Source organism: Deltaproteobacteria bacterium PRO3, assembly GCA_030263375.1.
GTDB lineage: Bacteria > UBA10199 > UBA10199 > DSSB01 > DSSB01 > DSSB01.
The window spans coordinates 1-53,792 of the sequence record SZOV01000011.1; the positions used below are offsets into that span (position 1 = coordinate 1).

A 53,792-nucleotide genomic window follows, 5' to 3' on the forward strand; every position below is an offset into this window, starting at 1 on the left:
CCCTTTTGCGGGATCCTGCTCTGCGCCGTCCTGCTCGCCAACTTCGGCTGGGACGCGGTGGCGCGCAGCGGAATCCTATTGGGTTTGGGGTTTTTGGTCTGGGCCCTGCAGCGCTACAGCCAGGCGCGGAAGGCGTAGAAGAACTGCTCCCGGAACCGCGCCCAGCGGGAGCGGCGGCGCCATTCGTCCGCCTGAATCTCCCGGGATTGCGCGAGATCCGCCTCGAATTGTCGGGATAAAATTTCCGCTGCCTCGACGTCCACCCCGATCAGATTGACCTCCAGGTTGTGCAGGAAGCTCAAATGGTCGATGTTGGCGCTGCCCACCGTGAACCAACGCCCGTCGACGACGGCGCTCTTGGCGTGGAGGATGCGCGGCCGGTACTCGAAAATCCTCGCGCCGGCCTTCAGCAGCTTGGCGTAGACCGCCTCCGAGGCCCACTTCGCGACGGGGACGTCGCTCGTCCCCGCCGTCAAGATTCGCACCGATACGCCACGCCCCGCCATCTTGCGCAGGGCCCGAAGCATGCCCAAATCCGGCACGAAATAGGCATTGGTGATGTCGATGCGCTCGCGGGCGCGCAGGACGGCGCGCAGGTACTCGTGGCGGATCAGGCCCATGCGGCGCATCCCGTAGCTCGGCACGATATGCAGGCCGCTCAGCTCCTCCCCGCGGCGTCGCCGGCGCCTGCGGGCCAGCTCGCGCATCTCGGGGTGGCGCTTCTCCCATTCGATCTCGAATTGCGCCGCCAGCTCGGCGACCAAGTCCGGCTCCTCGAGCCGGACCCCCGTGTCGCGCCAATCCACGTCCATGAGGTTGAAGCCGCCCAGGAAGCCGACGCGGCCGTCGGCCAGGAGGACCTTGCGGTGGTTGCGGCGGCGCAGGTTTCTCGGCAGGGGAAAGGCGGGGTTGTACTCCTGCAACCGCACCCCGTTTTCCTCCAGCATGATCCAGAGCTGCTCGGCCGTCCCCTTGCAGCCGATGCTGTCGTAGAGCACCCGGACGCGCAGGCCCTCCTGGGCCTTGCGCGCCAGCCGCTCGGCGAAGTCCCAGCCCACCGCGTCGCTGGCGAAGATATACATCTCGAGGTCGAGGCTGCGCCTCGCTTCCGCGATGGCCTGGCGAAGGGCGGCGAGGTATTTTTGGCCTTCAAAGTAAAATTCCAAGATTGTGGCCTTTGCAGAAAATAAGTAACATTCCAAGCACCTTTCTCATCCGGTCTTAGCGATAAAGACTGCATAGGGGTTGGAAAATCTTCACTACTTGATTATCCGGGAGCCACCATGACGCGCCGCTTCATCTCCGTCCTTTCCCTATTGGCGATCCTTCAAATTTCGGCCTGTTCCGGCCAATCGGGGGGCGCCCCCGGGGAAGACGGAGGCCTAACGGCGGCCGGCGGCGAAGGGACGCAGGTCGCCTTGGGCGACGGCGTCAAAGCCGGAGAGGGCGGCGAGAATCCCGGTGCCGGTAGCGGAAATGCCGATCCCAACACCCCGGGGCTGCAGCCAGCCAATCCCAGCAACCCTACCGTCACCTTCACCCCGGGCGGCCTGGGCTTGGCGCAGCCGTCTCTCCAAGTCTCGCCGAACCTGCTTGCTGGGATCAACGTGGATTCGGTCCTGACCATTCCTTACTGGCTTTGCCAGGCCCACAGCAACCAGCGCTGGTCCGGGCCCAAAGACGCCGACACGATCTATCTCTCCGAATCCGTCCAATACTGCGCCGTGTCCTTGCCGCCGGGCGCCAAAATCAAGGGCGTCGACCTTTACTTCTATCCGCTGGACAGCAACAGCAATTTCGCGGATCTCAACAGCGAGCAGGGGGTCTGGTCGGCCTTCGCCATGCAAGCCTTGTCCACCGCGACGGGCGCGCAGTGGCGGTCGATCGTGAAGGGCGCGCGGCTTTCCGTCACGGGCTCCGCTTACAAGATCGAAGAAATTCCGGGCTGCTCCGTGGAAGCGGTTTACAGCCTGGAATCCCAGGAAAAACCCCGTGCGATGACCTGCGAGACGGTCGTTCCGCCGAACGGCCAGGTCTTTTTTCGGGTGGAAAATCGCATCAAAACCAAAGATGAAAATTTCTTGAAATCCTTCCCTCCTTCTTGGACCGGCGTCCTTCCTCCCCCGACCTTCGCGGTCATGGCGGTGAAGTACTCGCTGAAGTAGGCGCGGCCTCGAGATAGACCCAGGAACCGAAGGCCGCGGCTTGGCCGCAATATGCGCCGGAGGCGTCGAGCAGGTTCCAAACCCGCGCCCCAGAGATGCGAAACCGCCGTCCGCCCTTCGAAACGCGAACGCCGGAGTAGTCGTCGATGAAACCGTGTTCGGTAACCCGGGCGAGCAGGCGGGCGCGCTCCTCGCGATTGGGCTCCTCGGCGGTGAGCCGCGAGGGGGTGCGGGTGAATTCTTCCCAGTCCATCTCCCAAAGCTCCAAAGCCTTGCGGTTGCCGTAATTCAGGACGGGGTCCGGCCCCAAGCCGTGGGCCACCACCGCGAAGGGGGCCGCGTCGAGGCGCTCCCGCCAGGCCTCGGGACCGCCCTCCCTATCGACCAGTTCCTCGCCGAACCAGCGCCGGTAGCTGTCGAGCAGGGTCTCGAGGTTCACAGGGAACCTCGCGATTCGACGACCACCCAAAGGTCCTCCCCCTCGGCCTCCACGGGGAAGCTGCGGACCGTCAGGTCCGGGGTGGCGTGGCCGCAGTGACCGATCTTCACGCAATGCCCGTCGCGGATGTCGAATTGCCAGTTGTGCGAGGTGCACATCACCGTGTAACGCGAGACGAGCTGCGATTTGGAGAGCGGGTAATCGGCGTGCGGGCAGGCGTCTTTGATCGCGTAATACTCGTCGTCGACCCGGAACAGGGCGATGGTGAAGCGGTCCAGCGGGATCGCCTTGGCCTTGCCCGAGGGGATCTCGCCCTTCTTGCCGGCGTAGACCCGTCCGCCCTCGACGCGGGCCCGGAGCTTTTTCGGCACGTAGTCCACGCCGAAGGCGCCGTGGCCGATCAGGATGTCGCTCTGCGGGTCTTTATCGGGGGTCTTCTTATCCATAGCCTTTGAGAAAAGCATTTTGATCTTTGCTGGGCAAAGGGGCAAAATCAAACAAGTATCGAAAAATGGGAAGCAAAACGCCAGCGATTCGTTTTCGGAAAGGCTTATATGCGATATTGGCCCTTGGCGCCTTCCTCTCCCTTGCCTGCCTGGCCCAATGCCGCTGCCCGCGAGGTAAATCTATGAATCTCATCTTCCCCGGCGCCGACCGCCACCCCGAGGCCCCGCGCTTCGGGACCCCCTTGAACTTGAGCCTGGCGAGCGGCCGCTCGCTCTATCTCTTGATCGACAAGGAGATCGACCCCGCCCAGGCCAAGGCCGTGGTTCTCTATTTTCACGGCAATGCCGAGCTGGTCGAGGATCTCGACTACGTCCTGCCCTTCTTCCGCCGCGAGGCCTGGGTCACGGTGCTGGTGGAATTTCCCGGCTTCGGCCACCACCCCGGCAAGCCCGGCGAGGCGGCCTTCTACCAAACCGCCCTCGACGCCTACGACCAGGTGACGCGGGAAATATTCCCCGGCCTGCCGGTGATCGCGGCGGGCTGGTCCCTGGGGACGCCGGTGGCGACCTACCTGGCCGCCAAACGGGAGACGGCCCATTTGGTGTTGATTTCGGGGATGACCTCGATGCTGGAGGTGGCGCAGGGGCTCTATCCGATGACGCCGGACCTCTTCTTCAAGGACGCGGTCTTCGACACCCGGGAGTTCTGGCCTCAGGTCCGCGAACCGGTCACCCTGATCCACGGCGACGAGGACGAGTTGGTGCCGGTGTCAATGAGCCGGGACATGAAGAAATTCTGGGGCGAACAGGCGCGGCTGGTGGAGGTGCCGGAGGCGGGGCACAACGACATCTATTTGCGGGGCGCCGAGGCGATCAGGCGGGAATTGGAGCGGATCGCCGCCTCCGTGAATCGCCGCGGTCCTTCGTGAGGCAAGAGACCTAGAGGGGCACGTTGAGTTGAAGCTTCGCCGCCTCCGACATCCGGTCGGGGCCCCAGGGCGGCTCCCACACCAAGTCGACCTTGACCTCGCCGATCCCCTCGATCGCCTGGATCTTCGACTGCACCTCGCCGGGCAGGGATCCGGCCACGGGGCACATGGGGGAGGTCAGCGTCATCTGGATCCCCACGTTCTTGTTGTCGTCGATGTCGATCTTGTAGATCAGGCCCAGCTCGTAGATATTGACCGGGATCTCCGGGTCGTAGCAGGTGGCGAGGACGTCCAGGACCTTCTGCTCTAAAACGGTCTTATCGATGGGGGTGGTGCTGCTCATCGCCGGCCTCCTCCGCTTCGGTCGAGACGGTCTCGTCCTTCCCCTCCATCGCCGCGCGCAGGGTGTGCCAGGCGAGGCTCGCGCACTTGACGCGGGAGGGAAATTCGCAGACGCCGGAGAAGACCGCGAGCTTGCCCAAGCCCTCGGGGACGGGGCCGTGCGGCTTCCCGGTGACCATCTGGTGGAATTTTTCGAAAATCTGCTCGGCCTCGATCTTGGACTTTCCCTTCACCGCGCCCGTCATCATCGAGCTGGAGGCCTTCGAGATCGCGCAGCCCGAGCCGACGAAGGAGACGTCGTCGATCTTGTCGCCGTCCATCTTGAGGTAGACGGTGATCTGGTCGCCGCAGAGCGGGTTGTAGCCCTCGGCGTGGCGGTTGGCGCCCTCCAACTTCTTGTAGTTGCGGGGCTGCTTGTTGTGGTCGAGGATGACCTCTTGGTAGAGTTCTGAGAGTTCCGACATAGGAAATAAATTACCCGAATACGGACTTCACCTTGCGCAGGGCCCGCGCGAGGACGTCCAATTCTTCCTTCGTATTGTAAAAGGCCATCGAGGCGCGGGCCGTCGCCGGCAGGCCCAGGCGCTTCATCAAGGGCATGTTGCAGTGATGCCCCGTGCGGATCGCGACACCTTCCAAATCCAAGACCGTCCCGATGTCGTGGGGATGGATATCCTCCATCACGAAGGACAGGACGCTCGCCTTCTCCTTCGCCGTCCCGACCAAGCGCAGGCTGGGGATCTCTTGAAGCAGGCCGGTGCCGTACTCGAGGAGCGTATGCTCGTAGGCGGCCGCGCCGCCGAAGCAGATGCTGTTCAGGTAATCCACCGCCGCGCCCAGCCCGATGGTCCCGGCGATGTTGGGCGTGCCCGCCTCGAACTTGTAGGGAATCACGTTGTAGGTCGTCTTCTCGAAGGTCACCGCGCTGATCATGTCGCCGCCGCCCTGGTAGGGCGGCATCTTCTCGAGCAGGGCCGCCTTGGCGTAGAGCACGCCGATCCCGGTGGGACCGAAGAGCTTGTGCCCGGAGAAGACGAAGAAGTCGCAGTCCAGGGCCTGCACGTCGACCTTGAGGTGCGGCACCGACTGGGCACCGTCGATCAGGACCGGCACGCCCTTCGCGTGGGCCTTGTCGATCATCCACTTAATCGGGTTGATCGTGCCGAGGCCGTTCGAGACGTGGTTGACGGCGAGGATCTTGGTCTTCTCGGAGAGCAGCTTTTCGAACTCGTCGAGCAGCAGCTCGCCCGCGTCGTTGATGGGTATGACTTTCAACACGGCGCCGGTCCGCTCGCAGAGCATCTGCCAGGGCACGATGTTGGAGTGATGCTCGAGGTTGCTGATCAGGATCTCGTCGCCGGCCTTGAAATTTTTCAGTCCGTAGGTCATCGCGACCAGGTTGATCGCCTCGGTGGCGCCGCGCACGAAAACGATCTCGCGCGCCTCGCGCGCGTTGAGGAAGTGCTGGATCTTGCTGCGGGCGTGCTCGTACTCCTCGGTGGCCTTCTCGCTCAGCACGTGGACGCCGCGGTGGATGTTGGCGTTCTCCCGCTCGTAGTAGCGCTGGACGCGGTCGATGACGAGCTGGGGCTTTTGGCTGGTGGCCGCGTTGTCGAGGTAGACGAGCGGCTTGCCCTGGACGCTGGTGGCCAGGATCGGAAAGTCCTTGCGGATCCGATGGACGTCCCAGCCCAGGGCCGGGGCCGCGGGGGCGACGATCGGTTGGGTCGCGGCCTGGCTCATGCGGCGACCTCCTTGCCCGGCATCAGGCGGGCGAAGATCCATTGCTGAAGGCGCTCGCGCAGCGGCTCCTGCCGCATCAAGGCGACGACGTCGCTGGCGAAGGCGTAGGTCAAAATGCTTCGCGCCAGGGCGGCGTCGATGCCGCGCGAGCGCAGGTAGAAGACCTGGTTGGCGTCGAGACGCCCGATGGTGGCGCCGTGGTTGCACTTCACGTCGTTGGCGTAGATCTCGAGCAGCGGCTTGGTGTTGATCAGCGCGTCGTCCGAGAGGATCAAATTCTTGTTGCTCTGCTGCGAGCTGGTCTTCTGCGCGTCGGGGCGCACCAAGATGCGGCCGTTGAAGACGCCCTGCGACTTCCCGTCGAGGATGCCCTTGTAGAGCTCGGCGCTCGTGCAGTGCGGCTTGGCGTGATCGATATTGGTATGGTTGTCGACGTGCTGGCTCCCCGAGACCATATAGAGCCCGTTCAAGGTCGCGCCCGCGCCCTCGGCGCCCAAGACGGTGCCCAGATCGTTGCGGGCCAGGGCGGCGCCCAGCGAGAGGGAGTGCGAGGTGTACTGGCTGTCGCGGGACTGCTGGACGCCGATCGAAGCGATGTGAAAGGCGGACTCGCTCTCGCCCTGCAGCTTGATGTGCTCGATCACGGCGCCTTCGCCGGCGGCGATCTCGGTCACCGCGTTGGTGAAATAGGTCCCTTGGCCGACGTAGGTCTCGATCAGCGTGGCCTGGGACTGGGCCTCGGCCACCACCAGGACTCGCGGGTGCGAGACGACGGCCTGGCCGTTGCCGTGGGAGACGAAGAGCAGCTGAATCGGCTGCGGGAGGATCGTCCCCCGCGGCAAAAAGAGATAGGCGCCGTTCTGCAAGAAGGCGTCGTTCAGCGCGACGAAGGCGCGGCCCTGGCCCTCGACCTGCCGGCCCAGATGGGCCTCGAGGCTCGCGGCGTCCTCCTGGAGGGCCTGAGCCAGGCTCTTGCAGCGCACCCCGGCGGGCAAGCCGCTGATGTCCGAGAGGGCGGGATGGAAATGCCCGTTGAGGAAGACCAGCCGCGGCCCGGGCAGGACGCAGAAGGCCATGCGGTGCATCTCCTCGAGGGTGAAGCGCGCGACCTCCTTATCGCCGCCCAGCTGGAACTCGCGCGAGGCGATGGGCTCGACGGAGGTGTACTTCCACTCCTCCATGCGGCGGTTCGGAAAACCGAGGGCCGCGAAACGCTCGATGCCGGCTTGTCTCCGCTCGCGGAGGAAGGCCGGGGCCTTGGGGTCCAGCGAGCGCTCGTAGGCTTGTTGGTAGGAAGCGAGCATGGCTTAGGCCCCCACCGCCTTGGCATCCTTGCCCACGACCCAGCCGTAGCCGCGCTCTTCGAGGTGCTTGGCCAGCTCTTTGTCGCCGGAGGTGAGGATCTTGCCCCCGGAGAGGACGTGGACGAAGTCCGGTTCGATGTAATCCAGAAGCCGCTGGTAGTGCGTGACCAGGACGAAGGCGCGATTCGGGCTGCGCAGGGCATTCACGCCGTTGGCGACGATCTTGAGCGAGTCGATGTCGAGGCCCGAGTCGGTCTCGTCGAGCAGGCCGAGCTTGGGGTCGAGCATGGCCATCTGCAAAATTTCGTTGCGCTTCTTCTCGCCGCCCGAGAAGCCCTCGTTGACGCCGCGGTTGAGGAAGCCCGGATCCATCTGCAGGAGCTTCATCTTCTCCTTGACGAGCGCGAGAAAGTCCATCGCATCCAGCTCTTCGAGGCCGCGATGCTTGCGCACGGCGTTGAGCGCCGTCTTGAGGAAGTGGGCGTTGGTGACGCCGGGGATCTCGATGGGGTACTGGAAGGCCAGGAAGATCCCGGCGCGGGCGCGTTCTTCGACGTCGAGGTCGAGCAGGTTCTTGCCTTCATAGCGCACCTCCCCGGAGGTCACCTCGTAGTTGTCGCGCCCGGCGAGGACGTTGGCCAGGGTGCTCTTGCCCGAGCCGTTGGGGCCCATGATCGCGTGCACCTCGCCGGCGTTGACCGTGAGGTTGATCCCCTTGAGGATCTCCTTGTCCTCGACCTTGGCGTGGAGGTTTTTGATTTCGAGCAATGCCATAGTTTCCTCTTGCGGGGGCTCGCCCCAAAATTTAACCGACGGATCCTTCCAAGCTGACGCTCAGCAACTTCTGCGCCTCGACGGCGAATTCCATCGGCAATTCCTTGAAGACCTGCTTGCAAAAGCCGTTGACGATCATGTTGACCGCGTCTTCCTCCGAGATGCCGCGCTGCTTGCAGTAGAAGAGCTGGTCCTCGCCGATCTTGGAGGTGGTCGCCTCGTGCTCCATTTGGGCGGAGCTGTTCTTGATTTCGATGTAGGGGAAGGTGTGCGCGCCGCACTTGTCGCCCATCAGGAGCGAGTCGCACTGCGAGTAGTTGCGCGCGCCCTCGGCGCCCTTGTTGATCTTGACCAGGCCGCGGTAGGTGTTTTGCCCGTGGCCCGCCGAGATACCCTTCGAGACGATGGTGCTGCGGGTGTTCTTCCCGATGTGGATCATCTTCGTGCCGGTGTCGGCCTGCTGGTAGTTGTTGGTCACGGCCACCGAGTAGAACTCGCCCACCGAGTTGTCGCCCTGCAGGATGCAGCTGGGATACTTCCAGGTGATCGCCGAGCCGGTCTCGACCTGGGTCCAGGAGATCTTGCTGTTCTTTCCCGCGCACTTCCCGCGCTTGGTGACGAAGTTGTAGATGCCGCCCTTCCCTTCCTTGTCGCCGGGGTACCAGTTTTGCACCGTCGAGTACTTGATCTGCGCGTCGCCCAGGGCGACCAGCTCGACCACCGCGGCGTGCAGCTGGTTCTCGTCGCGCATCGGAGCGGTGCAACCCTCGAGGTAGCTGACGTAGGAGCCCTCGTCGGCGACGATCAGCGTGCGCTCGAACTGGCCCGTCTCGGAGGCGTTGATGCGGAAATAGGTGGAGAGCTCCATCGGGCAGCGCACGCCCTTCGGGATGTAGACGAAGGAGCCGTCGCTGAACACGGCCGAGTTGAGCGTGGCGAAATAGTTGTCGCTGTAGGGGACCACCGAGCCCAGGTATTTCTTCACCAAGTCGGGATGCTCCAACACCGCCTCGGAAAAAGAGCAGAAGATGATCCCCATCTCTTTGAGCTTGCCCTTGAAGGTGGTGCCGACCGAAACCGAGTCGAAGACCGCGTCGACCGCGACCCCGGTCAGGCGCTCCTGCTCGGCGAGCGAGATGCCCAGCTTGTTGAAGGTCTCGCGGATCTCGGGGTCGACCTCGTCGAGGCTCTTCGGCTTCACCTTCTGCTTGGGCGCGGAGTAGTAGTAGATGTCGTTGTAGTCGATCTTCGGGTAGCGCACGTTCTGCCAGGTGGGCTCCTGCATGGTCAGCCAATGGCGATAGGCGCGGAGCCGCCATTCGAGCATGAATTCGGGCTCGTTCTTTTTGGCGGAGATCAGGCGGACGATGTCCTCGTTCAGCCCCTTCGGGATGCGATCCTCGTCGATGGCCGTGACGAAGCCGTACTTGTATTCCTGCCCCGTGATTTCCTCGAGGGCCTGGTTGGTCTCGCTCATAGCGACTCCTGCAGGGCCGGCTTGGCCTGCTTGCTGGCCAGGTCGGCGACCGTGGTCTGGGCCAGCAGGTTGTAGATCTTGTAGTTCAATTCGTAAAAGGGCCCCTTGATCAGGCAGCCGTCCCATTGCGGGCAGGTGATCTTCTCGCCGTTGAAGCACTCGGCCACCGCGAAGGGCCCGTCGAAGATCTCGACGACATGGGCCACCGTGATGTCCCCGGGCGGCTTAGCCAGGACGTAGCCGCCCTTGGTCCCCTGGAAGGCCCGGATCACGCCGTGGGCGGCGAGGCGCTGCATCACCTTCGCCAAGAGGGGATAGGGGATGTGGCAGGACTGGGAGATCTCTCGGGTGCTGGTAACGGGCAGGGCCTGCCCTTCCTTGCGGATCATGTGCTCGATGGCGAGCAGGGCGTATTCGGTTTTTTTGTTAAAATGCAGCACAATTACGACCGTTTAGATCCATGAAAATGAATTAAATATTTGAAAATAATATTAATAAATTCAAATAGTTAAATTGTTTTTCCCTGTGGATATTCTTCTATATAAGACTAATTTAGTCTTATATAGACCTCCTCCCCTTATAACGGCCGTCCGGCGCCCTGTCAACGGGGTCGACGCTTTTTTCCGTAGGCTTCCGAGGAGGGACTTTCTAAAATTCCAGACCGCAGACATGCCCCCCCTCCGGGAAGGAAAGAGACAACCTTAGAACACCTTCATGGAAGGAGACGCGCATGAAGCCCAACGCCGCCTATCGTCCCAAGTCCTTTCCCCTCAGCGGGCTGAGAGGCATCTCGGACAAGACGCTCGAGACCCACTTCAAGCTCTACGAGGGCTACGTGAAACAGACCAACGAGCTGAACGAAAAGATCTCCGGGCTCCTCCGCCGCGGCCGCGTCGACCAGGACAAATTCCCCGACTATTCCGAGCTGAAACGACGGCTGGGCTTCGAGTACAACGGCATGGTCCTGCACGAGTATTACTTCGAAAACCTCAAACGGGACGCCGGGGGCGACCCAAAGAAGTCCTCGGCCTTTTACCGCCGCGCCACCGCCTCCTTCGGCGATTACGAGACCTGGAAGGCGGATTTCGTCGGCATCGGCAAGATGCGGGGCGTCGGCTGGGCGATCTGCTACGAGGACCCGGCGAGCGGCCGCCTGTCGAACCATTGGGTCAGCCTCCACGAGACGGGCAACATCGCCGGTTTTAGCCCCATCCTCGTGATGGACGTCTGGGAGCACGCCTTCCTCTTCGACTACAAGCCCGCCGAAAGGGGGAAATACATCGAGGCCTTCTTCGCCAATATTCGTTGGGACGCGGTCGATAAGCGCCTGGGCCGCGCCAAGGGGAGATAAGGCGGACGCCTGCGGACCTTGCGAGCCCCCCAATCGCCCATTGACAAAGCCTCGAAAAAAGGAAGAAAACCGGGCTTCCACCCCCAAGAAGGAAGCCCGATGCCCTTGACCGCCCGGGAAAAAGCCTTGTGCCTGGTGCCTTGCTTCAACGAGGCGGCCAACCTGCCGGAGCTGCTGCGCGAGCTTCAATCCCCGGCACTGCGCGGGCGCTGCGATCTCCTCTTGTTAGACGACGGCTCCCGCGACGAGACCGCCGAGCTCTTGGCAGGCTCCGGCCTTCCCGTGATCCGCCACCCCGCCAATTTGGGCTACGGCGCCGCGATCAAGAGCGGCCTGCGCTACGCGCGCGACCAGTGCTATCGCCACCTCGTCGTCTTTCCCGGCGACCGGCAACGCTCGATCGAGGACCTGCTGCGCCTGGTGCAAGAAATCGAGAGCGGCCCCATCGACTTAGTGGTCGGCAACAAACTGCACGCCCCCGTCTCGATTCCCTGGCGGCGCGCCCTCGGCAACCGTTTCTTCAGCCTCATGGCCCGCGCCCTCTGGCGGGCGCCCTTCCGCGACGTCCTCTCCGGCTTCAAGGCCTACCGCGTCGCCTCGGTGGCGCCCTTCCTCGAGCAGCTCCCCGACCGCTACGAATTCGACCTGGTCCTCTCCCTGTACTGCGGCAAGCTGGGGCTGACCGTGCGCGAGATCCCCGTCTCGGTGCGCTACCACGCCCATTCCACCAAGATGACCAGCGAGGTGGGCGTCGGCCTGAAGATGCTCAAGGCCGCGCTGAAGAGCTTCTACGGCAAGGCCGGCAAGCCCGCCGTCGTCCCGCTAGGAGATTAGCCCCGCATGGCCCGCAAGCCCGCCTACGTCAAATTAGGACTGCTCGTGCTGATCCTTCCCGCCCTCTACGCGACGCTCACGGCGCTGATCGAGTGGCGGCCCAAGACGCGGCGCTGGACCGGGATCGACTTCATCACCCAATTCGAGCGCCGGCTGCGGCCGCTGAAGACGGCCCTGCACGGCGAGGAGGCGGTCGGCTACCTGGGCGACCACTCCGACCCCAGCAACGGCGAGCTGCAGAAGAACTTCCAGCTCACGCAGTACATCTTGGCGCCGGCCATCGTCACCGACCGCAGGCCGACCCGCTACGTCGTGAGCGTGCTGCCGTGGACGCCACTGCTCGAGCAGGAGATGCGGCGACAGGGTCTGGTCTTGCTCAAGGACTTCGGCGAAGAGGTGCGGCTCTTCAAAAAGGAGGCGCCGTGAGCCTTCCTTTGGTGCTCTATCCTTTCGTCGCGCTCTCGCTGGGCCTCTTCGCCGCCAACCTCTTCTGGCCCCGCGACGACCTGAGGCCTTCGTCCTTGGCCCTGCGCCTGAGCCTCGGTGTCGGCCTGGGCCTGGCCCTTCTCTCCTTCCTGATGTTTTTTTGGCTGATGGCCGAGGGGCGCTGGAGCTCGCCCTTTAACTTATTGATGTGGGCCTCGCTGGCCTTGGGGCCGGCGGCCTTCTGGCTGCGGCGGCCGGCCGCGGCACCGGCGGCGGACGGCGCGCCGGGTTCGGAAGAGTTCGCGCCCATCGCCCGGGCCTATTTCTTTCTCGCGCTCGCGGCCGCGCTGGTGGTCTTCGTCTTCTATTTTTGGAAAAACCCCCACGGCAACTGGGACGCCTGGTCGCACTGGAACCTGCGCGCCCGCTTCGTGTTTTGGGGCGGCGAGAAGTGGGCCAACGCCCTGCACCCCGACTACTGGAACCCCCTGAATTATCCGCTGCTGTGGCCGATGGCGGTCTCCGCCGGCTGGGGCTTCGTCGGCGCCGAGTCGCGCTGGATCCCGGGATTGACCGCGATGCTCTTCGCGCTGGGCACCGTCGTGCTGCTGACCTCCGCCCTCGCGCGGACCCGCGGCAAGACCCAGGGCTACTTGGCGGGGATCCTCCTGCTGGGCACGCCGTTTTTTCTCACCCACGGCGTCTCGCAGTACTCGGACATCCCGCTGGCCTTCTTCTTCCTCGCGACCTTCGCGGCCGCCGCCCGCCATGACGCCGAGCCCTCGGGCTCGCCGCGCTTTCTGGTCCTCGCGGGGACGATGGCGGGGCTCGCGGCCTGGACGAAGAACGAGGGGCTGCTCTTCATCCTCTGCTTCTACGCCGCGCGCCTGGGCACGACGCTGCTGCGCTCGGGCTGGAGGCGCGCCCTGGCGGAGGCCCTGTGGCTGACGGCGGGCTTGCTGCCGGTGATGGCGGTGGTGCTCTACGTCAAGACGCAGCTCTATTCCTCGCCGCGCACGATCTTCGAGACCCGCGGCGTCCTCTACAACTTCGCGAACTTCACCAACCTCGAACGCTACCGAAAGATCCTCTCGGCCTACTGGCACACATTTTTCGGATTCGGGAAGTGGGGCCTAAGCCTCACCCTGCTGATGATCCCCTACGCCTTGTGGATGGGACGGACCGAGGCCAAGGCCGCGCGCTCGCCGGCCGCCGCGACGCTCTGGACGCTGCTCTTGATGGCCTGCGGTTACTTCGCCGTCTACTTGGCGACGCCGCACAATCTCGACTGGCACATCGGCACCTCGGTCGACCGCTTGTTTCTTTGTCTATGGCCCGGCTTTTTATTCGGTTATTTTTTGAGCGTACGCACGCCGGAAGAGGCCGTCCAGGGAGCCGAGGACGGCGCGCGCGCCCCTTCCCTTCTTCCCCAAACTCATCCGTAGAACCGGCGCGTCAGACTGAACAGCGCGACGGTCAGGGCCATTGCGGCCGAATAGACTTGGAAGTGCGGTCTTTATTAAGTTAGATAGATTCCAAAATAGAGAGGATTCATGGACATTCAATTACGCCCCGGGCAGGCCGAGGATGCCCAAGATTGCGGCAGGATTTGCTACGAAGCCTTCAAAAATATCGCTGAGCGACATGGTTTCCCCCCTGATTTTCCCTCAGTGGAGGCAGCAGTGGGCCTCCTTTCCAAGTTGTTCCAAATGCCGGGCTGTTTTTCCGTTGTCGCAGAGCGAGAAGGCCGGCCCGTAGGCAGCAATTTCCTTTGGGAGCTGTCAGAGGTTGCCGGCGTGGGCCCGATCACGGTGGATCCCAAGGCCCAGGACGCTGCTGTGGGGCGCCGCATGATGGAGTGGGTCCTGAAGCGGGCCGAAACGCAAGGGTTTCGGAGCGTTCGCCTGGTGCAAGCGGCCTATCACAACCGTTCACTTTCGCTTTATACCAAGCTGGGATTCGATGCGATGGAACCCCTATCGGTGATGAAAGGGGCCCCGCTAAAAAGGATCTTGCCGGGATTTACCGTCCGGCCGGCCGTGGAGGGAGATCTCGCGGCCTGCAACGCCTTGCATCGTGCCCTACATGGTTACGAACGTGAAGGTGAATTGCGCCACGCGATTTTTCAGGGCACGGCGCAAGTAGTGGAGAAGGCAGGGGAGGTCGCGGGTTATGCCACCGGGATAGGGTTTCTCGGCCATGCGGTGGCCGAGAACAACGATGCCCTTAAGGCCCTGATCGCGGCCGCGCCGGATTTCGGCATGGGAATCTTTCTCCTGCCGACCCGTAATGGGTCTTTACTGCGGTGGTGTCTCGATCAAGGCCTGAAGGTATCATTCCCCATGACCCTGATGAAGCGCGGATGGTATCAGGAGCCAACCGGTGCTTTTTTGCCTTCAGTATTGTATTAATTTTTCTTGCACCAATCGTAGGTGAACTTTCCTCACCCTTTGACCGGCCCTCGGACCCAGGGCGATTCGATATCGGAGAGAACCGACTCTTCCGGCCGGCGGTGCGCATAGCCGGGAAAGATCTCCTGCGGGAAAAACTGGTAGGCATCGCGGGACACATCGCCCGAGAGACGCAAGGGCGTGCCAGCCAAAGGGTATCATGATTTCTTGGAAGTTTTTCTGTTACTGCTCCCTACCCGTGGACGAAAATTGGACGATGGGTACCTTCTCGATTTCTTGTTTGTGGCTGCCCCCAAACTCATCCGTAGAACCGGCGCGTCAGGCTGAACAGCGCGACGGTCAAGGCCATGGCCGCGGAATAGACGCAGACCAGTGCGATCCAGCGCCGCGACCCCGCTCCCGCAGCGGGGCGATAGAGCAGCAAGAAGAAAAAGGGCGCCAAGGGAATCAGGTAGCGGCCCTGCCCGCCGCGGATCAACTCCGCGCCTTCCGGATTGTAGGTGAGCAAAAGCCCCATCCAGATCGCCGCGACTTCCGCCAGAAGCACCCCCGCGATCCAGGCCCTCTCCGCCGGTTTCAGGCCTCGGCCCGGCTCTCGCTCGAGGAGGGCCACGCCCATCAAGAGCAGCCAATAATAGACGATCAGGGCCCGCGGCAGATTCGTGTCGAGGTGGCCCAGCCGGCCGACAAACTGCTCCAAATAAAAAAGTCCGTAGACGCGGATCGTGTCGAGCCCCACCTCGAAGAAATGCACCGGGTCCTGCAAGAGGGCCAAGAACCTCCCCTCGCCTCCGGCCCGCGCCGGGTCGCCTCCCGAGCAAAGCGTGTGGAGCATCCAGGCCAGGTTCAGGCCGAGAAAGATCGCCATGCCGAGGAGGCGACGGCCCCGCGAGCCGAAACGCTGCCAAGGAATCAGGAGAAACAACAGGGCATGCAGCCCGTAGGCGAACTTCGACAAGGTCAGCAAGAGGCCTAGGGCCATGGTCCCGACGAGGGCGGCGGGCGCCGGAACTTCCTCGGGGGCCAGCCACAGCCGCAGGAGGCCGGCGAAGAGGAGGAAGGCCAGGCCGTTGGTGACGGCGTCGGGCGAGAGCGAGGCGGCCTGTTGCAGCGAGATGGGCGTCAAGGCGAGGAGGAAGAGCAGCCAGGGCAGGATCGGCGTGCGGCGGATCGCCGCGTAGACCAGGGCCGCCCAGGCCAGCAGGTTGAACAACCTTCCCAGGTAAAGAAGGTAGAAAGTCGGAAGCTCGAGGGCCCGCGCCAGGCCCATGCCGAGGGCCTGCGGCAGGTAGGGCCAGGCCGGATGCGCCAGGGCGGTCGCGTAGCCGATGAAGCGCGTCGCCTTGGGCTCGAGGGGCCGCTCGCGGAAGCCCAGGATTTCTTCCTTGGAGACCTTCGCCGCGGGCTTCAGTGGCACATGCTGGAAGGCCGAGAAGAAATCGATCGCCGAAGCGGGGACGACGGCCCCGCGACGCCCGTCTTCCAGGGTCTCCCCCCATTGGCCCGTCGAGATCTGATAGGCCCTCAGCAGGTGAAAGGGCTCGTCGGGGGCCTGGAAGGGAGGCAGCAAGGCGAGGAATGCCGAGCCAAAGACCAAGGCCAAGAGGAGAAAGGCGGTCCCGGGTTTCAGCCAAGAGGGCATGCGCCAATATCGGCCGATTTCGGGGCGCCCGCAACAAATGATTGCCTACTCCGATACCCAGGTGCTATCCGGCCCGTCCGGATAAACGAAAGCTCTACCTGTCTCTTCTGGCAAATTGCCTGCGTCCCGTGGCTTGCCCCCGTGTCAATCCCCCCGCATCGAGAGTCATTCGAGTTTTTCACCACGAATAGGAAAATATGACACAGACTCCCACGCCCGCGAACGGCTTCGCCGAGCTCGGCATCCCCTCCCAACTCCTGCAGGCCCTGCAGCGGATGAAGATCACCACCCCCACCCCCATCCAGCACCAATCGATCCCGATCGGCATGGAGGGAAAGGACATCCTGGGCATCGCCCAGACCGGCACCGGCAAGACGCTCGCCTTCGGCGTGCCGGTGCTGCACCGCCTCGACCGCTTTCCCGGCCGCGCGCTGATCCTGCTGCCGACCCGCGAGCTGGCCCTACAGGTGCAAGAGACCCTCGCCCCCTTGGGCCGCGCCTTCGGCTTGCACACGGCCTGCCTGATCGGCGGCGTGTCGATCCACGCGCAGATCCGCGATCTCGCGCGGAAGCCGCGCATCCTGATCGCGACGCCGGGCCGCCTGATCGATTTGCTGGAGAACCGCCGCGTCCACCTGGACGACGTCGGCATCCTCGTCTTGGACGAGGCCGATCGGATGTTCGACATGGGCTTCGCGCCGCAGCTCAACCGCATCTTCAAGCTGGTGCCCAAGCAGCGCCAGACGCTGCTGTTCTCGGCCACCATGTCGCCGGAAGTCCTGAAGCTTGCCACGGCGGTGATGGCGATGCCCGTGCGCATCGAGGTCGCCCCGGCCGGGACGACGGCGAAGGATATCGAGCAGGAGATCTTCATCATCCCGCGCGAGACCAAGCTGTCGCTGTTGGAGAGGTTGCTGCAGGACATCTCGGGAACGATGCTTGTCTTCCTGCGCACCAAGCACGGCGCGCGCAAGGTGGCGCACACGCTGAAGTTGATGGGCCACAAGGCGGCCGAGATCCATTCCAACCGCAGCCAGGCCCAGCGCCGCGACGCCCTGAGCGGCTTCAAGTCGGGCAAGTACCGCGTCTTGGTGGCGACCGACATCGCCGCGCGCGGCATCGACGTCGACGGGATCGAGGCAGTGGTCAACTTCGACCTGCCGACCAACTCGGAGGACTACGTGCACCGCATCGGCCGCACCGGCCGCGCCGGGCGGAAGGGCCGCGCGATCTCCTTCGCCACGCCGGACCAAAAGGGCGAGATCCGATCGATCGAGCGGTTGATCCGCAAGCAGCTCACGGTGTCGCAGATGCCGGGCTTGGCGACGCAGGCGGCGCCGCGTCCCGAATCGGGCCCCGCGCAGTCCCCCAGGCAGGACAAAGAGAAGAATCGCCCCTACAAGCTCGGACCGAAGCGGCCCTTTCGGAGACGGCGCCGCCATCGAGGATCCGGCCGAGGCGGCAGAGTCGGCTGAGCGTTCCCCGGCCGGCGGCCCCTCAAGGCTCTTGAATCCAGGCCCGCAATTGTTCGTAGACTTCGTCATGGTGAGCCAATTCGCTGTGCGAAAGGCCCTTGAGCACCTTGAAATGCTCGGGGGAAAAAGGGATGGTCTTGGATTTGCGAAAGCTCCGGCCCGCCGCGCTCCTCGAGGGGACCAGGCCGTCGCCGAAATAATGCGCGAGAAAATGATCCGATTTTTTCGCCAGCGTCGCGGCGATTTGGTAATGGCTCACCCCTTCCAGCAAGGGGACCGGGTGGCTGTTGTCCCTCCAAAGCTCGTCGGCGTGCCGGCCTTTCCAATCTTCGTCCAAGAGATAACCGAAACGCAGGTCCTTGATGCCGGCGCTGCGCAAATTACCCAAGGCCGCGAGACCCATGGTCACGGGATTGGGAATCACCCTCAAGATCGCGCTGGTCAGGTTGCCGAGTTTTTCGAGATCGGTGCCGCGGTGGGGCGCGCCGAGGAGGAAGATTTTCTTCACCCGTTGAATCCAGGGCGCTCTTGCCTTTTTGGCGTAGTAACAGGCGCTCCGTACCACCAAACCGCCCATGCTGTGACCGATGAAGGTCCATTCCCGGACCGAGGCCCCTTCGGAGGCCCATTTTTCGGCGAGCAATTGAGCCAGCCGCCGACCGTTGGTGGAGATGTGAAGCCCCGAGTTGTAGCGGAGGTAGAGCGGCGCATAGCCCAACTGTTCTCGAAGCAGCGAGCCGTAGTCGCGGGCGGGATCCTCGGGGAAGCTCCAGGTCGTCTCGGAATCACAGAGGCCGTGGACCAACACGCAAACCTTGTCGCCCCGAATGTCGCCCCGCAGGGACATGGGAATCGCGAGCCGGCTCTTGTGCCTGGCGAGCGTGTCGCCGACGATGCCGTTCAGTATGGAAAGGTAGCGAGGTTGGCACTCGACAAGCGACTGGATCCCTTGCCAAGAAAGCCCCGCGCCGGCTTGGACCGCCTTGAGGAACGATTGGAAGGCTTCGGCCATGGCTTAAGAGACCCGGTGGGGGCGCATTTGTCAATGGGTGAGGGAGCCGCATCATCCCGACGGCTTGTGATTTCGCCGATATCCACGGAATCGTGAAAATTTTACTGTCGTGAAAATTGCCGGGGTTCGTGAAATTTCCGATAAAATGCCCGACTATGGGCGGGAGCCCGGCGAAATCAAGCCTTCTTGACCAAGAAGTTTTTCAGTAAAGATATCTTTACTTATACTAAATTTTAGTTAAGATTTCTTTACTAAGTTATGATTCGAAAAACCGGCCAATACGATCGCGCCGCGGTGGGGGGAGAGACGGTGGCGGTCTTCACGCCCTACCCGCTGCCCCCGGCCGATCCCAAGCTTTCCGTTGATGAACAGGCTCAACGGCTGCTGATTCATGCCGAGCAAAAGCTGGCCGGCCTCGACTTGGCTAGCCAAATGGTGCCCTCGCTCGACTGGTTTCTCTACGCCTATGTGCGCAAAGAAGCCGTGACCTCCTCGCAAATCGAGGGCACGCAGGCGACGCTCATCGACCTGCTGTCCTTTGAAGCCAACGACCATCTCGAGAAAAGCGAAAACCCTGACATCGAGGAGGTCTGCAACTATCTCGAAGCCGTCAATTACGCCCGCCGCCAACTGGCCGACAAGAAGGGCCTGCCGATCTCCATGCGTCTTCTCAACGAGGCGCACAAACGGCTCATGAAAGGCGCCCGGGGCGGCAACAAAAGCCCCGGCGAAATCCGTCAAAGCCAAAACTGGATCGGAGGCTCGAGGCCGGGCAACGCCGTTTTCGTCCCCCCTCCCCCGACAAAATTGCCTCGGCTACTGACCGATTTGGAAAAATACATCCACAGCGACGATAAATTGCCTCCCTTAATCCGGATCGGATTGATCCACGTCCAATTCGAGACGATCCACCCTTACCTGGACGGCAATGGCCGCATCGGCCGGCTGCTGATCGCCTTACTGCTGGAGTATTGGGGTTTCTTGAAGGCGCCTTTGTTGTATTTGAGTCTCTATTTTAAACGTCACCGCCAAGAGTATTACCGTTTGCTCGGCGACGTTCGCACTCAAGGTCATTGGGAGGCCTGGACGAAGTTTTTCCTGACCGGCGTCATGGAGATTGCCGAAGAGGCGACATCCCTCGCAAAAGATCTTTTCTCTCTCGTCACGAAGGACCGTGCCAGGGTCCTGCGAGAGACTTCCTCCACCGTATTCACCTTGCGGCTCTTCGAATTGTTGCCCACCCATCCCATTCTAACCACAGCCCAAGCTGTCAAGCTGCTGGACACCTCGAAGCCGACCGCCTTGAAGGCGATCGGCACTCTTGAGAAATTGAAGATACTCTCGGAGAGCACGGGACGGAAAAGGGGGCGGTTTTTTGGATATACGGCGTACTTGAACAAACTGCGGGCTGGAACGGAACTTGGGGAAGAACCAGAAAATTGAACAAAGGTTGCTAAAGAGTTTTTCGCCGATCCCCTGGAATGCAAAGCCGCAGATTTTTCGATTGGGATAGGATTTTGGAAGAAAAAAGCCCTTCCAGCCATTCACTGAAAGGGCTTCTTGTTCGGAAATGCTCCGGCTGCAGGACTCGAACCTGCGACCTAGCGGTTAACAGCCGCTTGCTCTACCGACTGAGCTAAGCCGGAATATCTTGAAAGGCTAAGCCTTCCAAATTTTTAGGAAAACCCTGGTACCTAATCTCCATTCCCCTGTCAATCTTCCCCTCTTGGGTTCCCCCAGGCATTATCGTTTAAAAATTTCCAAACATTCCAGCACAATTTAATTCGCCATTTCGCGACCTTGCCCTTGATTTTCCCGCGCAATTTTGGGACTCCACCCTTCCCATGAGCGAGACCGTCACCCTGCATCACAACCTCAGCCCCCACTTCCCCGACTTAAGCCGGGCCCGGGACTCCAAAGAGCTGAAGCGCCACCCCGTCTACCAGCGGGTCCAGCCCGAGATCGAGGCCGTCCTGCAAGGCTACGAGACCGGTTTCTTCGCGCCCCCCGCGGGCCCAAAGCCCTGCTACCGCGCCATCACCTGGAACATCGAGCGCGGCATCGAGTTCGACGGCATCCTCCACACCCTCGGGCATCACCCCGTCCTCAAAGAGGCCGACATCCTCTTCATCCCCGAGACCGACATGGGGATGGTGCGCTCCGGCAACCGCAACGTCGCCAAAGAATTGGCCCAGGCCCTCAAGCTCAACTACTACTTCGTCCCGACCTACCTCAATCTCTGCAAGGGCAACGGCACCGAGGACCACTTCGAGGGCGACAACACCCTCGCCATCCACGGCAACGCCATCCTCTCGCGCTACCCGATCAAAGACTTCCACCGCATCGTCCTGCACAACGCCAAGGACAAGATGAAGGGGAAGGAAAAGCGCCTCGGCTCGCAGCAGGCCCTGGCCTGCACCGTCGTCCTGCCGCAGGGCGAGGTCCGCGCGATCTGCGCCCACCTCGACGCGCACTCCAGCAAGCGCCACCGCCGCGACCAGATGCGCACCATCATGCGCTACTTGGACAAGCTGCCGCCCCTGCCCTCTCTGTTCGGCGGCGACCTCAACACCACCACCTACAACTCGCGCAACGCCTTTTGGGCGATCTGGGGCTTTTGGGTGCGGGTCGCGATGGGCGTGCGCTACGTCATCGCCAACGTCTACCCCTACCCGGGCCGCCTCTTCGAGCGCCAGCTCTTCCAAACCTTCGAGAAGCACGGCTTCAACTACCTGGACTGGAACGAGCCCGGCGTCTGCACCCTGCACTACCACGTCGAGGACTTGAAAAAGATCAAGAACCTCCGCGACCTAGTGCCCAACTGGTGCTTCAAGTTCATCGACTGGGCCTGCGCCAAGAACGACGGCAAGTGCAGCTTCAAGATCGACTGGTTCGCGGCCAAGGACCTCAAGCTGGTGAAGTCGGAGTACTCCCCCAAGGTCGTCGGCAATCTTAAGCACAACGGCCGCGATTGCAGCGACCACGACGCGATCGTCGTCGATTTTCAATTGTAATTGGATTTTCGTTACGCCGTCACCTTGACCGTCTCGGCCAGGTGGCTCTTCAGCGAATCCGCGATCTCGAACTTTCCGCTCTGCGCACAGGTCTTCACCCACTCGCAGACCGAATGGATCTTGTCCGGATCGGAGATCTTTTTGAGCAGGACGCCCGTCTCGCGGTCGTCGACCTGCACGCAATAGTAATTCTCGCAGAGGTTGAAGCAATTCTGCCGCCGGAACACCGGCATCAGGTCGGCGCCCAGGCCCTGAAGCCGTTCGCGGTAGGCCCGCTCGACGCTGTCGGTGGTGGCGAAGATCCCCTCGCCGTAATTGTCGCGGACGCAGGTGTTGCACAGGGTGATTTGGAGCTTTTTCGGGGTCATAATAATTCTCCGTCAGGAATCGTTGCCGCCTCCTTAGAACGAAAGGCCCGCTTTGAAAAGTCCGAATTATTTTATTGGATCGAAGGCGGGCGTTTAAGCTATGAAGAACGTTCCAAAGGAGGCGCCGATGATTTCCAAAAAATCCCTGATTCCCCTGATTTTGCTGCTTACCTTCAGCACCGCCTGCCTGGGCGAAAAAAAGAAAGAAGCGGCCCCCGCCGCCCCGGCGCCCGTCGAGGCCAAGGCCGAAAAGACCGAGGCAGCCCCCGCGCCGGCACCGGCCGCCGCCCCCAAGCTCGCCACCCCGGTCGACGCCGTGAAGGGCTTCTTCGACGCCATCTCCAAAGAACAGTACGACGTCGCCTGGGCCAGCCTGACCAAGACCAGCCAGGACAAGTTCGTCACCATGGTCGCCGAGGACGAAAAGCTCGATCCCGCCAAGGTCCGCGACCTCTTCGTGCAAAATCAAATGCCGATCCGCATCGGCTTCTGGCGCAGCTTTCGCAATTCCTCCAAGCTCGACATCGTCGCGCCCGGCGCCTCCTACAAGGTACTGAACGAGGGCCCCGAACTGGCCGAGGTCGAGATGACCTCTGGCGACGTCGTCCTCAAGTCCAAGGCCCTCAAGGAAGACGGGCAGTGGAAGATGGGCTACGTCGAGACCTTCCTGCCTTAGCGGATATTTTCGTTGTAGACGCGGATCTTTTCGATGCGGCTGCGGTCGGGGGCGTAGAAATACTCGACGATGTAGTCGTCGGTATAACGTCCCTCGAAGCCGCCGTTCGGCGGGGCGCAAGGGTCACTCCCGGTGGGGATGTTTTGCCGGTGGGTGGGCGGACGCGTCCCCGCGATCGGGGCGGCCTGGACGGCCAGGGCCTCGGCCTGGGACTTGCCGATCGGCGCCTGCGGGACGATTTCGACCATCGCGACCATCTTGGTGTCCACTTGATAGAGGGGATGGAAGAAGGCCGCCGTCACCTGCATCCCCTTCCCGCTCATCGGCACGTAGCGCCGGTCCTTCAGGCAACCCGAGGCGCCCTTCGCGGGGGCCTGCGCCTGATAGCCCTGGGCCTGGGCCCATTGCGCGGCCTCGGCCTCGCTGCTGCCGAGGATCTCGCGCGCCTCCGCCCGGGAGGCCGCGACCAACGCCGTCGCCGCCAACATACACAGGATAAATAGGGATTTCTTCGGGGTCATAGACTCGCCACGCGGGCGAAGGGCATTGTGCTACCGCCGACCCAGGCTTGCAAGGACTCTTCTTGTCCGGCCCGCAGGACGCCGCGGGCGTCGAAGAGGCGGCGGATCTCGTTGTTTTCCGGGATCTCCAGGCCGTGCAGCTGCGCGGCGGCCTGCTGGAGGCGATAGGCGTAGATGTGGAGCACGTGATCCCTAGCCTCCTCCCGGCTGGCAATCACACCGCGGAATTGCCGGTGCAGGTAGGCCGCGGTCTCCTCGATGTCCGCGCCGGCGCGCAGCCGGCCGCGGCCCGCGCAGTGTTCCAGCTGGTCGAGCAGGTCGCGCTGCAGCGGCGTGAGCGCGATCTCCCGGCCGAAGACCTCGGCGGCGCTGCCGCCCAGGGCCGCGGGCAGCCAAGCCATCTCCTGCCGAATCGCGTCCCGCAGCAGCGAGCTCTGGCGCTGGTCCTGGCGCTGGATCTCGTTGCGCACCTCGTTGGAGGAGCCGAAGAGGAATTCGTGGCTGTCGATGTAGGCCGAGATCGAGGGCGCCAGCAGGCGCGGGATGTTGCGCCAGCTGAAGGCGCCGATCTCGCCGCGCTCCCGGCGCAGCTCGGCCGCGCGCAGGTCGGTGTACATCTCGTAGGTGGCGCGCTCGCCCAGCTGCAGGCGGCGGATGCCGGTGAAGCCCAGGTCGCCGATGAAGCCCGCGGCGAAGGCGCGTCCCGCGAGGCGCATCGGCCGCGACTCGAGCAGGCGCAGGCTCTGGCTCGGCAGCGCAATCCGCGCGACGTCGGGCAGGAAGAAGGCCGCGGTCGGGGCGTAGCGCCGTAGCGCGGAGCCCTCGGGCATCGAATCGGTCAGGCGCTCGGCGATGCGGCTGAAGATCAGGCCCTCGCCCATGTTCCAGGCGGAGCGCGGCAGCAGCGTCGCCAAGGAGACCCCGCGGCGCAGCAGGGTGCGGCCGAAGCCGGCCTCCCAGCCCAGGCCGCGCAAGGCGCTCTCGCCCAGGGCCCCCGCGTAGGAGGGCCTTTCGAGGAAAGTCCATTGTCCCAGGCGTTCGCCGGCGATGCGCACGGTGCGCAGCGAGGCCAAATGATAGGGCTGCCGCAGCAGGGCGTTGGCCGTCACCTGCCAAAGGCGATGCGTGCTCGCGCTCGCGGCGTGCGAGAGGTAGACGACGAAGGCGAAGCGCAGCTCGCGCTGGCGCACCGGATCGAGCCCGACGATGTCGGCCAGACGTTCGGCGCCGATCAAGGCGGCGATGCCCGTGGCCAGCGGCGGACCGCCGCGCAGCACCCGCTCGCGCAGTGCGCGCAGGCCGTCGCGGTTCTCCTGCGCCCATTGCCGGCCGGTGTCGCCTTGCAGCCAACGCTCCAAATTCTCGATGGTGAGGCCCTCGGAGGCCAGTCGCTCCAGCTGGGCGAAGTTCTCGACTCCCTGCGCGGCTGTCAGGAGGGACTCGGCGCGCTCCGGCGAGATCCGGTATTGCCGCATCAGGGAATAAAGCCGCGGCAAAGAGACGAAGGGCGTGCGCACGGTGCGGCGCCCCTCGGCGTTCTCGATCACCTTCGGCTCGAAATCGGGCACCTGGTTGTAGACCAGCTGTTGGTCGCTGATCATCGGCGTCTCCCCGCGCACCAGCCAGCTGGAGCGGGCGAGGCGCACCGCCAAGGAATTGGGCGCCGCCAGCTGAGTGATCGTGAAATTGGGCGCGTGCACGGTGAAGGTGGAGCGCGGCGGAATCACGTCGCCGTTCTGCTGGGCGGGCACGAGGATGGGCTCGTTGGCCGGAGGCACCCGCGTCTCGGGCTGGGCGTTGCCCATGCGGATCTGGAAGTCCTGGTAGGTGCGGATCAGGTCCCAGGCGAGGCTGTCGGGCACCGTGGCGCGCACCTCGATCTTCTCGCCGGGGTTGACCAGCCACTGCCGCCGCGCCGAGAGGGTCCATAGGCGGCTGCGCGGACCGACGAGGTTGAAGCCGATCTTGGTCATCAGGCCGCGGGCGATGTATTCGGTCAAGGCCAGGACACCGCGCGGACCCGGCGGGAGGACGACGACCTTGGTCTCGCCCCAGGCGCCCGGCACGCCGCCGACGAAGGCGAGGATGCGGTTGGGCGTGACCGTCACCTCCGAGCCCTTCATCGTCTCGCGCTCGATCTCGCGGCCGTCGAGGGTGCTGCGGGTGAGCGTCACGTCGACGCCGACCAGGCCGTAGCGGTTGGCGATGGCGTGCGGGATCAGGCGCAGGTAGCTCAACAATCCTTGGTTGAACAGGCCCTCGGGATTGGCGGCGCGATTGCGCTGCCGCAGGCCGAAGAGATACCCGGAGGCGAGAAAGCCCATCGAATGCGTGCCCGCCTCGGCCCCGTCGACGATCGGAAAGCGGAAGCCCAGCTCGACCGAACGGGCGATGAAGCGCGGCAGGTCGCGCAGGTCGCTGGGCGCATGCACCTGCACCGCGTTGTCGGCCGCGGTGCCCTTTTTCACCAGGACGAAGACGCTGCGTCCGCTCGGTGATTCGACGCCGGGGACGGTCTCTTGGCCGGGGGCGAAGGAAGTGCCCGAAGCTCGCAAGGCCTCGCCCACCGTCTCGCCGATGGTCCCGTCGCCGCCGACCGGCAAGACAAAAATCCTTTGGCCGCCGCGCAGGGCCTCGGAGACCGCGTTGCGGATACGCTCGCGCCGGGCCTCGAGGTCGGGGACGGTCTCGACGGGGATGACGTTCGCGCCCGAGTTTCGCAAGATCTCCAGCAATTGGGGAAGGTCGCCCCCGATGCGCCCGTCGCGGGCGGCGGGGTTGAAGACGACGACGATGGTCTGGCCGGACAGGGTGTTGCGCCGCGGGCGCAGGATGGCGGACAGGGAAGGAAGCCGCCGCCGCGGGGCCGCGGGCCGAGCTTCTTCGCCGGAAGCGGCCTCGGCGCCGCCCGTGAGATTCGCCTCCATGGGAGGATTCGAACCCGATCCTATCCGTCCGGGGGGAGTCATGCGTCCATCCTTGAAAATGCGGGTTGTGGCTTAACGGGGCCGTATCGTCAAGGGGGGAAGGAAGTTGCGCTCAACCTTTGGGGAGCGGCAGATCCCGCGTCATCTCGGAAAAATCGGCCTCAGGGCCGGCGCGGGAACCCGAAAAACCCTCCGGATAACGCACCCGAACCGTCGTGCGGATGCCGCCCCGGACGTAGAAATCGGCCAAGAGCTCCATCCTCCGCGGCCGTACCGCGGCCACCAGGTCGTCGAGGATGCGGTTAGTCACCGCCTCGTGGAAGGCCCCCTCGTTGCGGTAGGACCAGAGGTAGAGCTTGAGCGATTTCAGCTCGACGCAGATTCGATCCGGGACGTAGCGGATATGCAGGGTTGCGAAGTCCGGCTGCCCGGTCTTGGGACAGAGACAGGTAAACTCGGGACAATCGAACTCGATCTCGTAGTCGCGGTCGGGATTCGGATTGGGAAAGGTCTCGAGCTGTTTCGACGCTTGGCTGGGCATGGATTCTCCTAGAAGTCGCTTTTCAAAAATTTAATGAACGCGGCCTTGGTGATCTGCTTGGCCTTGAGGGCCTTGAGCAGGTTCATCATCCTTTCGCGCTGCTCGTCCGTGGTCAAGCCGGAGATTTTCTGCTTGATCAGCTCCTTCTCCTCCGGCGTGAAATAGACGCCGCTCGCCGCGACGTTGGGCGGCGGCACCGAGACGATGGGGCCGCTCTTGATCGTCTCGCGGGTCAGCGGGACGTCCCGCACGCTGCCGTCGCGCCCCTGCACCGTCAGGAGGACTTGGGTGCCGATCGGGCCTCGGATCTTCTCGGCCAGCTGCTGGAGCGTCAGCCCCGTGACGTCCCCGCCGTCGATCTTCAACAGGCGGTCGCCGCGCCTCACCTTGGCCTTGTCCGCCGGCGATTTGTAGCTGACCGAAAAAATCAGGACGCTCTGCGGATTGTTAGGATCGAAGTCGAGCAGGACGCCGACGCCGCCGAAGGCCTCGGTGGCCCGCGCGGCGCCGGGCGCCGCCACGCCCAGGGACATGCCCAAGAGCGCCAAGGCCGTCAGGGCGCGCCGAAGGCGGTTTAAGGCAATTTTCGCTTCGGAATCCATCTTCATTCGGAAATGACCTCAAAGGGACCCGCTTCGTTAATCTCAGGACGATTTTAGCGCCTATGACAAAAACATGCCATTATCATTCAGCTTTTCGACGTAAGTCACATTTCCGATCCTTTTCCTGGCCCTGCCGGGACGGCCGCGGAATCCCCGGCACTCCCAGGCCCACCCTGTCCCAATTTTCCTTCGGAGGCAAAAATTTCCCTCAGCGACCTCGAATGCCTGGCGAGGGACATCTTTTTTTTGCATATTTAAAAAACTTGTGGAATATAGCGGCTCCACTTGTTTGACCTTAATTTTAAACGGGTTTTTTCATTATGTCCGAGATCAAAGCAGGCCTGAAAGACGTCGTTGTCGCCAAGAGCGAGGTGTGCTCCATCGACGGGGACAAGGGCGAACTCATCTACGCCGGCATCAACATCCACGAACTGGCCGAACACGCGACCTTCGAGGAGGTCGTCTACCTCCTCCTCCACCGGCGTCTGCCCAACCAGGCCCAGCTGGCCGAGCTCGACAAGGCGCTCAAGTCCCAGCGCGCCATCCCCGACGGCGTCTTGCAGCTGCTGCGCATGCTGCCCAAGACCACCGAGCCGATGGACGCCCTGCGCACGGCGGTCTCCGCGCTCTCTTCCTACGACCCCAATCCCGAGGACAATTCGATCGAAGCCAGCAAGGCCCGGGTGCTGCGGCTCGTCGCCCAGATGCCGACCATCGTCGCCGCCTTCCAGCGGATCCGCAGCGGGCAGGACCTGATCGCGCCCAAGGCCGCGCTCGGCCAGGCCGCAAATTTCCTCTACATGCTTTCCGGCAAAGAGCCCGACCCGACCAGCGCCCGCGTCTTCGACATCGCGCTGATCCTGCACGCCGACCACGGCTTCAACGCCTCCACCTTCGCCGCGCGGGTGACCGCCAGCACGCTCTCCGACGTCTACAGCGCGATCACCTCGGCGATCGGCACCTTGAAGGGTCCGCTGCACGGCGGCGCCAACCAGCGCGTCATGGAGATGCTGCTCGAGATCGGCGACAAGGATCCCCTCGCCTACGTCAAGGACCTGCTGGGCCGGCACGAGAAGATCATGGGCTTCGGCCACCGCGTCTACCGCACCGAGGACCCGCGCGCGACGCACCTGCGCAAGATGAGCCAGCAGCTCAGCCTCGCCACCGGCAACCTCAAGTGGTACGAGATGTCGAAGAAGATCGAAGACTTCATGATCGCCGAGAAGAAAATCAACGCGAACGTCGACTTCTACTCCGCCTCCGTCTACTACACCTTGGGGATCCCCACCGACCTCTTCACCCTGCTCTTCGCGATGAGCCGCATCTCGGGCTGGGGCGCCCATGTCCTCGAGCAATACGCCGACAACCGGCTGATCCGTCCCCGCGAGGACTACGTGGGACCCAAGGACCAACACTGGGTCCCGATCGCGCAGCGTCCTTAAAACCTCCCTTATTTCGGGAACTTGAGTCGCCGCCGCTTTGGGGATGGCCTTTCTTTTTCCCCTCATGTAACCTTTTTTCCAAGGTCTTCGTCCGAGAGGATGAAGCGGGGGCTATCAGCCTATTGCGGAGGGAAATCATGAAAAAACTACTCTTGAGCTTGAGCCTGTTCGCGGCGGTATTCGCCAGCTTCAGCTTGGCCGCGCCGAGCGCCCAGGCCCTCGACACCGTGGTCGTCGGACAACGTCCCTATGGTTACGGTTACGGTTACGGCTACGGTTACTATGGTGGCTACGGTCCCTATCCTTACGCCGGTTACGTCCCCTACCCCGGTCCCTACGCGGGTTATGTCCCGGGCGCGGTCCCACCGGTGGGCCCTTACTACTACTCGCCCAACCCAGCCCTACAACAGCCTTACAACAGCGCCGGCAACCCCTTCTATCTCTACGACCAGGCGCAGCGGGTGCAAGCCGGACGGCAGCCTTTCTACCCGGTCAACCCGGTGAACAACGATTACTACTATTAGCATCTTAGGCGATGCCGGATTTCCAGCCCCCGTTCGCAAACGAGCGGGGGCTTTTTTTCTTCCCGTTGCATCCCTCGGACATCCGTTCTAAGCAGCGCCCATGTCGCTCTTCGCCTTCGAAGGCCGCATCCATGCCCCCGAATTCCGCGAGGGCCTGACTTGGTTCAACGTCGCCGCCCCGCTGCGGATGAAGGACCTGCGCGGGCGCCTGGTCCTGCTCGACTTCTGGACTTATTGCTGCATCAACTGCCTCCACGTCCTGCCGGACCTGAAATTCCTCGAGCACCGCTTCACCGACCAGCTCACCGTGATCGGCGTCCACTCGCCGAAATTTCCCAACGAGAAGGTCGACGAGAACGTGCGCCAGGCCATCGCGCGCCACGGCATCGAGCACCCGGTAGTCAACGACCCGGACTTGAGCCAGTGGCGGCAGTTCGGGATCCGCGCCTGGCCGACGCTGGCCCTGATCGACCCGGAGGGCATCGCCGTTGCGCTGGCGCCCGGCGAGGGCAACCTCGAGGCCTTGGACGAATTGATCGCCGAGCTGGTCGAGATCTTTCGGCAGAAGGGCAGCCTGAAGGAGGGTCCGGGGCCGCAGGTCGTGCCGGCACCCATCGACGGCCCCCTGCTCTTTCCCGGGAAGGTCTGGGCCGACCCCGGCTCGGAAGAAATCTGGATCGCGGACAGCAACCACCACCGCCTCCTCGCGGTGGACGCGACGGGACAAGTCCGCAGGCGCATCGGTTCGGGCGAGGCCGGGATGGAGGACGGCGGCTTCGAGACGGCCGGCTTCTTCCAGCCCCAGGGGCTTTGCCGCGTCGGCGACACCTTGTACGTCGCCGACACCGAGAACCACCTGCTGCGCGCGGTGGATTTGAAGCAGGGCCGCGTCGACACTGTCGCCGGCACCGGCGAGCAGGCCCCGCCCGGCGAAGGCCCGGGCCCCGGCCTCGAGGTGGCGCTCAATTCGCCCTGGGATCTCTGCTATGTCCCGCCCTATCTCTACGTGGCAATGGCGGGCTCTCACCAGGTCTGGCGCTATCACCCCGAATCGATGCTGATGGTCCCCTTCGCGGGCAGCGGCCGCGAGGCCCGCATCGACGGGCCGGCGAGCCGGGCGGCCCTCGCCCAGCCCAGCGGGCTCGCAAGCGACGGCAAACACCTCTACGTGGCCGACAGCGAGGTGAGCGCGATCCGGAGAATCTCCCTGGAAGGCGAAGTCGAGAGCCTGGTCGGCCTGGATTTATTTCTGTTCGGGGACAAGGACGGGGTCGGGAATGAGGTTCGCCTGCAACACCCCTTGGGCGTCGCCGCCCACGCCGGCGCGCTCTGGATCGCCGACACCTACAATCACCGGGTCAAGCGGCTGAACCCGGAGACCCGCGAGTGCCGCGGCTTCGCCGGCACCGGGAGACCGGGAAAGGGATTGGGCCCGAACACGGCCTTTTTCGAGCCGGGCGGGATCTCGGCGCGCGGCGGCGAGCTCTTCGTCGCCGACACGAACAACCACCGCATCGTCATCCTGGACCTTGCAAGCGGCGAGGGCCGCGAGCTCCCGATAAAAATTTAGGGGCGCCGGAGACGGCGCCCCTAAAAATTCATCCGCAAATGGTCGTCGTTTAGTAGTCGATCGTGACGCCGCTCGTGGCCTCAAAGGGCGTGCCGTTTTTCATCCGGCCCGAGAAGGTCACGACGTTGTTGCCGCGCGGCTGGTACTTGACAAAGTCCCAGGCCTCGATCGAGAAATTGACGTCGGTAACGCCGTTCTTGTTGCGGTCGCCGACCTTGGCCTTCGCGGCGGAGGCCCGCACCGGGTTCGGCAGCGTGAAGCTGTTCACCTTGGTCAAGGCGACGCTGTTGAGCTCGACGTCGTCGACGGTCATTCCCTTGGGCGCCTCGAGGATCACTTCGACGTTGCCCTTGGCCGTGCCTTTCTTGATGTCGGTCTTCACGCCCTTGCCGCGGATCTCGACGCTGGCCTTCTTGATCTCGGGAGCGACCTCGCCCTTCTTGGGACGAGGCGCGGGCTTGGGCCGGATTACGACCTTTTCGTCCAAGGTCGCGGTAAACTTGTCACCGAAGGCCACCGAGGCCTGCGAGCCCTGGCCCTCCACCATCACGTCGCCGCCCACCGGGACGCTCTCGCCGTTGACGGCCTGGATGGAATCGAGGGCCACTACCAGCTTGCCCTTCTTCTTGTCGGCGACGACCTGCTTGATCGTGCCTCGCCCCACCGCGCCGGAGGCGATGACGGGACGCCCGCTGCCGACGTCCTCGTTGGCGAGGAAGTATACCGTCTCGCCGGGTTGGCTGAGCCCGCTGCTCAGCACCGTCGCCATCTGGATCATGAAGCTGGAACCGGGCTTGACCACCGAGGCGGGCGCGGCGCGGCGCTTCTTGACGGCCTTCTTGGCGCCGCCCTCTTCGCCGCCGCCCTCCGGCTTGATGCTTTCCCCGACCGGGACAACGACTTGGGCGTGCAGCAGGGGCGAGACGGCGCCCATCAACAGGACCAACGAGAGAATCGAAAATCGACGACGCATGGCTTCTCCTTCTTGAGGCTAGTTAGGCTTCTTTTTTCCGCCGAGCTTTTCCAGGATGTCGACGGCCAAATTGAGCGCGTAGGCCGGGGCCTTGGCGACGCTGTCGGCGTCGGAGGCCTTGCCCACCTCGCGGTACCATTTGTTCATGCCGCCCATCGCGAGGACCATCAGGCGTACCCCGCTCTCGGAGAGCGTCTTCACCTGGTCTTGGAAGAGATAGATCACCGCGGGGGCGAGGAACTTGGGATCGACGGTCTCGGGTTTCAGCTCGAAGGTGTTGCTCTTGCCGACCTGCGAAAAGGTCAGGTCGAGGGTCTGCTCGGCCGGCGCCGCCTGTAGCGCTTTGAGCACCGGATTGCCCTTGAGGAGATCGGCCCGCACCAGGCCTTGCTCGGTGGCGATCTTCCCCACGGAGGCCTGTACTTGGTTGAGCAAGGCCTTGCCGCTCTCCGCGTCGAGCCGGTTCATCGCGAGGGCGTAAAAAATGAGGGCGCTTTGGATCTTGCTGCTTTCGACCTCCTGGGCGGCGTTGCCCTTGGTGTCGTAGCCAACCTTGGCGGTACCATCGGAGCCAAAGGCGATCTTGGTGACCAAGAGGGCCTTTTCGGCCTGGGCCCTCCCGGGGACAGGCAGGGCCAGGAACAGCAGTACCGGAAAAATCTTGAATAATAATCGGAAATTCATGAGGTCTCCTTGTCGCGGCTGGACATGGTTTAGTGGATCTTGCGGGGATTATCAACCTTTACCATCTACGACGGAGCCCGGAAAAAAGGGTTAAATTCCCCCCGGCTTGGTCGCGGGCGCCGCAGGCTTGCGGGTCTTCAAGTAGATGTCCCAGACTTTCTTCTGCCGCGACCAGAGATAGCCGCGGTAGCCGCCGTACTCGAGGTCGAGTCGCCCGGCGCGCTTCGATTCGAGGTAGCGGGCGGCGCGGGACTCGGCGGAACGGATATCCGCCTCGGTCAGGGTGGTGGTTCCGTACAGACGGAGGGCCTGTCCGTATTTCGGAAAAAAATCCCGGGGAATCTGCAAGGCCGCCAGACAGAGCAGGACCGAGATCGCGAGGGCGCGGGGAACGCCGGACAGTTTTTCCAAGAGCCAGCCGGCGCCGTAAATCGCGAGCGCGAGGACCCCGAAGAAGAAATACTCGAAGTAGCGGTAGGGATTGGGCAGCAGGTCGAGGAGGGTCGCGGCGCCCATCGCGATTAGCCAGGCCGCGAGCAGGGCCGAGGCCGAGTCGCGAAGCCGGGCGACGCAGGCGACCAGGCCCAACGGGGCCAGCAGGATCGGGACGAGGCCGGAGTTCTTCCAGGACCATTGCCAAAGGTCTTTCAGAGCGAAGCCCTTTCCCTTCATCGTCTTCAGGTACTCCACGCCCTCGGGCGCCAAGGCGGAGAAATTTTTCACGATGTAGTCGAACTCGTAGGTCGGCTCCCAGGGATACTTCGCCAGCAAGGGCCCCAGCCAGGTACCCACCGGGATCGCGAGGCCCAGGCCAAAGACGAGGGCCCCTTTCCAGGCGGGCCCGAGCGGTTGACGGCAACAGGCGCGGCGCAGCAATTCCAGCGGGAGAAAGCAGGCCATGATCGCGCCCATCCGCAGGGCGAAGAAGGGATGCAGCAGGACGCCGGTGCCGAAGACCAGGCCCGCGGCGAAGCAGAGCCCCGCAGAGTTCAATTCGCTCTTCAGCAATATATAGAAAACGGCCGCCGAGAGGCACCAGGCGATCGACCAATACCAAGGAAAGAAGACGATGGGGATGCCGAGCGAGAGCCCGCCGCCGCTGACGAAGAGCGCGGCGAAGGCGCCCAGCGCCCCGACCAACCGGCTCTTCCCCAAATAGGAGAAGAAGCCGTACATGCAGGCGAGGAAGATCGGCACCATCAGGACGGAAAAATAGCGGAACAGGTCGATATAGAGCAGTCCCGGCGTGAGCGTCTTCAAGCCCGCGAGCAGGGCGTGAAAGCCCATCGGGTGGATGTTGAGAATGAAAGTAGTGAAGAAGGGCAGCCCGTCCGGAAAGGGGCCGTCGACCATCGTCCCCAAGGTGTTGATCAGGTGCGGGTAGCCGTCGCCGGAGAGATTGAGGCTGGTGCCGCGGGCGCGCAGCGTCATCTCGAGGAGCAGAACACCGCCCACCGCCAGCAGGCCGTAGGTCGCCAACCGCTCGGGGCGCTCCGGCCGAGGAGTTTGCGCCTCGCGGAGCAGCCGCTCCATCGGGAGCTTTCCGGCCAGCCAGCCCAGCACCAGGTAGGAAACCGCGAGACAAGCCAAGACGCTCCAAGGGCGGTAGCCCAGGTGCAGGGTCTTTTGCAAAAGGGCCGCGAAGACGTGGGCCGTCATGCCGAAGGCAAAGGCCATCAGGAGTCGCCCGCCGCCGAGGGCCTCGCCGAGCCCTGCCGCGGGCCAACGCCGCGCAAAGAAGGCCAGGCCCGGCAATAAGTAGAGGCCGTAGAAGACCGAGGCCAGCTTGACAAGCGTCCACAGGGAGACCTGAAGCAGGTAGCTCTGGTCCGCGCCCTTGCGCAGGACCTCGGGATAGGCGCGCAGGGCCCAAACCGCGAGGGCGAGCGGCAGCAAAAAGGCGAACCAGGCGAGGTCGCGGCGCGGGCCGGGGAGCGGCGCGGGCGCCGGGGCGGCGGTTTCCATGCGCGCCAACATAGCAAGAGCCGCCGGGAATATCCTGGAAAAAATGCCGGGCGTTGGTCTGCGGAACCCGAGGTCGCATGTTCGAATCATGCCGGGCGCCCAATTTTTGCCTATCTAATTAAGAACGGCGAACGTCACGATTTTCAAAAGATAACCGCTAGGTTCGATTCAAACTTTCCAACAGGAGGAAATCGGGATTTGCAGTGAACAATGGCGCCTGCCCGGAGAAGCTCTGGATCTAGACAATGACATCGGCGCTTGCGACGTTCGCCGTTTTCATCAATTCCAGGCATCTTGATTCAGACTCACCTTCATTTGTTTCGACTGGTATTCGGAAGGCTTTTCGGACTCTTCGGCTGACCGGCTTTCTGCTTGATGTTTGCCAACTTTTCCTCGACGGCCACATTGATTTGCCTGGTCAAGTGCTCTCGTGCCTGAGGCGTGGGTGCGCTTGCTTTCTCCTTGAAGCGCTCGCTCAAGTGTTCTGAGATGACCTGACGGGATACCGAGCTCGGGCCGCCCGCACGTTTTCCGCCCTTTTGAACGACGTTTGCGCCCACCGAGGCCTTGCTGCCGCCCCAGGTGACTTCGCTGAATTGCTGGTCATTCAACTTGACATAGGCCTGGCCGCTTTTCTTTAGGCTCTTCTCATACTGGGCGGCCGAATTCGCCTTGACGTAACGAACTTCCGTTCCCACCGCGAAGGCGACGACCTGTTTTGGCCCCATTTGCTTCAGGCCTTCGAGGGCCTCCCGGCTGGTGGCGATAAGATACCCCTTCCCGACAGACGCCAGGGCTTGTTTCTTCGGAGCTTCGTTGGCGTAAGCTCCTTGAGCTTTGCCCGTTTCACCCACTTTATTGCTTTGCATCATGTAACTCCCCCTTATTGAATTGAAAATTTAGCAGTAGCCCTTGAAGAAGGCCAAATTGCCGGACAGTTTGTCCTGCTGATTCCTGGAACGGATCGAAAATTCCCCCTCAGAAGTCGGCCACATAGCCGTTACATTGTCACCCTTGGCGCGAAGTGCGTCAACTCGCCGTTGACGACTCTGGTGATACTGACGCCAGGCCTGCAAAAAATCGCCGTGCTCCGGAAAGGCGGCCTCCACGAAAGCCTGGTGGGAAAGCACGTCGCGCGAAATCTTCTCCAGGACTAGCAGTCGCTTTTCTTCGCCGAGACAGCGGATCTGATGCCGATATTGCTGGTTCAAGAAATCCAGAGCTTCTTGATGTATGTTGAAGAAGGGGTCTTGGCTCGCCAAGGTATTCAGAGCCGAGACCAGCCAATGGGCCTTGCCAAGCAGGGATTTCCTTCGGTCGGCACAGTCGGAATTTTGAGCTTCTGTGGTAAGGCCGAACATGAGAGCCATGGTGCGATCCACCAAGTTATCGATATGACGGCTCTCGGGTGAAAAAGAGAACCCATGGCTTCGCAAGCTCGGAGGCAAAGGGGGTACGACGTCGTTGAATTCAGAAAAGTCCTCTAGAAAAGAAATCTCCGGCATCTGGTCATCCGCCTGATCCAAAAGCTGTTTCAACGCCAATTCGAGATTTTCTTCCATGGTGTTCCCCCCTGCCTCGAGATAAAGCAAGCGGAATGCCAAAATTAAATTTAATAATTTCAATAAGTTAAACAATTCATTTTATTCCCATAAGTTCAAAAATGTAAAAATTTTGTAATAATTTCCTGCGCCGCTTATACATCTCCCTCATCAAGTCAGCAGGTATGCAATATCCTTCGAACGCTCCCATGGCGGACGATTCAGTAATCCCCAAGGTCATGGGTTTTTTTGGCAACGCCGGCCTATTGTGGGCAACCTTCGGCGGTAAAAACATCGCAGGTACTTTTTATGCAGCCCGTGGCTAGCGTCATAACGAGGGTCCCGGGGGTGAAGCCGAGACCCTCGTCACACGTCTCCAAAAAATCACGAAAACAAACCGAACTGATGCAAGCCCCCTAGGAGCGCTTCCGGGAAATTATTTGCCACCCAACTCGACGAACTATCGCCAAGCCGGCGAACGCCAAGAGGAGAATCCGCCAACCCGGAAGGGACGATGACAAAGCCTGACCCGGCGTTAAGGAACATCCCGAACCCGATATTTCCGAAGCCTGTCCCAGCACCGAAGGTGCGGCGGCCGGCATGACCGTCGCGCCCCCCGTCGAAGTCTTTTCTCCACCCGCTTCGTCGGAGCCCGGATTTTCCGCTCCGTTTTGTTTTGAATCGGACAACAGATCGGGATTGTAAACGAAGTGGACCGGCGGATTATCAGCCTGCGCGAGGCCATTGGCCAGTTTGAGCGCGAAAGGCAGGTTGCAAGCACCGAAGACGTTCTGGCCATGGGTATCCGAGGCGTGTTTCCAGGCGTGGTCTCGGATCATATCGTGCGCCTTTTTACTGCAGGAATAGTAGGAATCTTGGAACTTGCAATCGTAAGACAACAAAAACTTGAGATGGCTCTTCATTTCGTCTTTACAAAAGGCCTCCGCATTTGCGCATGCCTGAGTGGGTTGGTCGGTCTTGACCATCGAGGAACAGACCGTATGAGCGAAAGCGCCCATATCATCCTGGCTGATTTGGATATTTCCTTCTTTCCAGATACATTGCTTCAACTGACCGATGCTATTGCTGCCCGCCACAAATTGATGCAAATCTTTCTGCAAAGCCAACAAATGCTCATAGGTGCATAGGATCTTGCTGTTGGCGTGGATGCAGGTCGATCCAATAGCCTTGTCGTACCATCCTCCGACCTGCTCCTTGCAATCGGCGACTTCGGCCGCGCATTCCACCGAGGAAGGAACGTTACACTGAAAATTGACCGTCTTTTCCCTCCAATTGGGGGTCATCTCGTAGGTTGATACGCCGGTGGCAACGGGTGGAGCCGCGGATGTCGGTTGCTCTTCCGGTGCATTGGCCGCCGGATCTGCATATTGGGCGCTTCCGGCGCCCTCTTTGGTGCCGCAACTAATACCCAGGGTGATGGCGCCCAACAGTGTTTCCGCATCCGTTTTACAATCGGCGCGGCTGACGCTGCTGAGCATTGAGATTCCAAACAAAAGGCTAAAAGCCCATACGATTTTTTTCACACGTCCTCCATTTCGATGGCCCCTGCGGGGCCGTTTTTAAATTCCAAAAGGGCCCGTCTGGCCCTGGCGGACTTAAAAGCAAGAGGAATGCCAAAAAAATTAACCAATGAATTTCAGTTAGTTACAAAGATAAGGGCGCAATCCAAGACGAAGAGGGTAATTATTTTGTAATAAATGAACTGCGTTAAGGTTAGAAAATTAACTTTTCTCAATTCCGCGGTCGCCCCAATTTCTCGGCAATTTTAATATGTCCAGGAAATCTCGCTCGTTTTATCCCCGCCACCGATATGGCATGCCCTTTGCTTTTCTTTCACTCAAGCGGTGAATGAAATCGCCCAAAGGAGTCAAAGCATGCCAGTCAGCGCCGTTCCCTTCGAATTCTTCGCTTACCGTGGGTATGAATGGGATGAAAAGACCCATATCCTTCAATCCCGCCCCGGCCTCGGGCCGAATGACTACGGCGGTTTTGAACTCGGGCTCTGTCGTGCCGAGTCCGCGATGGGCGCTCGCCTGCGGGTGGCGAGCGAAGAATCCGGCGCCGACCAATTCCAACCGGAGCAGATCCGTAACCTCCAACGCCTTCTGGGGCTGGCGCCTGCCTCCAGCGTCCTCATCCTCGATCGCGAATCCCGGGAACCCGGACGCATCTGCATCCAATCCGGCGATCCTCAGTGGTCCAAATCCATGTACCGCCGGGTGAGGGCGGGCTGCGAGGAGGCCCTGGGCAAGGAGGATCCTCGCAACGAAACCCGATGCGCCACGCTGGAGCAGACGCTCAAGGCCGCGGCACGGGAGCAGTCGCCTTGGGAACGATTCGTCGAGACGTTGCCGGTCGGCACCGGATTCTTCGTGCCCGGCGCGGTGGCCGGCGGGCTGGTGATGCTGGGGAAAACATTATGGACGCGTTTCGCCGCGCCGGCTCCCCTGATCGTCGTCCTGCCGAACTGCGAGTCCTCGCCCGACTGGAAGCGTTTGCCCGGCATCTGCGCCGGCGGTTCCGATTCGATTTAGGAGGTATCATGACCATTTCCTTGCTTAAGAAAAACGGAGAGTTTTTCCCGCGGGTCGAGCTTCGAGAAGCTCCCTCGACTCCGATGGTGACCGATCATCCGGCGGAAGCCGGACCCACCCATCCCCCTTCCGGCGCCCTCGGCCCACAGGCCTTTCGCCAACCGGCAGTGTTCCGCATGGATCCGCGACTCCGACGCGATTTCGGGATAGCGGGCTCTGGCGGCGCCGCCATCTTGGCCGCGGGCGCCGTCGCAATGGCGATCCGGCGCGAGGATATTGCAGAAATCATGCGCCGCTTGATCTTGTCCCAAGATTCCCAAGAGAAGAAGGCCCTGCTCGATGGACTCTTCGAAGAGGTCCCGAGAGATCCCTACTTTTTCCGCCCCTTGTTGCTCCTGGCCCAGGTAGGAGACCCGGCGGAATCCGCCCTCGTCGATCGGCTCATGAAGCTAGACCTCGACGCGTGGAAGCCTTTGGCGGTCGAGGATGCGGAGGTGCTTTGGGCCTTGGCGGTCTTAGGCGAGAGCCTCCGGCACGAGGGGGCGCGCCAGATCCTGCGGGAGCTGGATTTGACGGCTTATCGCGGCCGGGCTCAGGCGGATTTCGGCGAAATGCTCTCGATCGCACCGGAGCTGTTTCTCATGGCCGAGTTGGGAAACCCCCAGGCTTGGTGGCTATTGGGCGAGGCGGACGTGACTGCCCTGGTGTCGGTGCTCGCGGGCTATCGCCGCGACCAGTACGACCTGTCTGACGCCCGTCTGGCGCTGGAAGCGTTGGTTTATGTGGCCCGGAGCGGAGGCAAGAACAGTTATGCCGCCATCGAGGCCTTGAGACGCGAATATATTCGGGAAGAATGGATCGCCAACCGGGAGGCCGTGGCGGAGGTGCTGGGACCTCTGCTGGAAATCGGCAACGAATCCGCCCGCGAGATCGCCGCCGGGCTCGATCTCCAAACCCTCCGCAAGCTGCCCACTCGCCACGGCGACCCCATGATGGCCGAGATTTCCCTCTACGAAGCGATCGCCGTCGCTTTCGAGTACTCCCGATGCTCTCAATCCTTGGACCTTCTGGTGAAGGCGGCCGAGGACGACGATTCGGATGCCATGGTCGTTCTCCTGCTGCTGAGATGGCTAGGAGTTGCGGAGGGCGATCTGCGCATGTCCGCCTTGGATCCCTGGCCCTTCAAGGAGGAAGCTAAGAAGCAAAATCTAATCGAGTGGGCGGCCGCGATGCTTGACGGCACTCTCTTATCCTACCATCGCTCCTTGCAGTTCTTGGAGGAGCGGGTCCGAGCCCAGCCCGGAATCGACTCTCTCCCATCCAAAGACCCCGAGGAAATCGCCGCTGGAATCCTGAAAGCCTGGCGTCAAGAGCCGCACCGCGACTTTTACTTGAGGCAGGAAGGCAAGCCGATGAGCCTGGAACTGATCCCTTCCTTGTATATCGAAGATTATGTCGAGCGCAGCCTCGAGCTATGGGCCCAAGGCAAGAGGCTGATCCACAATGGGCCCGTCGAGCGGAGACCGGTGGAAGTCGTTCTCGAAAAGGATCGAGCGCGGGAAATCGAGCAGATCCACATAGAAATGACGCTGGTATTGGACGAGGCCTTCCTCTCGCTTCCACCCGAACAGCGCCAAATTGTCGCCGAGGACGCCCATGCCGCCTGGCGGGCGCTTTCGCCTTCGGATCGGGAACCTTACAAGCGCGAACTCCCCGAGAAAGGGCCGGATGCGCTGCCCCCGCCCACCTTCCTGCTCGCCTTTCATCGAAGCAACTCGGCCCTGTTCCGGCCTTGGAGCAAGGCGGAGCTGGGTGAAGAAGCCGAACAGGACGCGAACAAGAAGGGACCCAAGTCCTTTCATTGAAAGACCTTAGATCCAAAGGAGCATGACGATGACCATTGCGATACTCAAGAAAAGCGGAGAATTCTTCCCGCCGGCCGTTCTGAGGGATTTCCCCCCGATCGCGGTCGATAAACCCAGGGAAGGACATGCACTATCGCCTCTCACCGGCGCGACCCCGCTGGGCGACGGAGGCTTTCGCCAACCCGCCGTGTTCCGGCTGGATCCGAAGGTTCGGAAGGACTCGGGGCCCGGAATCTCGCTGGGTTCTGCCGCCATATTGGCTGGGGGCGCCGTCGCGATGGCGATCCGGTGGGAAGATATCGACAAGCTCTTGGACACCTTGTGTTCCTCGATCAGCAGGGCGGAAAAGAGATCCATTATAGATCGGCTCATCGAGGAGGCCCGGCAAAATCCCCTTGTCGTTCCCGCCATGCTCCAGCGAATCGCCGATCCGAAAATGCCGAGCGAGGAAATCCTCCAGGGCCTCGCAAGGCTCGACCTAGGCGCTTGGGAAGATCTCGCGAAGCAGAACCATTTGGTCCTCACGATATTATTCGCGATGCACGAGGTGGTGCAGCACGAAGGCGCGCGGGCGATGCTGCAAAGACTTGATCTTCAGGAAATCCGAAATGATGTTCTGGAGCATGAGTTCGGACTTTTCTTGCACGCCGACGATCTGATGGTCCTGGCCGAGCTGGGCAATTCGCAAGCCTGGTCCATCCTAGGCGAAGTGGACATTCGTGTCTTGCAATCCGCCATCCGGCACTATCGCCAAGGCGAGGCGGATTTCGAAGATAATGCGCGTCTGGCCATCCTCACGATGACTTACGTCGCGAGGAGCGGCGGCAAGAACGGCTATGCCGCCATCGAGGCCTTGAGAAACGAGACCATCGGAGCGGACTTGATTTGGGACCGCGAAGCGGTTTTGGAGGTCCTCGGACCACTGCTGGCGCTGGAAAATCCCTCGGCTCAAGAGCTTGCCCGAAGCCTTGACCTGGAAGCGCTCCAGAAATTGCCCTCGCGCAACAAGCCCAGCAACATCCGCCGCGTCGCGCTCTACGACGCGATTGGAGCCGTTCTGGAGCATTCTCAATGCAAACGTTCCTTGGGTCAATTGGTCCAAGCGGTCGAGGCTGGGGATCCGGAGGCCTTTCGCGTCCTGGATATGCTAGCTAGAAAAGGTTACAAACCCGCGCAGGATTACCTGAACACCTCCGTCTCGCTCGCCATTGACAATCGGAAGATGGGACGAAAGCCAAATGAAGCACTGATCAACCTCACTCTAGCCATCTTGGGTCAGGGAAGCCGAAGCCTGAATGCTTCCTTCCGCGCCTTGCGCACCCAGGTCCTGGAACACCCCGGCATCAAAGCGATCGGTTCGATCACCGTAGCCCATGAGGTTTCGATCGGCATCTGGAAGGCGTGGAGAGACGAGCCGCTCCGCGACATTTATCTTCGGCTGGAAACGAAGCCGATGAGCTCGGAGCTGATCCCCTCGTCCTACATCGAAGCCTACGTCGAGCATAGCCTCGAGCGGAACGCCAAGGGCTTGGACCTGGTCCATGAAGGCATCCTGCCGCCGGAGGACTGGAAGGGCTGGGAGCTGACAGAGGATCTAGCGCCCAAGCCCAGCCCAGAGGAGCTTGAGTCCTTTGACTTGCGCAATCGGATCAGTCTGGGAATGGCCATGAATTGGGGGACGGCATTCACGGAATTACCACCCGATCAGAAAAGGGTCCTGGCGTCGGAGATCGCCGCCTCGTGGCTTGAGCTTTCGCCTTCGGATCGCCAGGCCTTCGCGGAACAATCCCCGGGAGAACTCTTTCCCTCGGCATTTCTCCGCAGTTTTGAAGCATCCAACTCCGCACTGTTCCGGCCCTGGAGCGATGCGGAGCTCGGGAATGACCTGGGAAAAGATCCGAAGCGTGGGGGCGGCCCCAAAGGAATACATTAGCGGGCCAATGAAGAAATCTCAAGAATTTCTATATATTTAAGACAATTCTGGAATGTGAAAATTTTGTAAATTCTAACTTTATCCGTGAGCTGAAATAAGGCAAGATTTTGTCAGCTCATGATAATTTCGGCTCCCATCGCGGCCCGCTTTCGGATCGAAAGGCTTCTTGGCCAAGGCAGCTTGGGGAAAGTCTTTCTGGCCCGCCAACAGGACAAGCCCATTGCTCTCAAGGTCCTGCGCGAAGATCTGCCTCCCGCTACCCTCGAATTTTTGCGGGAGGAAGCCCGGGTACTTTCGCAACTGTCCCATCCCAATTTGGTCAAGATCCTGGATTTCTTTCAGGGCGACGCAGGCGCAGGGACCCCCGCCTGCATCGCCATGGAGTTCTTGGACGGCGAGACGCTCGACCGCTTGCCTGAGGAATGCCCGATAGAGCAGTGGGAGGATATCATTCTCCAAACCTGCCAGGGCCTGGATTACCTTCACCACCGCAACATCCTGCACCACGATCTCAAACCTTCCAATCTCCTGCTAACCCGCTCCGGCCAGATCAAGATCCTGGATTTCAGTCTCGCGACGCCATCCGGGCTTGGTCGGCGGACTGCGGCGATCAGGGGCACGCTACCCTTCCTTCCGCCCGAGATCTTCTCGGGTCTTTACGACGAGCGCAGCGATCTCTTCGCCTTGGGGGTTGTCTTCTACAAGCTTTTGAGCGGAAAATTTCCCTACTCCGAAATTCTCCGCCCCGAGCGCCTGGGCCAGATTGGCAGTCCTCCGTCTCCCCGCCTCTCCCGACCTCTTATTCCCGAGTACCTCGAAGCCCTACTCCTCAAACTCTTGAACCTGGACCCCCGTCATCGTCCCGGGTCGGTGCGCACCGTGCTGCGCTACCTGCGCAATCACCGGGAGGAATTGGAGGCGCAGCCGGCCGAGCGCCAGGATCTGCCGATCGAGAAGCTTCCTCTGATCGGCCGGCAGCGCGAATGGGAGGCCTTGCAAGATCACCTGAGCGGCGGCTCGAGAATGGTCTTGCTCAACGGTCCCACCGGCGTCGGCCGCAGCCGCTTGCTGGAAGAGCTGCGCTGGAAACATCTCTTGCAGGGAGATTTTTTTCGCCAGCAGGGCCCGCCCTCGGAAACGGGGTGGCTGGAGTTTCCGGAGGGCGAGGCGATACCGGGCGATGCCTATGCCAAGGCGGAGGCCTACGCCATTTGGGTTCAAGGTCGGAAAGGAATCCTCGCCTATACCGAGCTGCACCGGTGGAATTCGTTGGAGTTGGCGGATCTCGAGGTTTTCCTCAAGGTCCTGTCGAGGCGGCATGGCGACTTGGGGATCGTCCTGGAATGGGACTCCGACCACATGCGGAAGGAAGCGCTATTCCGGAAGTCTCCGGAACTGCTTCGGGACGCCCGCGAGATCCGCCTCAATGACTTGGACGAAACCGCCACCTTGAGTCTGCTGACTGAATTTGCCGCAGGTACGGAGATCGCTCCCGAGCAGCTCGCAGACATCGCACGCATTTCGGGCGGCCGTCCTTTGTTGGCGCTGGAAAATCTCAAGGCTTTCCTCGCGGATCGCGCAGAATCTGATGTCCACAAAATCCATTGGGCGATTCCCAAGAGCTTGGAAGAAGCTTCTTTTCGCCGATATCAAGGACTGGGAGAAGCCGCCAAACGGCTCCTTTCCTTCATCGTCCTGGCCCCGCGGGACCCCGAGAGGCACGAGATCGAAGAATGCTGGGATGGTGAGGTTTCGGAGCTGGATGCGGCTCTCGCGGAACTGGACCGCAAGGAATGGCTGCGGTCCCGCAGTCCCTTGCAACCCAAGCTTTCGCTTCGTTACCCCAGTCTACGAGCCGGTCTTTCCAAATTCTTCGAGAGCCAGGCCGGCACAGCCGTGCTGCGCACCTGGGCGGAATACTTTGCGCGAGCCTGGCGGGCGACGACACGAGAGGAAGATTTGTTCCATCTCCTAACCTGCGCACAAGAGGGCGGCTTCCAGGACCTCCTGATCGGATACGCCTTCGAGGCGATTCCCCGCTTGGAGCGCCGAAACTTGTATGACCGCGCCATCGCCCTGACCGAGGTTCTTTGCCGATTGCCGGACGGCGCGGTCGACCCAGTCTTGCTCCACGCCCACCGCGCCAATCTATTTTATCGTCTCGACCGCTTCGAGGACAGCCTTCGGGCCTACGAGCAATGGTTCAGCGTGCGCGTGGACGACGAGTCCAAACTGCAGCTGACCAAATACCTTTTCTATACCGGCCTCGTAAATTACAGCTGGGGCCATTCCGAGAATGCCATAACGGTTCTCGAGCGATGTTTGAAGGCCGGCGATGCATCCCGATTTCCGAAGCTTCTGCCCTATCAGGCCCGGGCTTATCTGCTCTTGGCGAGGCTGGCTCAAAAAGTCCGGGCTTATTCCCTGGCACAGGAACACCTGGACCGCGCTCGGAAACTGCCTTTGGAAGATGCGGAGATCCTCGGCGAAATCGAGCAAGTCTCGGGCGAGATCTGCCTTCGCGAGCTCCGTTACGACGAAGCCCTGTCGCGCCTGGAGGCTTGCCAGGCGCATTATCAAGCGACAGGACGCCCGCAACTGATAGCGCTGGGGCATGGTGGCAAGGCCGCGATCTTGCAAGAGCGCGGACGCCTGCGGGAAGCTCTCAAGGAAATCGAAAGCGCCATTTCGCAGGCCGAGGCCTCGGGCTACCGGACGCAACGCGCCCGATATCTCGGCAATCGTGCCCTGTTGCTTTCCGAGCTGGGCCGATATGCCGAGGCTCGTGAGACCATGCAGCAATCGCTGGCGGTCTTGCAGGTCCTTGGCAACCCCACCGAGCAAGCGATCGCCAAAATTCAGTGGATGCAAATTCAGTTGGATTGCGGCAAGACCCAAAACCTACAAAATGCCTTCGGGGAGCTCAGCGAAGACCTCGAAGCCTTGGATGCCCTTAACCTGGTCGACTCGCTTTTGCAGTTGCGGGGAGAGGCGGCTCTTCAATACCGCGACTATGGCCTGGCCAAGAATATCTTCGAAAGGCTGCTGGATCGGGACAGACGCTTGGACGTACGGGCTCGGCGGATCGCCCTATGGGGTAAGTGGCGAGCACAGTTTCTGGCGGGCTGGCCCGATGTCCAATTTCATGAGGCCGAGGCTGATTTCGCAAAGGGCACCGTCTCGCCTCAGGATGAGGCCATCCGTGATCTGTCGAGATTCCTATCGTCGGATCCAAGGGCCCTCTCTCGGGAAATGGCGCTGCAGGTTTTTTCCTCGCTTGAGGGAATCGAAAGTGTCGGATTTCGCCTGACTTGCCACTATTTGCTGAAAGTATTTTTTGATCGTCACGGCCTGGAGGGGCTGTCGGCACAGACTCAGACATTGGAAGACTCGCTATGGCGGGCCTTGTCGGCCAACCAACCGGAGGAAATCAAGATGGACATCGAGAACAAGCGCAGTTTGTTCGATCTCAATGAGGACCTAAAAAAACCGCTGCAGCGGGCTGCTCAAAAAGAGGCCGTCGGAGTAAAGTCTGCCTCCTTGCCTCCTCCAGTCGATCGACAGGCGGCTCGGATCAGCGAGGAGCGTTTCCGCCAGTTTTGCGAAATCACCAACCGGGTCGCGCAGAAGGAAGTTCTGACGGAGATTTTGGAGCTCCTTATGGATTCCTCACTGCTTCTCACCGGCGCCGAACGCGGCTTCGTCATATTAGAAAATCCCAAGTCCAAGGACGGCAAGTTTCCGGGTTTCGAGGTCGCCATGGCGCGGCACCTCAGCCGCCAAGTCCTGGCCGAGGAGGAATTCAAGCTCTCACTGACCTTGGTCAAAAAGGCGATCCAAGGCGGCTCCCCCGTGCTGAGCCGCGATGCCCAGGCGGAAGACGAGTTCCACAAGCTTAAATCGGTTCACCTCTATCAGCTTCGCTCTGTCCTGGTCGTGCCCCTGGAGATCGCAGGGCGGGTCTTTGGCGCACTTTACCTAGACCACCGATACAAGACGGACTGCTTCGGGACGGAAGACTTGTTGCTGATCAAAGGGTTCGCAACGCAGGCGGGCCTCGCGATCCAGCGCGCGCAGATGATGGAAGCGTTGAAGAAGAGGCAGCAAAGACTCGAGAATCAAGTGTCTGAGCAGGCTCAGACCATCGAAAGCCTGCACGTAGAGATCAAGGAAGCTCGCAGCCATCTCAAGTACGAGTACCAAGACATCGTCGGCAATTCCCCGGCCATCATGCAGGTCTTCCGGATGATGGAGCACGTTACGAAGACCAAGATTCCCGTCTGGATTTGGGGAGAGTCCGGTACGGGGAAGGAATTATTCGCCCGTTCCCTGCACTTCAACAGCCCCTGGAAATCAGGTCCTTTCGTCTCGGAGAACTGCAGCTCGATTCCGGAGAACTTGTTGGAAAGCGAGCTTTTCGGTCATAAGAAGGGCGCCTTCACCCATGCCGACCGTGACCGCGTCGGGCTCTTCGAGCAGGCCGACCACGGCACCCTGTTCTTGGACGAAGTTGCCGATATGCCGCTGCCCATGCAAATAAAGCTGCTCAGGGTCCTCCAGGAGGGCGAAATCCGGCCTCTTGGCTCGAACAAGAAGGTTAAGGTTGACGTGAGACTGGTAACGGCCTCGAACAAAGATTTGGCGCAATTGGTGCGCGAGGGGAAATTCCGCGAAGACCTGTTCTACCGCATCAACGGGCTTACGCTGCGTCTCCCCCCCCTGAGGGAGCGCCGGGAGGACATTCCCGACTTGGTGCAGCACCTGATTCAGAGGGTCGCGAAACGCTTCTTCCTCAAGCCCTGCAAGGTGACCAAAGAGGCCTTCCACATGCTGATGAAACATGACTGGCCCGGCAATGTACGGCAGCTCGAGGGCATTGTGCGCAACGCGATGATGTTCGCCGATGGCGAGGCCATTACGCCGGCGATCCTCAAGATGACGGAATTGGCCGTGCCATCCTCTAGTCCCGCCCAGCCCGCTGCAGGCCCGCTTTCGGGCCGCAGGAAGGGCGATGAATCTGAAAGTGAGCGCGCCCAGTTGATCGAGGCGCTTCGGAGGCACAGCATGGACAAGAACAAGGTCGCACAGGAGCTGGGCATAACACTCAAGAGCGTTTATGTTCGCATGGAGCGGCACGGCATCCCGAAAAAAAATTCGCTACTCATGAAATTTTTGACGGAGGCGAGTTGAACTCAGGGCGCCGCTTCGGGCATATGCACAAGGTTGGCCTTGGAGCGATTGGAATCCGCCTTGTCGGCGTCGTTCCCGGGGTTTGACAAGGGTAAGTCCATGGGTTTGACCTCGAGCACCACCAAGTGCGAATTTGGAAGATCGCATTTTGGGTCGGCGCAGGGCTGGGTCTTGCCCCACTGTTCGGAAGGGACGGTGGCGGCTTCGGCACTCAGGTAAAAGACTAAGGTGGCGGAGGTTGAGCCCAATACCTCCTGGGCGGCAATGAAGGGGACATTGATTTCCAACTCCACAGCAGCGGTTCCTGGGGAATCACCCTTGGGTTGGACAACTACATCCGTGTAATTGAGGGTCCGAAAATCGATCGCCCTTAGCACATGGCCGGCGAAGTCGGGCGCCGCGGCGATAATTTTGGACACCTCGCCAGAGATGAAAAGGGTGCCCTCATTGGTTTTTTGGAAATCACCGTAGATGCTGAGCCGGTATTTGGCCTGCTTACCGGGATCGAAATGAGTGCCGGGGGCCCCGCTTTCTTGGATAGGGGCGGCTAAATTCCCGGCGGGGGGGACGGCGACGGGACCTCCACCCACGGGACCGCTCAGCCCTCCCGAACAGGCGAAAAGTTGCAGCAAACAGGCCCAAGCAAGATAAATATCCTTATTTTTCAAGTACCTACGCGTAATTCCCCTCGTGAAATCCATGGACGACCACTTAAGCTATTTTCGGAATAGAACTCTCAAAAGGTTCGTTTTTTGCGATTTTTCAGAACTCTACCCTTTTGAAGGTCAGTTTCAGCTGATTGGAGGCGAATTTCAACTGCGATGAGTGGCTCATCGGGAAAAGTGAAATAATTATTCATTTTTCTTATTCGACACTCGTGGCGCGGGGTAAATCGACCTTCTTTTGGTTGGAGCAATCGGAACTTCCGATTTTGGTTAAGCAGATAACAACTCTTTGTGTCTCCTGGCAAAAGAATCTGGGGTTTCATAGCCCAAGCTAGAGATGGGGCGCTCGCGAGTGGCGTTGCCTTTGTCTACGCCTTCGATCGTTATTCCGCAGCCGCCGGTTATCAACAGGCTCCCCCGCTCAAGCCATCTCGCTACGCCTCCAATCCATCTAGGCGATACGCAAATGCGCTCCCGCCTTTATCTATTGATTTGTTATCCATGCAGCGCGATCGGGCATGTTAAAAGTTCCATGTTGAGATTCAAGCCGAATTAAGCGAAATGTCCTCCGGTTGGCAAATCGTTGATATATCGACGACCAAATATAAACCGCCCGACTCGAGGAACCCGACGTGGACCTTCGCAAGCTCAAAGCGCTTTGGCTTCCCTTCGCGCTCTTCGCGTTGCTTGGCCTCGCCTGCCTGGGCGTCGAGGGTTGGAACCGCTATTTCCGCCAAATCGCCTCGCCTTTCCTGGCCCCCGGCCTTGGCTTCCTGGTTCTCAGTCTCTTCTTCCTGGTCCGGAGGCGAAGTGCCTACTTCGCCCTCTCCCTGCTCACCCTAAGCTACCTCGCCGCCTCGCTGACCCTGGGCCTCTGGGGCGACTTTCGCCGCCCCGCGGTGGCGCAGTGCTACCGCGAGTGGGCCTTCGACACGGCGACCGGACGGCTGCGCCTGCAGATCCCCCTGGGCCGTTCCGCTCCCAACCAAGGCGCCTACATCGCCTGCAGCTTCAGCCTGCGCGGCTGGTGGGACTACCTCGACGACCAACCCAACCTCTGCACGGCCTTCGACGATCGGCTTCGGGTGGTGATGTTCCTCAACGACCAGGAAGTCGACAACGGGGTCTTGCGCGAATTTCAGATCAACCAGTTCGGCCTCCAATCCAAGAGCCTGCTGGGCGAGCCGCTGGACCGCGGCGCCCTGCGCATCGCGCTGCTGCGGGAGCCGGGACGCTTCCGCCCCGAGTTCCGCCTGAAGGCGATCTATCAGGTCTACGAACGCGAGCTGGAGGAAGGCCAGACCCGCGTCATCGAGAGCTTCACCCGCGACGGCCAGGGCAACCTGAAAAGCTTCACGGAGAGCTCGGCGCTGAATTTGACGAACAAAGATCTCTACGCGGTGTATAATGCCCAGGGCGTCCTGACCGAGATCCCGCGGCTGAACACGCGGACCTTCGTCTTTCCCGCGCGGATCGACGTCTCGGGCGTCGCGAAATACCAGATTCCACCGCTGCTCTATCCGGGGGTGAAGCTATGATCCAGATTACGATCGACCGCGAGGCCTGCATCGGCGCCTCGGCCTGCGTGGCCGCGGCGGGCAAGACCTTCGCGCTGGACGCGGAGGGGAAATCGACCGTCGTCAATGCCCAAGGGGATTTGGAGGAAGACATCCGCGCCGCCGCAGCCGCCTGTCCGACCGGCGCGATTCAACTGCAAGAGTCTCCCTTATCCGAAACGAAAATCGAGCGATAACATCTCAGGCCGGCTGCTGCTGCGTGACGCAGTGGATGGCCCCCATCCCCCAGACCAAGTCGCGGCAGTCGATGCCGACCACCTTGCGGTCCGGAAAGAGGCCCTGCAGGGTCGCCAAGGCGCGGGCGTCGTTGGCGTGGGCGTAGACCGGCACCAGGACAACGCCGTTGGCGATGTAGAAGTTGGCGTAAGAGGCCGGCAGCGGACCCTCGTCGGATTCGACCCGGCCCGGCATCGGAAGCGTAACGATCCGGAAGGGCCGGCCTTCGACGTCGCTCATCGCGCGCAGGCGCAGCAGGTTGTCCTGCAGCGGCTGGTAATTGGCGTCCGCCGGATCCTCTTCCACCGCCGTCACGATCGTGTCGGCGGCGACGAAGCGCGTGATGTCGTCGACGTGGCCGTCGGTGTCGTCGCCCTCGATGCCGTCGCCCAGCCACAGCACCTTCGACACGCCCAAAAAGTCTTGCAGATATTTTTCGATCGCCGCGCGACTCAGGTGCGGATTGCGGTTGGGGTTGAGCAGGCACTGTTCGGTCGTCAAGACGCAGCCCGCGCCGTTGACCTCGATCGAGCCGCCCTCCATCACGATCCCCGGCTCGAACATCGGCAGGTTGATCAAATGCGAGACCCGCTGCGGGATGCCGTCGTCCCGCATCAGGGTCTCGTACTTGCCCCCCCAGGCGTTGAAGATCCACCGGTTGTAGGCCAGGCCGCGCGGTCCTTTGAGGAAATTGGGGCCGTAGTCGCGGATCCAGGAATCGACGGTGGGGATACGGTGGATGAGCAGGTGCTCGCCGCGAATGACGCGGCCAGCCAGCTTCCCGCGGACTTGCGCCTCGGCCTCGGCGTCGTTGACCAGCAGGTGGACCTTCTCCCGGGGCGTCAGGGCCTCGATCATCCGCGCGAAGGCCTCCTGCGCCTGCGGGACGCGGTCGGGCCAGGTGATCGGGTCCTTGGGCCAGGACAGCCAGGTCGCCTCGTGGGGTTCCCACTCGGCGGGCATGCGGTAGCCCAGCTCTCGCGGTGTGGCGGCGGGGCTCAGAGGCTGTACTCCTCGGTGCGGCGGCAGGTAAGGAAGGGCCAATCTTTGCGCACCTCCGCGAGGGTCTTCAAGTCGACGGGGACGATCAGGTTTTCCTCGCGGTCGTGCGAGGCGCGTTTCAAGACCCGGCCCAATGGGTCGGCCACGAAGGAGCCGCCCCAAAAGTTGAGATGGTCCTCGCGGCCCGTGCGGTTGGTGGCCGCGACGAAGACGGTGTTGGAGATGGCGTGGCCGCGCTGGACGGTCTCCCAGGCCTGGTATTCGGCCTTGCCCAGCTCCTCCTGCCCCACCACCTGCCAGCCGATCGCGGTGGGATAGAAGAGGATCTCGGCCCCCTGCAGGGCCAGCGAGCGGGCGCCCTCCGGGAACCACTGGTCCCAACAGACTTGCACGCCGATCTTGGCGAATTTCGTCGCGAAGGGCTTGATGCCCAGGTTGCCTGGCTTGAAGTAAAACAGCTCGGAATAGTAATTGCGCGGGTCGTCGGGGATGTGGACCTTGCGGTATTTCCCCAAAAAGCTCCCGTCGGCGTCGAGGACGCAGGCGGTATTGTAGTAGTCCTGGCCGTCGCGCTCGAAGAGCGAGGCGACGATCGCCACGCCCAGCTCCTTGGCGAGCTTGCCCAAGAGCTCGCTGGTTGGGCCGGGCACCGGCTCGGCCAAGTCGAAGAATTTTGGGTCGTTGGTCTGGCAGAAATAGAGCGAAGGAAACAGCTCCTGCAAGCAGACGATCTGGGCGCCGTCGCGGGCCGCCTGCCGCGCCTTCTCGACCGCCTTTTCGACGTTACGGCGCGGCTCTTCGACGCAGCTCATTTGGATCAGGCCCAGGACCACCTCGGGCGAAGGTTCGGACATAGGGACTCCTTCGAAACGGATGAAACCTCGAGATAGGAAATGGCGGGGAAAAATGCAAGCCCGCTAGAACTTGGCCTCGATCTCGCGGGTCGTATTGGTGACGATCCAGACATTGTTGGAAGTGACCGAGGAGTCCCCGAAGCGGATGCGGACGTCGTAGTAGCCCGTGGGCAAAACCTTGACCTGCTTGGCGGGAAACTTCGCGACCAAGCTCTGCGTGCCGGTCTTGTAGACCTCGACGGTGCTGCCTTCCGGCGAGATCACCTTGAGATTGCCGTAGCCCGGCACGATCACCTCGGTGCGCTCGGTGCCGCCGACCTTGACTTGCTGCTCGTAGAGGTAGTCCTGCATCTTGACGCTGACCGAGTAGTCTCCGATCGGGACCTTGATCTCCTTCTCGGATTCGAGGCTCTGTTTCTTGCCGCCCTCGACGGCGGTGAGCGTGATCTGGTCGGAGCCGGGCTGCGGCGTCTTGACGTAGATCATCCCGAACTTACGTTCGGAAATCGGCGCGACCGGGTCGAGCGCGAAGGCCGGCGTGGCGGCCAGCAGCAAGGCGGCGAAAATCCATTGAGAAAGATATTTCATGACTTCCCCTTCACTGCTTGGTGACATCTAGGACACGGGTCGTGTTGGTCACCACCCAGACGTTGTTCTTCACGGCCGGCAACATGCCGGGGACCTCCACTCTCACGTTGTAGTGCCCGCGCGGCAGGATCTTGGTGTCGGCCGCCGGGAAGGTCGCCACGACCTGCCCGGTCTTGTCGCTCGTAACGGTGACCTTGTCGGTGGCGTTCGGCGAGTTCACCTTCAGGCTGCCGTAGCCCGGTACGACGAGGAAGCTCGTCTCGGTCGGCGCGACGTGGAAATTTTGGTGATAGGAGTAGTCCTGCATCTTCACGTGCAACTCGTAGTCCCCGACGGGAACGGAGATGGTCTGTCCGGGCTTCGGATTCCAAGAGCCGCGATTCTTCAAGTTAGTGATGGTGACAAGGTTGTCCGGTTGCGGCGTGTGGACCACCACTCGGCCTTCGCCGCGCTCGGAGCGGGGCGCCAGCGGGTCCAAGCCCCAGGCCGGGACGCTGAACAATAACATCGCGATGAGGACGAAAATACGGGAGCGCTTCACAAGGACCTCCTTATTTGAGTACCGAGCCGGATTTGTCGAAATTGTAAGAGAAGCCATGGTAAATGCCCAAGAATTTTTCCGCCGCACCCCCCATGCCGAGGTTTAGACGTACCGGCGCCCGCTTTGGTTTACGCATTTCTAGGCTAAGGGAATAAATTATTGATTTAATTGAAAATTTTGCGATAATTCCCCGAGGTTTTTATGTCCGATCCAGTCGTCTGTTTCTACCATGCCAATTGCACCGACGGCGCGGCCGCCGCCGCGGTGGTCAAACGCAAATATCCCGAGGCCGAGCTCTACCCCATGAACCACGGCGACCCGATCCAGGCCGAGGTCCGGGGCAAGAAGGTCTTCATCGTCGATTTCAGCTTCCCCCCCGAGATCCTCGAAAAATTGAAAGCCGAGGCCGCGGAGGTGTGCTGGTACGACCACCACAAGACCGCGCTCCCGATCCGCGACCGCATCGGTTGGGGGGTCCTCGACTTGGGCGAATCCGGCGCCTCTCTCACCTGGCGGCAGGAATACCCCGGGGAGCCGCTCCCCAAGATTTTGGCCTATGTCAAGGACAAGGACCTCTGGGAGTGGAAGCTGCCCGACTCGCGCGCGGTCAGCATGGATCTGCGCAACACGGTCGACATCCTCGACCCCGCCTCCGAAACCTGGCGGCGGCTGATCGACGACCTGGACG

Annotated in this window: 49 protein-coding genes and 1 tRNA gene; 21 read left to right on the top strand and 29 right to left on the bottom strand. The window is 61.7% G+C overall.

The window, feature by feature from the left end; all coding sequences use genetic code 11:
• Positions 1 to 113 precede the first annotated feature (113 nt).
• Positions 114 to 1,166, bottom strand: a complete 1,053-nt coding sequence (locus FBR05_03380; protein MDL1871227.1) for a cardiolipin synthase ClsB — start codon at positions 1,164 to 1,166, stop codon at positions 114 to 116.
• 117 nt (positions 1,167 to 1,283) lie between these two features.
• Between FBR05_03380 and FBR05_03385 the strand changes: the two genes are divergently transcribed.
• Positions 1,284 to 2,165 carry a hypothetical protein gene (locus FBR05_03385; GenBank protein ID MDL1871228.1) on the top strand — a complete coding sequence of 294 codons (882 nt, stop codon included), beginning with the start codon at positions 1,284 to 1,286 and terminating at the stop codon, positions 2,163 to 2,165.
• Here the strand turns inward: FBR05_03385 and FBR05_03390 are convergent.
• Together FBR05_03390 and FBR05_03395 are read right to left on the bottom strand one after the other, a co-directional pair.
• Positions 2,137 to 2,634, bottom strand: coding sequence for an MEKHLA domain-containing protein (locus FBR05_03390; protein MDL1871229.1), 498 nt, complete (start codon positions 2,632 to 2,634; stop codon positions 2,137 to 2,139). The two genes, FBR05_03385 and FBR05_03390, sit on opposite strands and share 29 nt — an antisense overlap.
• Positions 2,601 to 3,068 carry a Rieske (2Fe-2S) protein gene (locus FBR05_03395; protein ID MDL1871230.1) on the bottom strand — a complete coding sequence of 156 codons (468 nt, stop codon included), beginning with the start codon at positions 3,066 to 3,068 and terminating at the stop codon, positions 2,601 to 2,603. The genes FBR05_03390 and FBR05_03395 overlap by 34 nt, the downstream gene beginning before the upstream one ends.
• 47 nt (positions 3,069 to 3,115) lie before the next feature.
• Between FBR05_03395 and FBR05_03400 the strand changes: the two genes are divergently transcribed.
• Complete coding sequence (locus FBR05_03400; GenBank protein ID MDL1871231.1) at positions 3,116 to 3,979, top strand: alpha/beta hydrolase; 864 nt, start codon at positions 3,116 to 3,118, stop codon at positions 3,977 to 3,979.
• A 10-nt stretch (positions 3,980 to 3,989) separates the two neighbouring features.
• On the opposite strand, the gene FBR05_03405 is transcribed toward FBR05_03400, so the two are convergent.
• The 7 genes from FBR05_03405 to FBR05_03435 are packed head-to-tail and all read right to left on the bottom strand — an operon-like array spanning position 3,990 to position 10,059.
• Positions 3,990 to 4,322, bottom strand: coding sequence for an SUF system Fe-S cluster assembly protein (locus FBR05_03405; GenBank protein MDL1871232.1), 333 nt, complete (start codon positions 4,320 to 4,322; stop codon positions 3,990 to 3,992).
• On the bottom strand, positions 4,297 to 4,785 hold the full coding sequence (locus FBR05_03410; GenBank protein ID MDL1871233.1) for an SUF system NifU family Fe-S cluster assembly protein: 489 nt from the start codon (positions 4,783 to 4,785) through the stop codon (positions 4,297 to 4,299). The genes FBR05_03405 and FBR05_03410 overlap by 26 nt, the downstream gene beginning before the upstream one ends.
• A 10-nt stretch (positions 4,786 to 4,795) precedes the next feature.
• Positions 4,796 to 6,064, bottom strand: a complete 1,269-nt coding sequence (locus FBR05_03415; GenBank protein ID MDL1871234.1) for a cysteine desulfurase — start codon at positions 6,062 to 6,064, stop codon at positions 4,796 to 4,798.
• On the bottom strand, positions 6,061 to 7,368 hold the full coding sequence (sufD, locus tag FBR05_03420; GenBank protein MDL1871235.1) for a Fe-S cluster assembly protein SufD: 1,308 nt from the start codon (positions 7,366 to 7,368) through the stop codon (positions 6,061 to 6,063). Before sufD ends, FBR05_03415 begins: the two co-directional genes overlap by 4 nt.
• 3 nt (positions 7,369 to 7,371) lie before the next feature.
• The gene (gene sufC, locus FBR05_03425; GenBank protein MDL1871236.1) at positions 7,372 to 8,136 is read right to left on the bottom strand and encodes a Fe-S cluster assembly ATPase SufC; all 765 of its coding nucleotides are present in this window, start codon (positions 8,134 to 8,136) and stop codon (positions 7,372 to 7,374) included.
• A 37-nt stretch (positions 8,137 to 8,173) separates the two neighbouring features.
• The gene (gene sufB / locus FBR05_03430) at positions 8,174 to 9,619 is read right to left on the bottom strand and encodes a Fe-S cluster assembly protein SufB (GenBank protein ID MDL1871237.1); all 1,446 of its coding nucleotides are present in this window, start codon (positions 9,617 to 9,619) and stop codon (positions 8,174 to 8,176) included.
• Positions 9,616 to 10,059, bottom strand: a complete 444-nt coding sequence (locus FBR05_03435) for an Rrf2 family transcriptional regulator (protein ID MDL1871238.1) — start codon at positions 10,057 to 10,059, stop codon at positions 9,616 to 9,618. Before FBR05_03435 ends, sufB begins: the two co-directional genes overlap by 4 nt.
• Before the next feature lie 290 nt (positions 10,060 to 10,349).
• Here FBR05_03435 and FBR05_03440 point away from each other — a divergent pair, with 290 nt between their 5' ends.
• The 5 genes from FBR05_03440 to FBR05_03460 all read left to right on the top strand — a co-directional run bounded on the left by FBR05_03440 (position 10,350) and on the right by FBR05_03460 (position 14,641).
• Positions 10,350 to 10,970 (top strand): superoxide dismutase, encoded by a 621-nt coding sequence (locus FBR05_03440; protein MDL1871239.1) that lies wholly within the window; start codon positions 10,350 to 10,352, stop codon positions 10,968 to 10,970.
• A 99-nt stretch (positions 10,971 to 11,069) separates the two neighbouring features.
• Positions 11,070 to 11,804, top strand: a complete 735-nt coding sequence (locus FBR05_03445) for a glycosyltransferase family 2 protein (GenBank protein ID MDL1871240.1) — start codon at positions 11,070 to 11,072, stop codon at positions 11,802 to 11,804.
• Positions 11,805 to 11,810: 6 nt separating this feature from the next.
• The gene (locus tag FBR05_03450) at positions 11,811 to 12,230 is read left to right on the top strand and encodes a hypothetical protein (protein MDL1871241.1); all 420 of its coding nucleotides are present in this window, start codon (positions 11,811 to 11,813) and stop codon (positions 12,228 to 12,230) included.
• Positions 12,227 to 13,675 (top strand): hypothetical protein, encoded by a 1,449-nt coding sequence (locus FBR05_03455; GenBank protein ID MDL1871242.1) that lies wholly within the window; start codon positions 12,227 to 12,229, stop codon positions 13,673 to 13,675. The genes FBR05_03450 and FBR05_03455 overlap by 4 nt, the downstream gene beginning before the upstream one ends.
• A 108-nt stretch (positions 13,676 to 13,783) precedes the next feature.
• The gene (locus FBR05_03460; protein ID MDL1871243.1) at positions 13,784 to 14,641 is read left to right on the top strand and encodes a GNAT family N-acetyltransferase; all 858 of its coding nucleotides are present in this window, start codon (positions 13,784 to 13,786) and stop codon (positions 14,639 to 14,641) included.
• A 298-nt stretch (positions 14,642 to 14,939) separates the two neighbouring features.
• Here FBR05_03460 and FBR05_03465 read toward each other — a convergent pair whose 3' ends face one another.
• A complete protein-coding gene (locus tag FBR05_03465; GenBank protein MDL1871244.1) occupies positions 14,940 to 16,283 on the bottom strand; it encodes a DUF2142 domain-containing protein in 1,344 nt (447 codons plus the stop codon).
• 197 nt (positions 16,284 to 16,480) lie between these two features.
• On the opposite strand from FBR05_03465, the gene FBR05_03470 reads away from it, so the two are divergent.
• Positions 16,481 to 17,758: a DEAD/DEAH box helicase gene (locus FBR05_03470; GenBank protein MDL1871245.1), complete on the top strand. Its 1,278-nt coding sequence runs from the start codon at positions 16,481 to 16,483 to the stop codon at positions 17,756 to 17,758.
• Between the two features lie 22 nt (positions 17,759 to 17,780).
• Here the strand turns inward: FBR05_03470 and FBR05_03475 are convergent, their stop codons facing one another.
• Positions 17,781 to 18,770, bottom strand: coding sequence for an alpha/beta hydrolase (locus FBR05_03475; GenBank protein MDL1871246.1), 990 nt, complete (start codon positions 18,768 to 18,770; stop codon positions 17,781 to 17,783).
• Positions 18,771 to 19,028: 258 nt separating this feature from the next.
• Here FBR05_03475 and FBR05_03480 point away from each other — a divergent pair, with 258 nt between their 5' ends.
• The gene (locus FBR05_03480; GenBank protein MDL1871247.1) at positions 19,029 to 20,213 is read left to right on the top strand and encodes a Fic family protein; all 1,185 of its coding nucleotides are present in this window, start codon (positions 19,029 to 19,031) and stop codon (positions 20,211 to 20,213) included.
• A 130-nt stretch (positions 20,214 to 20,343) separates the two neighbouring features.
• Here FBR05_03480 and FBR05_03485 read toward each other — a convergent pair.
• Positions 20,344 to 20,416: transfer RNA gene (locus tag FBR05_03485), tRNA-Asn, on the bottom strand.
• Positions 20,417 to 20,614: 198 nt separating this feature from the next.
• On the opposite strand from FBR05_03485, the gene FBR05_03490 reads away from it, so the two are divergent.
• The gene (locus FBR05_03490) at positions 20,615 to 21,784 is read left to right on the top strand and encodes a hypothetical protein (GenBank protein MDL1871248.1); all 1,170 of its coding nucleotides are present in this window, start codon (positions 20,615 to 20,617) and stop codon (positions 21,782 to 21,784) included.
• Between the two features lie 11 nt (positions 21,785 to 21,795).
• Here the strand turns inward: FBR05_03490 and FBR05_03495 are convergent, their stop codons facing one another.
• Positions 21,796 to 22,152, bottom strand: coding sequence for a hypothetical protein (locus FBR05_03495; protein ID MDL1871249.1), 357 nt, complete (start codon positions 22,150 to 22,152; stop codon positions 21,796 to 21,798).
• A gap of 100 nt (positions 22,153 to 22,252) precedes the next feature.
• Here FBR05_03495 and FBR05_03500 point away from each other — a divergent pair, with 100 nt between their 5' ends.
• A complete protein-coding gene (locus FBR05_03500; GenBank protein MDL1871250.1) occupies positions 22,253 to 22,828 on the top strand; it encodes a hypothetical protein in 576 nt (191 codons plus the stop codon).
• On the opposite strand, the gene FBR05_03505 is transcribed toward FBR05_03500, so the two are convergent.
• The 4 genes from FBR05_03505 to FBR05_03520 all read right to left on the bottom strand — a co-directional run bounded on the left by FBR05_03505 (position 22,825) and on the right by FBR05_03520 (position 27,425).
• Positions 22,825 to 23,349 carry a hypothetical protein gene (locus FBR05_03505; protein MDL1871251.1) on the bottom strand — a complete coding sequence of 175 codons (525 nt, stop codon included), beginning with the start codon at positions 23,347 to 23,349 and terminating at the stop codon, positions 22,825 to 22,827. The genes FBR05_03500 and FBR05_03505 overlap by 4 nt on opposite strands.
• Positions 23,346 to 26,276 (bottom strand): hypothetical protein, encoded by a 2,931-nt coding sequence (locus FBR05_03510; protein MDL1871252.1) that lies wholly within the window; start codon positions 26,274 to 26,276, stop codon positions 23,346 to 23,348. Before FBR05_03510 ends, FBR05_03505 begins: the two co-directional genes overlap by 4 nt.
• Before the next feature lie 112 nt (positions 26,277 to 26,388).
• Positions 26,389 to 26,817 (bottom strand): NADPH-dependent 7-cyano-7-deazaguanine reductase QueF, encoded by a 429-nt coding sequence (gene queF, locus FBR05_03515; GenBank protein ID MDL1871253.1) that lies wholly within the window; start codon positions 26,815 to 26,817, stop codon positions 26,389 to 26,391.
• A gap of 8 nt (positions 26,818 to 26,825) precedes the next feature.
• Positions 26,826 to 27,425 (bottom strand): PDZ domain-containing protein, encoded by a 600-nt coding sequence (locus FBR05_03520; GenBank protein ID MDL1871254.1) that lies wholly within the window; start codon positions 27,423 to 27,425, stop codon positions 26,826 to 26,828.
• 314 nt (positions 27,426 to 27,739) lie between these two features.
• On the opposite strand from FBR05_03520, the gene FBR05_03525 reads away from it, so the two are divergent.
• The 3 genes from FBR05_03525 to FBR05_03535 all read left to right on the top strand — a co-directional run bounded on the left by FBR05_03525 (position 27,740) and on the right by FBR05_03535 (position 30,955).
• Positions 27,740 to 28,861, top strand: a complete 1,122-nt coding sequence (locus tag FBR05_03525) for a citrate synthase (GenBank protein ID MDL1871255.1) — start codon at positions 27,740 to 27,742, stop codon at positions 28,859 to 28,861.
• Between the two features lie 137 nt (positions 28,862 to 28,998).
• A complete protein-coding gene (locus tag FBR05_03530; GenBank protein MDL1871256.1) occupies positions 28,999 to 29,385 on the top strand; it encodes a hypothetical protein in 387 nt (128 codons plus the stop codon).
• A 100-nt stretch (positions 29,386 to 29,485) separates the two neighbouring features.
• Positions 29,486 to 30,955, top strand: coding sequence for a redoxin domain-containing protein (locus FBR05_03535; protein ID MDL1871257.1), 1,470 nt, complete (start codon positions 29,486 to 29,488; stop codon positions 30,953 to 30,955).
• A gap of 49 nt (positions 30,956 to 31,004) precedes the next feature.
• On the opposite strand, the gene FBR05_03540 is transcribed toward FBR05_03535, so the two are convergent.
• From FBR05_03540 to FBR05_03565, 6 genes are all read right to left on the bottom strand, one after another.
• Complete coding sequence (locus FBR05_03540; protein ID MDL1871258.1) at positions 31,005 to 31,928, bottom strand: hypothetical protein; 924 nt, start codon at positions 31,926 to 31,928, stop codon at positions 31,005 to 31,007.
• Between the two features lie 18 nt (positions 31,929 to 31,946).
• Positions 31,947 to 32,612, bottom strand: a complete 666-nt coding sequence (locus FBR05_03545; protein MDL1871259.1) for a hypothetical protein — start codon at positions 32,610 to 32,612, stop codon at positions 31,947 to 31,949.
• Between the two features lie 90 nt (positions 32,613 to 32,702).
• Positions 32,703 to 34,577: a hypothetical protein gene (locus tag FBR05_03550; GenBank protein MDL1871260.1), complete on the bottom strand. Its 1,875-nt coding sequence runs from the start codon at positions 34,575 to 34,577 to the stop codon at positions 32,703 to 32,705.
• Between the two features lie 311 nt (positions 34,578 to 34,888).
• Complete coding sequence (locus FBR05_03555; GenBank protein ID MDL1871261.1) at positions 34,889 to 35,449, bottom strand: hypothetical protein; 561 nt, start codon at positions 35,447 to 35,449, stop codon at positions 34,889 to 34,891.
• 27 nt (positions 35,450 to 35,476) lie between these two features.
• A complete protein-coding gene (locus FBR05_03560; GenBank protein MDL1871262.1) occupies positions 35,477 to 36,139 on the bottom strand; it encodes a hypothetical protein in 663 nt (220 codons plus the stop codon).
• Positions 36,140 to 36,534: 395 nt separating this feature from the next.
• Positions 36,535 to 37,662: a hypothetical protein gene (locus tag FBR05_03565; GenBank protein ID MDL1871263.1), complete on the bottom strand. Its 1,128-nt coding sequence runs from the start codon at positions 37,660 to 37,662 to the stop codon at positions 36,535 to 36,537.
• A 351-nt stretch (positions 37,663 to 38,013) separates the two neighbouring features.
• Between FBR05_03565 and FBR05_03570 the strand changes: the two genes are divergently transcribed.
• The 4 genes from FBR05_03570 to FBR05_03585 all read left to right on the top strand — a co-directional run bounded on the left by FBR05_03570 (position 38,014) and on the right by FBR05_03585 (position 47,661).
• Entirely contained in the window at positions 38,014 to 38,673 is a 660-nt protein-coding gene (locus FBR05_03570; GenBank protein ID MDL1871264.1) for a hypothetical protein, read from the top strand.
• Between the two features lie 8 nt (positions 38,674 to 38,681).
• Positions 38,682 to 40,538: a hypothetical protein gene (locus FBR05_03575; protein MDL1871265.1), complete on the top strand. Its 1,857-nt coding sequence runs from the start codon at positions 38,682 to 38,684 to the stop codon at positions 40,536 to 40,538.
• Between the two features lie 28 nt (positions 40,539 to 40,566).
• Positions 40,567 to 42,471 carry a hypothetical protein gene (locus FBR05_03580; protein ID MDL1871266.1) on the top strand — a complete coding sequence of 635 codons (1,905 nt, stop codon included), beginning with the start codon at positions 40,567 to 40,569 and terminating at the stop codon, positions 42,469 to 42,471.
• A 117-nt stretch (positions 42,472 to 42,588) separates the two neighbouring features.
• Entirely contained in the window at positions 42,589 to 47,661 is a 5,073-nt protein-coding gene (locus FBR05_03585; protein ID MDL1871267.1) for a tetratricopeptide repeat protein, read from the top strand.
• Positions 47,662 to 47,663: 2 nt separating this feature from the next.
• Here the strand turns inward: FBR05_03585 and FBR05_03590 are convergent, their stop codons facing one another.
• Entirely contained in the window at positions 47,664 to 48,329 is a 666-nt protein-coding gene (locus FBR05_03590) for a hypothetical protein (GenBank protein ID MDL1871268.1), read from the bottom strand.
• Between the two features lie 629 nt (positions 48,330 to 48,958).
• Between FBR05_03590 and FBR05_03595 the strand changes: the two genes are divergently transcribed.
• The gene (locus FBR05_03595; protein ID MDL1871269.1) at positions 48,959 to 49,864 is read left to right on the top strand and encodes a hypothetical protein; all 906 of its coding nucleotides are present in this window, start codon (positions 48,959 to 48,961) and stop codon (positions 49,862 to 49,864) included.
• Positions 49,861 to 50,079 (top strand): ferredoxin, encoded by a 219-nt coding sequence (locus tag FBR05_03600; GenBank protein MDL1871270.1) that lies wholly within the window; start codon positions 49,861 to 49,863, stop codon positions 50,077 to 50,079. Before FBR05_03595 ends, FBR05_03600 begins: the two co-directional genes overlap by 4 nt.
• A gap of 4 nt (positions 50,080 to 50,083) precedes the next feature.
• Here the strand turns inward: FBR05_03600 and FBR05_03605 are convergent, their stop codons facing one another.
• The 4 genes from FBR05_03605 to FBR05_03620 form a co-directional block, all read right to left on the bottom strand.
• A complete protein-coding gene (locus FBR05_03605; protein ID MDL1871271.1) occupies positions 50,084 to 51,082 on the bottom strand; it encodes an agmatine deiminase family protein in 999 nt (332 codons plus the stop codon).
• A gap of 35 nt (positions 51,083 to 51,117) precedes the next feature.
• The gene (locus FBR05_03610) at positions 51,118 to 51,975 is read right to left on the bottom strand and encodes a carbon-nitrogen hydrolase (protein ID MDL1871272.1); all 858 of its coding nucleotides are present in this window, start codon (positions 51,973 to 51,975) and stop codon (positions 51,118 to 51,120) included.
• A 63-nt stretch (positions 51,976 to 52,038) separates the two neighbouring features.
• Complete coding sequence (locus tag FBR05_03615; GenBank protein ID MDL1871273.1) at positions 52,039 to 52,563, bottom strand: hypothetical protein; 525 nt, start codon at positions 52,561 to 52,563, stop codon at positions 52,039 to 52,041.
• Between the two features lie 10 nt (positions 52,564 to 52,573).
• Entirely contained in the window at positions 52,574 to 53,104 is a 531-nt protein-coding gene (locus FBR05_03620) for a carboxypeptidase regulatory-like domain-containing protein (GenBank protein MDL1871274.1), read from the bottom strand.
• Between the two features lie 201 nt (positions 53,105 to 53,305).
• On the opposite strand from FBR05_03620, the gene FBR05_03625 reads away from it, so the two are divergent.
• Positions 53,306 to 53,792 (top strand): hypothetical protein (locus FBR05_03625; GenBank protein ID MDL1871275.1); only part of this gene is annotated, 487 nt, incomplete at its 3' end.

Coding starts and splice junctions, on each gene's coding strand:
- FBR05_03570 (MDL1871264.1), top strand. CDS start 38,014: ATGCCAGTCAGCGCCGTTCCCTTCGAATTCTTCGCTTACCGTGGGTAT.
- FBR05_03575 (MDL1871265.1), top strand. CDS start 38,682: ATGACCATTTCCTTGCTTAAGAAAAACGGAGAGTTTTTCCCGCGGGTC.
- sufD (MDL1871235.1), bottom strand. CDS start 7,368: ATGCTCGCTTCCTACCAACAAGCCTACGAGCGCTCGCTGGACCCCAAG.
- FBR05_03465 (MDL1871244.1), bottom strand. CDS start 16,283: ATGCCCTCTTGGCTGAAACCCGGGACCGCCTTTCTCCTCTTGGCCTTG.
- FBR05_03525 (MDL1871255.1), top strand. CDS start 27,740: ATGTCCGAGATCAAAGCAGGCCTGAAAGACGTCGTTGTCGCCAAGAGC.
- FBR05_03415 (MDL1871234.1), bottom strand. CDS start 6,064: ATGAGCCAGGCCGCGACCCAACCGATCGTCGCCCCCGCGGCCCCGGCC.
- FBR05_03510 (MDL1871252.1), bottom strand. CDS start 26,276: ATGGAGGCGAATCTCACGGGCGGCGCCGAGGCCGCTTCCGGCGAAGAA.
- FBR05_03440 (MDL1871239.1), top strand. CDS start 10,350: ATGAAGCCCAACGCCGCCTATCGTCCCAAGTCCTTTCCCCTCAGCGGG.
- FBR05_03585 (MDL1871267.1), top strand. CDS start 42,589: ATGATAATTTCGGCTCCCATCGCGGCCCGCTTTCGGATCGAAAGGCTT.
- FBR05_03500 (MDL1871250.1), top strand. CDS start 22,253: ATGAAGAACGTTCCAAAGGAGGCGCCGATGATTTCCAAAAAATCCCTG.
- FBR05_03495 (MDL1871249.1), bottom strand. CDS start 22,152: ATGACCCCGAAAAAGCTCCAAATCACCCTGTGCAACACCTGCGTCCGC.
- FBR05_03405 (MDL1871232.1), bottom strand. CDS start 4,322: ATGAGCAGCACCACCCCCATCGATAAGACCGTTTTAGAGCAGAAGGTC.
- FBR05_03460 (MDL1871243.1), top strand. CDS start 13,784: ATGGACATTCAATTACGCCCCGGGCAGGCCGAGGATGCCCAAGATTGC.
- FBR05_03470 (MDL1871245.1), top strand. CDS start 16,481: ATGACACAGACTCCCACGCCCGCGAACGGCTTCGCCGAGCTCGGCATC.
- FBR05_03385 (MDL1871228.1), top strand. CDS start 1,284: ATGACGCGCCGCTTCATCTCCGTCCTTTCCCTATTGGCGATCCTTCAA.
- FBR05_03580 (MDL1871266.1), top strand. CDS start 40,567: ATGACCATTGCGATACTCAAGAAAAGCGGAGAATTCTTCCCGCCGGCC.
- FBR05_03560 (MDL1871262.1), bottom strand. CDS start 36,139: ATGGAAGAAAATCTCGAATTGGCGTTGAAACAGCTTTTGGATCAGGCG.
- FBR05_03530 (MDL1871256.1), top strand. CDS start 28,999: ATGAAAAAACTACTCTTGAGCTTGAGCCTGTTCGCGGCGGTATTCGCC.
- FBR05_03395 (MDL1871230.1), bottom strand. CDS start 3,068: ATGCTTTTCTCAAAGGCTATGGATAAGAAGACCCCCGATAAAGACCCG.
- FBR05_03545 (MDL1871259.1), bottom strand. CDS start 32,612: ATGAATTTCCGATTATTATTCAAGATTTTTCCGGTACTGCTGTTCCTG.
- FBR05_03505 (MDL1871251.1), bottom strand. CDS start 23,349: ATGACCCCGAAGAAATCCCTATTTATCCTGTGTATGTTGGCGGCGACG.
- FBR05_03535 (MDL1871257.1), top strand. CDS start 29,486: ATGTCGCTCTTCGCCTTCGAAGGCCGCATCCATGCCCCCGAATTCCGC.
- FBR05_03410 (MDL1871233.1), bottom strand. CDS start 4,785: ATGTCGGAACTCTCAGAACTCTACCAAGAGGTCATCCTCGACCACAAC.
- FBR05_03480 (MDL1871247.1), top strand. CDS start 19,029: ATGATTCGAAAAACCGGCCAATACGATCGCGCCGCGGTGGGGGGAGAG.
- queF (MDL1871253.1), bottom strand. CDS start 26,817: ATGCCCAGCCAAGCGTCGAAACAGCTCGAGACCTTTCCCAATCCGAAT.
- FBR05_03600 (MDL1871270.1), top strand. CDS start 49,861: ATGATCCAGATTACGATCGACCGCGAGGCCTGCATCGGCGCCTCGGCC.
- FBR05_03490 (MDL1871248.1), top strand. CDS start 20,615: ATGAGCGAGACCGTCACCCTGCATCACAACCTCAGCCCCCACTTCCCC.
- FBR05_03615 (MDL1871273.1), bottom strand. CDS start 52,563: ATGAAATATCTTTCTCAATGGATTTTCGCCGCCTTGCTGCTGGCCGCC.
- FBR05_03550 (MDL1871260.1), bottom strand. CDS start 34,577: ATGGAAACCGCCGCCCCGGCGCCCGCGCCGCTCCCCGGCCCGCGCCGC.
- FBR05_03450 (MDL1871241.1), top strand. CDS start 11,811: ATGGCCCGCAAGCCCGCCTACGTCAAATTAGGACTGCTCGTGCTGATC.
- FBR05_03555 (MDL1871261.1), bottom strand. CDS start 35,449: ATGATGCAAAGCAATAAAGTGGGTGAAACGGGCAAAGCTCAAGGAGCT.
- sufB (MDL1871237.1), bottom strand. CDS start 9,619: ATGAGCGAGACCAACCAGGCCCTCGAGGAAATCACGGGGCAGGAATAC.
- FBR05_03520 (MDL1871254.1), bottom strand. CDS start 27,425: ATGAAGATGGATTCCGAAGCGAAAATTGCCTTAAACCGCCTTCGGCGC.
- FBR05_03605 (MDL1871271.1), bottom strand. CDS start 51,082: ATGCCCGCCGAGTGGGAACCCCACGAGGCGACCTGGCTGTCCTGGCCC.
- FBR05_03445 (MDL1871240.1), top strand. CDS start 11,070: ATGCCCTTGACCGCCCGGGAAAAAGCCTTGTGCCTGGTGCCTTGCTTC.
- FBR05_03540 (MDL1871258.1), bottom strand. CDS start 31,928: ATGCGTCGTCGATTTTCGATTCTCTCGTTGGTCCTGTTGATGGGCGCC.
- FBR05_03400 (MDL1871231.1), top strand. CDS start 3,116: ATGGGAAGCAAAACGCCAGCGATTCGTTTTCGGAAAGGCTTATATGCG.
- FBR05_03610 (MDL1871272.1), bottom strand. CDS start 51,975: ATGTCCGAACCTTCGCCCGAGGTGGTCCTGGGCCTGATCCAAATGAGC.
- FBR05_03475 (MDL1871246.1), bottom strand. CDS start 18,770: ATGGCCGAAGCCTTCCAATCGTTCCTCAAGGCGGTCCAAGCCGGCGCG.